This window comes from Kineococcus endophyticus, assembly GCF_040796495.1.
Classification (GTDB): Bacteria; Actinomycetota; Actinomycetes; order Actinomycetales; family Kineococcaceae; genus Kineococcus; species Kineococcus endophyticus.
Window position 1 is genome coordinate 1 of record NZ_JBFNQN010000015.1, and the last position, 56,954, is coordinate 56,954.

Annotated in this window: 57 protein-coding genes and 1 riboswitch (1 of these 58 running past the window's edge); of the genes, 21 read left to right on the forward strand and 36 right to left on the reverse strand. The window is 74.5% G+C overall.

Annotation, left to right across the window (positions count from 1 at the left end; translation table 11 throughout):
- The first annotated feature begins 74 nt into the window (after positions 1-74).
- The 3 genes from pstC to pstB are packed head-to-tail and all read left to right on the forward strand — an operon-like array spanning position 75 to position 2,753.
- Positions 75-1,061: a phosphate ABC transporter permease subunit PstC gene (pstC, locus tag AB1207_RS19645; protein WP_367640130.1), complete on the forward strand. Its 987-nt coding sequence runs from the start codon at positions 75-77 to the stop codon at positions 1,059-1,061.
- Positions 1,058-1,966 carry a phosphate ABC transporter permease PstA gene (gene pstA / locus AB1207_RS19650; protein ID WP_367640132.1) on the forward strand — a complete coding sequence of 303 codons (909 nt, stop codon included), beginning with the start codon at positions 1,058-1,060 and terminating at the stop codon, positions 1,964-1,966. Before pstC ends, pstA begins: the two co-directional genes overlap by 4 nt.
- A gap of 10 nt (positions 1,967-1,976) precedes the next feature.
- Positions 1,977-2,753 carry a phosphate ABC transporter ATP-binding protein PstB gene (pstB, locus tag AB1207_RS19655; RefSeq protein WP_367640134.1) on the forward strand — a complete coding sequence of 259 codons (777 nt, stop codon included), beginning with the start codon at positions 1,977-1,979 and terminating at the stop codon, positions 2,751-2,753.
- A 106-nt stretch (positions 2,754-2,859) separates the two neighbouring features.
- On the opposite strand, the gene AB1207_RS19660 is transcribed toward pstB, so the two are convergent.
- The 4 genes from AB1207_RS19660 to AB1207_RS19675 all read right to left on the reverse strand — a co-directional run bounded on the left by AB1207_RS19660 (position 2,860) and on the right by AB1207_RS19675 (position 6,541).
- A complete protein-coding gene (locus AB1207_RS19660; protein ID WP_367640136.1) occupies positions 2,860-3,852 on the reverse strand; it encodes an inorganic phosphate transporter in 993 nt (330 codons plus the stop codon).
- A 2-nt stretch (positions 3,853-3,854) separates the two neighbouring features.
- The gene (locus AB1207_RS19665; protein ID WP_367640137.1) at positions 3,855-4,475 is read right to left on the reverse strand and encodes a DUF47 domain-containing protein; all 621 of its coding nucleotides are present in this window, start codon (positions 4,473-4,475) and stop codon (positions 3,855-3,857) included.
- A gap of 96 nt (positions 4,476-4,571) precedes the next feature.
- Positions 4,572-4,841, reverse strand: a complete 270-nt coding sequence (locus AB1207_RS19670; protein WP_367640139.1) for a hypothetical protein — start codon at positions 4,839-4,841, stop codon at positions 4,572-4,574.
- The gene (locus AB1207_RS19675; protein ID WP_367640140.1) at positions 4,838-6,541 is read right to left on the reverse strand and encodes a metallophosphoesterase; all 1,704 of its coding nucleotides are present in this window, start codon (positions 6,539-6,541) and stop codon (positions 4,838-4,840) included. The genes AB1207_RS19670 and AB1207_RS19675 overlap by 4 nt, the downstream gene beginning before the upstream one ends.
- Before the next feature lie 86 nt (positions 6,542-6,627).
- On the opposite strand from AB1207_RS19675, the gene AB1207_RS19680 reads away from it, so the two are divergent.
- Positions 6,628-7,473, forward strand: coding sequence for an SDR family oxidoreductase (locus tag AB1207_RS19680; protein WP_367640142.1), 846 nt, complete (start codon positions 6,628-6,630; stop codon positions 7,471-7,473).
- 115 nt (positions 7,474-7,588) lie between these two features.
- Here AB1207_RS19680 and AB1207_RS19685 read toward each other — a convergent pair whose 3' ends face one another.
- The gene (locus AB1207_RS19685) at positions 7,589-8,050 is read right to left on the reverse strand and encodes a hypothetical protein (RefSeq protein ID WP_367640144.1); all 462 of its coding nucleotides are present in this window, start codon (positions 8,048-8,050) and stop codon (positions 7,589-7,591) included.
- Positions 8,051-8,097: 47 nt separating this feature from the next.
- On the reverse strand, positions 8,098-8,484 hold the full coding sequence (locus AB1207_RS19690; RefSeq protein WP_367640146.1) for a winged helix-turn-helix transcriptional regulator: 387 nt from the start codon (positions 8,482-8,484) through the stop codon (positions 8,098-8,100).
- An 84-nt stretch (positions 8,485-8,568) separates the two neighbouring features.
- Here AB1207_RS19690 and AB1207_RS19695 point away from each other — a divergent pair, with 84 nt between their 5' ends.
- The 6 genes from AB1207_RS19695 to AB1207_RS19720 all read left to right on the forward strand — a co-directional run bounded on the left by AB1207_RS19695 (position 8,569) and on the right by AB1207_RS19720 (position 13,924).
- A complete protein-coding gene (locus tag AB1207_RS19695; protein ID WP_367640147.1) occupies positions 8,569-9,432 on the forward strand; it encodes an NAD(P)H-binding protein in 864 nt (287 codons plus the stop codon).
- Between the two features lie 101 nt (positions 9,433-9,533).
- Entirely contained in the window at positions 9,534-10,430 is an 897-nt protein-coding gene (locus AB1207_RS19700) for an oxygenase MpaB family protein (RefSeq protein WP_367640149.1), read from the forward strand.
- 53 nt (positions 10,431-10,483) lie between these two features.
- A complete protein-coding gene (locus AB1207_RS19705; RefSeq protein WP_367640151.1) occupies positions 10,484-10,948 on the forward strand; it encodes an anthrone oxygenase family protein in 465 nt (154 codons plus the stop codon).
- A complete protein-coding gene (locus AB1207_RS19710) occupies positions 10,945-11,649 on the forward strand; it encodes a lysophospholipid acyltransferase family protein (RefSeq protein ID WP_367640152.1) in 705 nt (234 codons plus the stop codon). The genes AB1207_RS19705 and AB1207_RS19710 overlap by 4 nt, the downstream gene beginning before the upstream one ends.
- The gene (locus tag AB1207_RS19715) at positions 11,646-12,545 is read left to right on the forward strand and encodes a S66 peptidase family protein (protein ID WP_367640154.1); all 900 of its coding nucleotides are present in this window, start codon (positions 11,646-11,648) and stop codon (positions 12,543-12,545) included. The genes AB1207_RS19710 and AB1207_RS19715 overlap by 4 nt, the downstream gene beginning before the upstream one ends.
- A 20-nt stretch (positions 12,546-12,565) precedes the next feature.
- The gene (locus AB1207_RS19720; protein ID WP_367640156.1) at positions 12,566-13,924 is read left to right on the forward strand and encodes a serine hydrolase domain-containing protein; all 1,359 of its coding nucleotides are present in this window, start codon (positions 12,566-12,568) and stop codon (positions 13,922-13,924) included.
- 3 nt (positions 13,925-13,927) lie between these two features.
- On the opposite strand, the gene AB1207_RS19725 is transcribed toward AB1207_RS19720, so the two are convergent.
- The 9 genes from AB1207_RS19725 to thiM form a co-directional block, all read right to left on the reverse strand.
- Positions 13,928-14,368: an OsmC family peroxiredoxin gene (locus AB1207_RS19725; RefSeq protein ID WP_367640158.1), complete on the reverse strand. Its 441-nt coding sequence runs from the start codon at positions 14,366-14,368 to the stop codon at positions 13,928-13,930.
- Between the two features lie 126 nt (positions 14,369-14,494).
- A complete protein-coding gene (locus AB1207_RS19730; protein ID WP_367640160.1) occupies positions 14,495-16,207 on the reverse strand; it encodes a DEAD/DEAH box helicase in 1,713 nt (570 codons plus the stop codon).
- A 188-nt stretch (positions 16,208-16,395) separates the two neighbouring features.
- On the reverse strand, positions 16,396-18,507 hold the full coding sequence (pta, locus tag AB1207_RS19735; protein WP_437178994.1) for a phosphate acetyltransferase: 2,112 nt from the start codon (positions 18,505-18,507) through the stop codon (positions 16,396-16,398).
- A gap of 42 nt (positions 18,508-18,549) precedes the next feature.
- Complete coding sequence (locus AB1207_RS19740; RefSeq protein ID WP_367640352.1) at positions 18,550-19,773, reverse strand: acetate/propionate family kinase; 1,224 nt, start codon at positions 19,771-19,773, stop codon at positions 18,550-18,552.
- A 49-nt stretch (positions 19,774-19,822) separates the two neighbouring features.
- On the reverse strand, positions 19,823-22,054 hold the full coding sequence (locus AB1207_RS19745; RefSeq protein WP_367640162.1) for a serine hydrolase: 2,232 nt from the start codon (positions 22,052-22,054) through the stop codon (positions 19,823-19,825).
- A gap of 14 nt (positions 22,055-22,068) precedes the next feature.
- Complete coding sequence (locus AB1207_RS19750; protein WP_367640164.1) at positions 22,069-22,749, reverse strand: TenA family protein; 681 nt, start codon at positions 22,747-22,749, stop codon at positions 22,069-22,071.
- A complete protein-coding gene (gene thiD / locus AB1207_RS19755) occupies positions 22,746-23,585 on the reverse strand; it encodes a bifunctional hydroxymethylpyrimidine kinase/phosphomethylpyrimidine kinase (RefSeq protein ID WP_367640166.1) in 840 nt (279 codons plus the stop codon). The genes AB1207_RS19750 and thiD overlap by 4 nt, the downstream gene beginning before the upstream one ends.
- The gene (thiE, locus tag AB1207_RS19760) at positions 23,582-24,223 is read right to left on the reverse strand and encodes a thiamine phosphate synthase (protein WP_367640167.1); all 642 of its coding nucleotides are present in this window, start codon (positions 24,221-24,223) and stop codon (positions 23,582-23,584) included. The genes thiD and thiE overlap by 4 nt, the downstream gene beginning before the upstream one ends.
- Positions 24,220-25,047, reverse strand: coding sequence for a hydroxyethylthiazole kinase (gene thiM, locus AB1207_RS19765; RefSeq protein WP_367640168.1), 828 nt, complete (start codon positions 25,045-25,047; stop codon positions 24,220-24,222). Before thiM ends, thiE begins: the two co-directional genes overlap by 4 nt.
- Positions 25,040-25,140, reverse strand: a riboswitch (TPP riboswitch). (Overlaps the previous gene by 8 nt.)
- A 58-nt stretch (positions 25,141-25,198) precedes the next feature.
- Between thiM and AB1207_RS19770 the strand changes: the two genes are divergently transcribed.
- Positions 25,199-25,654, forward strand: coding sequence for a DUF4383 domain-containing protein (locus AB1207_RS19770; protein ID WP_367640169.1), 456 nt, complete (start codon positions 25,199-25,201; stop codon positions 25,652-25,654).
- Positions 25,655-25,685: 31 nt separating this feature from the next.
- Here the strand turns inward: AB1207_RS19770 and mgrA are convergent, their stop codons facing one another.
- The 9 genes from mgrA to AB1207_RS19815 are packed head-to-tail and all read right to left on the reverse strand — an operon-like array spanning position 25,686 to position 35,674.
- The gene (gene mgrA, locus AB1207_RS19775; protein ID WP_367640170.1) at positions 25,686-26,729 is read right to left on the reverse strand and encodes an L-glyceraldehyde 3-phosphate reductase; all 1,044 of its coding nucleotides are present in this window, start codon (positions 26,727-26,729) and stop codon (positions 25,686-25,688) included.
- Positions 26,726-27,364, reverse strand: a complete 639-nt coding sequence (gene eda / locus AB1207_RS19780) for a bifunctional 4-hydroxy-2-oxoglutarate aldolase/2-dehydro-3-deoxy-phosphogluconate aldolase (protein ID WP_367640171.1) — start codon at positions 27,362-27,364, stop codon at positions 26,726-26,728. Before eda ends, mgrA begins: the two co-directional genes overlap by 4 nt.
- A 45-nt stretch (positions 27,365-27,409) precedes the next feature.
- Entirely contained in the window at positions 27,410-28,150 is a 741-nt protein-coding gene (locus tag AB1207_RS19785) for an LmeA family phospholipid-binding protein (protein WP_367640172.1), read from the reverse strand.
- Positions 28,151-28,183: 33 nt separating this feature from the next.
- A complete protein-coding gene (locus tag AB1207_RS19790; protein WP_367640173.1) occupies positions 28,184-29,179 on the reverse strand; it encodes a hypothetical protein in 996 nt (331 codons plus the stop codon).
- The gene (locus AB1207_RS19795) at positions 29,176-30,318 is read right to left on the reverse strand and encodes a hypothetical protein (protein WP_367640174.1); all 1,143 of its coding nucleotides are present in this window, start codon (positions 30,316-30,318) and stop codon (positions 29,176-29,178) included. Before AB1207_RS19795 ends, AB1207_RS19790 begins: the two co-directional genes overlap by 4 nt.
- Entirely contained in the window at positions 30,315-32,060 is a 1,746-nt protein-coding gene (locus tag AB1207_RS19800; RefSeq protein ID WP_367640175.1) for an ABC transporter ATP-binding protein, read from the reverse strand. Before AB1207_RS19800 ends, AB1207_RS19795 begins: the two co-directional genes overlap by 4 nt.
- Complete coding sequence (locus AB1207_RS19805) at positions 32,057-33,238, reverse strand: glycosyltransferase family 4 protein (protein ID WP_367640176.1); 1,182 nt, start codon at positions 33,236-33,238, stop codon at positions 32,057-32,059. The genes AB1207_RS19800 and AB1207_RS19805 overlap by 4 nt, the downstream gene beginning before the upstream one ends.
- A complete protein-coding gene (locus tag AB1207_RS19810; protein ID WP_367640177.1) occupies positions 33,238-34,482 on the reverse strand; it encodes a glycosyltransferase in 1,245 nt (414 codons plus the stop codon). Before AB1207_RS19810 ends, AB1207_RS19805 begins: the two co-directional genes overlap by 1 nt.
- The gene (locus AB1207_RS19815; protein WP_367640178.1) at positions 34,472-35,674 is read right to left on the reverse strand and encodes a glycosyltransferase family protein; all 1,203 of its coding nucleotides are present in this window, start codon (positions 35,672-35,674) and stop codon (positions 34,472-34,474) included. The genes AB1207_RS19810 and AB1207_RS19815 overlap by 11 nt, the downstream gene beginning before the upstream one ends.
- 147 nt (positions 35,675-35,821) lie before the next feature.
- On the opposite strand from AB1207_RS19815, the gene AB1207_RS19820 reads away from it, so the two are divergent.
- The 4 genes from AB1207_RS19820 to trxA are packed head-to-tail and all read left to right on the forward strand — an operon-like array spanning position 35,822 to position 38,858.
- The gene (locus AB1207_RS19820; protein ID WP_367640179.1) at positions 35,822-36,202 is read left to right on the forward strand and encodes a hypothetical protein; all 381 of its coding nucleotides are present in this window, start codon (positions 35,822-35,824) and stop codon (positions 36,200-36,202) included.
- Positions 36,199-37,701, forward strand: a complete 1,503-nt coding sequence (locus AB1207_RS19825; RefSeq protein ID WP_367640180.1) for a sensor histidine kinase — start codon at positions 36,199-36,201, stop codon at positions 37,699-37,701. The genes AB1207_RS19820 and AB1207_RS19825 overlap by 4 nt, the downstream gene beginning before the upstream one ends.
- Complete coding sequence (locus tag AB1207_RS19830) at positions 37,698-38,360, forward strand: response regulator transcription factor (RefSeq protein ID WP_367640181.1); 663 nt, start codon at positions 37,698-37,700, stop codon at positions 38,358-38,360. The genes AB1207_RS19825 and AB1207_RS19830 overlap by 4 nt, the downstream gene beginning before the upstream one ends.
- A 48-nt stretch (positions 38,361-38,408) precedes the next feature.
- The gene (gene trxA, locus AB1207_RS19835) at positions 38,409-38,858 is read left to right on the forward strand and encodes a thioredoxin (protein WP_367640182.1); all 450 of its coding nucleotides are present in this window, start codon (positions 38,409-38,411) and stop codon (positions 38,856-38,858) included.
- A gap of 269 nt (positions 38,859-39,127) precedes the next feature.
- Here the strand turns inward: trxA and AB1207_RS19840 are convergent, their stop codons facing one another.
- The gene (locus tag AB1207_RS19840) at positions 39,128-39,742 is read right to left on the reverse strand and encodes a dihydrofolate reductase family protein (protein WP_367640183.1); all 615 of its coding nucleotides are present in this window, start codon (positions 39,740-39,742) and stop codon (positions 39,128-39,130) included.
- Between AB1207_RS19840 and AB1207_RS19845 the strand changes: the two genes are divergently transcribed.
- Positions 39,722-40,174 (forward strand): glyoxalase superfamily protein, encoded by a 453-nt coding sequence (locus tag AB1207_RS19845; protein WP_367640184.1) that lies wholly within the window; start codon positions 39,722-39,724, stop codon positions 40,172-40,174. The two genes, AB1207_RS19840 and AB1207_RS19845, sit on opposite strands and share 21 nt — an antisense overlap.
- Before the next feature lie 5 nt (positions 40,175-40,179).
- Here AB1207_RS19845 and AB1207_RS19850 read toward each other — a convergent pair whose 3' ends face one another.
- The 3 genes from AB1207_RS19850 to AB1207_RS19860 are packed head-to-tail and all read right to left on the reverse strand — an operon-like array spanning position 40,180 to position 43,936.
- On the reverse strand, positions 40,180-41,694 hold the full coding sequence (locus tag AB1207_RS19850) for an APC family permease (RefSeq protein ID WP_367640185.1): 1,515 nt from the start codon (positions 41,692-41,694) through the stop codon (positions 40,180-40,182).
- Complete coding sequence (locus AB1207_RS19855) at positions 41,691-42,578, reverse strand: universal stress protein (protein ID WP_367640186.1); 888 nt, start codon at positions 42,576-42,578, stop codon at positions 41,691-41,693. The genes AB1207_RS19850 and AB1207_RS19855 overlap by 4 nt, the downstream gene beginning before the upstream one ends.
- Complete coding sequence (locus AB1207_RS19860; RefSeq protein ID WP_367640187.1) at positions 42,575-43,936, reverse strand: flavin monoamine oxidase family protein; 1,362 nt, start codon at positions 43,934-43,936, stop codon at positions 42,575-42,577. The genes AB1207_RS19855 and AB1207_RS19860 overlap by 4 nt, the downstream gene beginning before the upstream one ends.
- Before the next feature lie 103 nt (positions 43,937-44,039).
- On the opposite strand from AB1207_RS19860, the gene AB1207_RS19865 reads away from it, so the two are divergent.
- The 4 genes from AB1207_RS19865 to AB1207_RS19880 all read left to right on the forward strand — a co-directional run bounded on the left by AB1207_RS19865 (position 44,040) and on the right by AB1207_RS19880 (position 48,126).
- Positions 44,040-44,705 (forward strand): TetR/AcrR family transcriptional regulator, encoded by a 666-nt coding sequence (locus AB1207_RS19865; RefSeq protein WP_367640188.1) that lies wholly within the window; start codon positions 44,040-44,042, stop codon positions 44,703-44,705.
- 234 nt (positions 44,706-44,939) lie between these two features.
- A complete protein-coding gene (locus tag AB1207_RS19870) occupies positions 44,940-45,446 on the forward strand; it encodes an RNA polymerase sigma factor (RefSeq protein WP_367640189.1) in 507 nt (168 codons plus the stop codon).
- Positions 45,439-46,320, forward strand: a complete 882-nt coding sequence (locus AB1207_RS19875; protein ID WP_367640190.1) for a hypothetical protein — start codon at positions 45,439-45,441, stop codon at positions 46,318-46,320. Before AB1207_RS19870 ends, AB1207_RS19875 begins: the two co-directional genes overlap by 8 nt.
- Positions 46,321-46,686: 366 nt before the next feature.
- Positions 46,687-48,126, forward strand: a complete 1,440-nt coding sequence (locus AB1207_RS19880) for an HNH endonuclease signature motif containing protein (protein ID WP_367640191.1) — start codon at positions 46,687-46,689, stop codon at positions 48,124-48,126.
- 33 nt (positions 48,127-48,159) lie between these two features.
- Here the strand turns inward: AB1207_RS19880 and AB1207_RS19885 are convergent, their stop codons facing one another.
- Genes AB1207_RS19885 through AB1207_RS19895 form a run of 3 tightly spaced genes read right to left on the reverse strand, consistent with a single transcriptional unit; the run spans position 48,160 to position 50,701 of the window.
- Positions 48,160-48,819, reverse strand: coding sequence for a 3-oxoacid CoA-transferase subunit B (locus AB1207_RS19885; RefSeq protein ID WP_367640192.1), 660 nt, complete (start codon positions 48,817-48,819; stop codon positions 48,160-48,162).
- The gene (locus AB1207_RS19890; protein WP_367640193.1) at positions 48,816-49,490 is read right to left on the reverse strand and encodes a 3-oxoacid CoA-transferase subunit A; all 675 of its coding nucleotides are present in this window, start codon (positions 49,488-49,490) and stop codon (positions 48,816-48,818) included. Before AB1207_RS19890 ends, AB1207_RS19885 begins: the two co-directional genes overlap by 4 nt.
- On the reverse strand, positions 49,487-50,701 hold the full coding sequence (locus AB1207_RS19895) for a thiolase family protein (RefSeq protein WP_367640194.1): 1,215 nt from the start codon (positions 50,699-50,701) through the stop codon (positions 49,487-49,489). The genes AB1207_RS19890 and AB1207_RS19895 overlap by 4 nt, the downstream gene beginning before the upstream one ends.
- 78 nt (positions 50,702-50,779) lie before the next feature.
- On the opposite strand from AB1207_RS19895, the gene AB1207_RS19900 reads away from it, so the two are divergent.
- Entirely contained in the window at positions 50,780-51,691 is a 912-nt protein-coding gene (locus tag AB1207_RS19900) for a LysR family transcriptional regulator (protein ID WP_367640195.1), read from the forward strand.
- Here the strand turns inward: AB1207_RS19900 and AB1207_RS19905 are convergent.
- The 5 genes from AB1207_RS19905 to AB1207_RS19925 all read right to left on the reverse strand — a co-directional run.
- Complete coding sequence (locus AB1207_RS19905; protein WP_367640196.1) at positions 51,669-52,724, reverse strand: ABC transporter permease subunit; 1,056 nt, start codon at positions 52,722-52,724, stop codon at positions 51,669-51,671. The genes AB1207_RS19900 and AB1207_RS19905 overlap by 23 nt on opposite strands.
- Positions 52,721-53,791: an ABC transporter permease gene (locus AB1207_RS19910; RefSeq protein WP_367640197.1), complete on the reverse strand. Its 1,071-nt coding sequence runs from the start codon at positions 53,789-53,791 to the stop codon at positions 52,721-52,723. Before AB1207_RS19910 ends, AB1207_RS19905 begins: the two co-directional genes overlap by 4 nt.
- Complete coding sequence (locus AB1207_RS19915) at positions 53,788-55,365, reverse strand: sugar ABC transporter ATP-binding protein (RefSeq protein ID WP_367640198.1); 1,578 nt, start codon at positions 55,363-55,365, stop codon at positions 53,788-53,790. The genes AB1207_RS19910 and AB1207_RS19915 overlap by 4 nt, the downstream gene beginning before the upstream one ends.
- A 38-nt stretch (positions 55,366-55,403) precedes the next feature.
- Positions 55,404-56,387, reverse strand: a complete 984-nt coding sequence (locus AB1207_RS19920; protein WP_367640199.1) for an ABC transporter substrate-binding protein — start codon at positions 56,385-56,387, stop codon at positions 55,404-55,406.
- Between the two features lie 124 nt (positions 56,388-56,511).
- Positions 56,512-56,954, reverse strand: partial view of a LacI family DNA-binding transcriptional regulator gene (locus tag AB1207_RS19925; RefSeq protein WP_367640200.1) — the 3' portion only. Its footprint extends 610 nt past the window's final position; the window shows 443 of its 1,053 coding nt (coding positions 611-1,053); its start codon lies beyond the right edge, outside the window; its stop codon occupies positions 56,512-56,514.

Here is a 56,954-nt window from a genome sequence, read left to right on the forward strand (position 1 = left end):
CCCGCGGGGGCCCCCCCCCCCTCGGTTCACCCCCTCCCCCCGCATGTCCGCCTCTCGCACAGTGCAGGAGCACGATGTCCTCGATCACCGGCCGCTCGGCCGTCGAGCAGGGGCCGGGCCCGTCGGGCGACAACGCCCGTGGCCGGCGCCGCCTCGGTGACACCCTCTTCGGTGGCGGCGCCGGTCTCGCCGGCGTCATCGTCATCGTCATCGTCGTCTTCACGGGGGTGTTCCTCGCGATCAGCGCCGTCCCCTCGGTCCTGGACGACAAGGTCAACTTCCTGACCTCGACCGAGTGGCAGACCTCCGCGGGCAACCTGCGGTTCGGGATCCTGCAGATCCTCTGGACGACGGTCTCCATCTCGGTCATCGCCATGATCATCGCGGTGCCCCTCGGCGTCGCCAACGCGCTCTTCCTCACGCAGTACGCCCCGAAGTGGCTGGCCCGGCCGGCCGCGACGGTCATCGACCTGCTCGCCGCGATCCCCTCGATCGTCTACGGCCTCTGGGGCATCCAGGTCTTCGCCCCGCACCTGACGGGGCTGCAGACGTTCCTCAACGACGTGCTCGGGTGGTTCCCGCTGTTCGCCGGCCCGGTCAGCACCGGCACGGTGTTCATCGCCGGCATCGTGCTGGCCGTCATGGTCCTGCCGATCATCACCGCCATGTCGCGCGAGGTCTTCGCGCAGACCCCGGCGGCGAACAAGGAGGGCGCCCTCGCCCTCGGCGCCACCAAGTGGGAGATGATCCGCACCGCCGTGCTGCCGTTCGGCCGCGCCGGTGTCATCTCCGCCGCCATGCTGGGCCTCGGCCGCGCGCTCGGCGAGACGATCGCCATCACGATCATCGTCTCCTCCGTCGCGCCGGGCGCCGGGTTCTTCGCCTCCTGGCTGCAGGGCGGTGAGACCTTCGCCTCGAAGATCGCCAACAACGCCGCGGAGTTCAACAACCCCGAGTCCACGGGCGCCTACATCGCCGCCGGTCTCGTGCTGTTCGTCCTGACCTTCGTGGTCAACGCCCTGGCCCGCATCGTCATCAACCGTCGGAAGGCCTTCGCATGAGCGCCGTGCAGACCCCCGAGCGCGAGCTTCCGGCGGCGCTGGCCGACTCCCGCGGGCAGGGCGGCCGCAAGGTCCGCAACTCGATCGCCACCGTCGTGGTGGTGCTGGCCTTCGTCATCGCGGTCATCCCGCTCGTCTGGATCCTGTGGACCGTCATCGAGAGGGGCGCCTCGCTCCTCGTCGACTCCACGTGGTGGCTGAACTCCCAGCGCGGCATCACCCCGCGCATCGTCGGCGGCGGCGCGTACCACGCCATCGTCGGGACGCTGCTGCAGGCGCTGGCGACGGCCGTCATCGCGGTCCCGCTCGGCATCATGAGCGCGATCCTGCTCGTCGAGTACGGCGCCAGCCGGATCGCCCGCGTCGTGAGCTTCACCGTGGACATCCTCTCGGGGCTGCCCTCGATCGTCGCCGCGCTCTTCATCTACGCGTTCTGGATCACGACGCTCGGCTTCGACCGGTCCGGCTTCGCCGTCTCGCTCGCCCTGGTGCTGCTGATGGTCCCGGTCGTCGTCCGCTCCACCGAGGAGATGCTCAAGCTCGTCCCGAACGAGCTGCGCGAGGCGTCCTACGCCCTCGGCGTCCCGAAGTGGAAGACGATCGTCCGCATCGTCCTGCCGACCGCCTTCTCGGGGATCCTCACCGGGGTGCTGCTGGGCCTGGCCCGCATCATGGGCGAGACGGCCCCCCTGCTGATCCTCGTGGGATACACCCAGTCGATCAACATGGACCTGTTCGGCGGGAACATGGCGGCGCTGCCCCTGATGATCAACAACGACCGCCAGCAGGCGCTCGAACCGGCGGTGGAACGCGTCTGGGCCGCCGCCCTCACACTGGTGCTCATCGTGCTGGTGCTCAACATCGCCGGTCGGGCCATCGCCCGCTTCAGCTCGCTCAAGAAGTAAGGGAGATCCCGTGGCCAAGCGCATCGAGGTCAAGGACCTCAACGTCTACTACGGCAGCTTCAAGGCCGTCGAGGACGTGTCCATGACCGTGGAGCCCCGCTCCGTGACGGCCTTCATCGGCCCGTCCGGCTGCGGCAAGTCGACCTTCCTGCGGACGCTGAACCGCATGCACGAGGTCATCCCCGGCGGTCGCGTCGAGGGCAGCGTCATGCTCGACGACGACGACCTCTACTCCTCCAAGATGGACCCGGTGAACGTCCGCCGGACCGTCGGCATGGTGTTCCAGCGCCCGAACCCGTTCCCGACGATGTCGATCTTCGACAACGTCGCGGCCGGCATGCGCCTCAACGGCGTGCGGAGCAAGAAGGTCCTCACCGAGGCCGTCGAGAAGTCCCTGCGCGGGGCGAACCTGTGGAACGAGGTCAAGGACCGCCTCGACAAGCCCGGCGCGGGCCTGTCCGGTGGTCAGCAGCAGCGGCTCTGCATCGCCCGCGCGATCGCGGTGCAGCCGCAGGTCCTGCTCATGGACGAGCCGTGCTCGGCCCTGGACCCGATCTCGACCCTCGCCATCGAGGACCTCATCGGTGAGCTGAAGAGCTCGTTCACGATCGTCATCGTGACCCACAACATGCAGCAGGCCGCGCGCGTCAGCGACAAGACGGCGTTCTTCAACCTCGCCGCGACGGGCAAGCCGGGTCGCCTCATCGAGATCGACGACACCGCGACGATCTTCAGCAACCCCAAGCAGAAGGCGACCGAGGACTACATCTCCGGCCGCTTCGGCTGACCGGTCCCGCTCCGCTCAGGGGGGATCGTCGACGCAACCGGCTCGACCTGCGAGCCCGGTGCGTCGACGGTCCCCCCTCGCGTCTCCCCACGGGGAGGCGCGAGGGTCAGAGGAACAGGCGGAAGACGAAGTAGAAGGCCGCGGCGACGAGGCCGGCGGCCGGCAGGGTCAGGACCCACGCCCCCACCATCGAGCGCGCCACGCCCCAACGGACGGCCGAGAGCCGCTTGGTCGCGCCGACGCCCATGATCGCCGACGAGATCGTGTGCGTCGTCGAGATCGGCGCGTGGAAGCCGAGCGCCGCGACGTACAGGACGACCGCCGAGACCGACTCGGCCGCGAAGCCGCGGGCCGGGTCGAGGTGGATGATCCGGCGGCCCAGGGTGCGCATGATGCGCCAGCCGCCGGAGTAGGTGCCGGCGCTGATGGCCAGGGCCGCGGACAGCTTCACCCACCACGGGATCGACTCCCCCGTGTGGAAGCCGCCGGCGACGAGCGCGAGGACGATGACGCCCATCGTCTTCTGCGCGTCCTGCAGGCCGTGGCCGAGGGCCATCGCCGCGGCCGAGACCGTCTGCAGCATCCGGAAGCGGCGGTGGGTCGGCGCGGGGGCCTTCTTCCGCACGCCCCAGAGGATGGCGACCATGACGAGGTAGCCGAGGACGAACCCGGTGAGCGGCGAGACGATCATCGGCACGATCACCTTGTCGAGGATGACCGCCCAGTGCACCGTCGTGCTGGAGGCGATGCCCGCGCCCGCGAGCGCCCCGATGAGGGCGTGCGAGCTGGAGGAGGGCAGCCCGAGGCGCCACGTGAGCAGGTTCCAGCCGATGGCCCCGAAGAGGGCGGCGAGGACGACGACCATCCCGTGCTGTCCGAGGCCGACGTCGACGATGCCCGAGCCGATGGTGGTCGCGACCCCGGTGCCGAGGAAGGCGCCGAGCAGGTTGAACAGCGCGGCCATGCCGAGGGCGATGCGCGGGGTGAGGGCGCGGGTGGAGACCGACGTCGCGATGGCGTTGGCGGCGTCGTGGAAGCCGTTGGTGAAGTCGAAGGTCAGGGCGACGACGATGACGACGAGGACGAGGGCGAGCTCCACGCTCAGGACTCCTTGACCGCGATCGTCTCCACCGTGTGCGCGACGTGCTCGAACGCGTCGGCGGCGTTCTCGAGCGTCTCGACGATCTCCTTGTGCTTCATGATCGCGATGGCGTCGTAGCCGCCGTCGAAGAGCTCGGCGAGCAGCCGCCGGTGGATCTGGTCGGCCTGGTTCTCCAGGCGGTTGATCTCGACCCAGTAGTCGGACAGGTCCGGCAGCGAGCGCAGCCGCGGCATGGCCTCGGCCGTCAGCTCGGCCTGGCGGGCGAGGACCTGGACGATCTCGCCGACAGCGCTGGGCAGCTCGGCGACCTTGTAGAGCACCATCAGGTCGACGGCGGCCTGCATGAGGTCGAGGCAGTCGTCGAGCCGGGAGGTCAGCTGGTAGATGTCCTCGCGGTCGAAGGGGGTGACGAAGGAGGAGTTGACCCGGCGCAGGACCGCGTGGGCGGCCTCGTCCCCGCGGTGCTCGATCTCCTCCATGACGGCGCCGAGCTCGACGCGGCGCGCGGGGTCGCTGCCGATGGCCTCGGTGAGGACGGTCGTGGCCTCGACGAGGATCCGGCCGGTTCCGGCGAACAGCTCGAAGAACGAGTTGTCCTGGGGGGTCAGTCGGAAACGCACGCCAAGCTCCACAGGTGTCGGCCTCGGGCCGAGCACACGACCCGACCGGCGACTCTAGGCGGTCGCGGGACGCAGTCCCGACACCGCCCGCGTCGCTCAGTCCGGAGCGGGGGTCCCCTCGACGCCCAGGACGCGGTCGAGCTCACCCTCCGGCAGGGGTCCGTCGCTCTCCGACGCGGCGACGACGACGTCGGTGTAGAGCTCGATCTCCTCGGCCATGACGGTGTCGGTCAGCGCCGCGGCCGACCGCGCTGCGGGCAGGACGCCGCGGCCCGCCGCGGGAGCGGGTTCCGGTTCCTGGTTCGTCATGATGAGCCCACCGTACGCCGCACCCGTGCGGGCCGGGGCGGCTTCGGGCACGCTCACCCGCCCGGAGTGCCCGTCGGCGAGAGCGTCGTGGGCGACTCGGTGGGCGTGGGCACGATCGGCCCGGTCGGCCCGGTCGTGGTCGTCGTCGTCGCGGTCCCCGACGTGGCCGAGGGGCTGGGGACGCTCAGCGGCGGCCGGTCCTCGGCGGTGAGGACGGTCCGCTGCAGGTTGACCTCGGCCAGGCCGAGCCCGCCGACGGTCACCTCGTCGTAGGCCAGCAGCTTGCCCTTCAGGTCCCCGGTGCGCCCGAAGTACAGCAGCGTCGCCGACAGGGGCAGCGGGGCGCCGTCGGCGAGGCGGTTGAGGCCGGCCGACGTGACCCCGGCCCCACCCGTCGTGCCCTCGACCATGATCCGCGTCCCGGAGCCGTCGAGGGTGACGGACCGCTTGTGCAGGTGCCCGGCCAGCACGAGCGGGACCCGGCCCAGCAGCGGCTGCAGACCACTGGGGTCGTGGACGAGGGCGGCGTCGACGGGCTTGTCGGGGTTGGCGTCCTCCCACCGCTCGATGCCGTCGGCGAGGACCTCGTTGGCCTGCTCCTGCACCTGCTCGGCGCTGCCGCTGGCGCGCTCGCCCTCTCCGTCGGGGGTGAAGACGGGGTCGCCCTGGCCCGCCAGGACGAGCCCGGCGACCTCGGCGGTGGACCCCTGGTCCAGGACGATCGCGCCCTGCCCGGCGACCTCCGCCTGGGTCTGCGTGGAGTCGTGGTTGCCCCGCACCCAGACGTACGGGACGCCGAGCCCGCGGATGCGGCCGAGGTAGCTGGACTCCGCGGCGGTACCCCACGTCGTGGTGTCGCCGGTGTCGACGACGGCCTGGACCCGGAACTGCTCGACGAGGTTGTCGGTGAGGTCGTAGCCGAGCGGGTTGAGGTGCAGGTCGGAGACGTGCAGGACGGTGGTGACGTCCGCCCCCAGCCCGCTCGTGCCCGTCTGCGTGTCCCCCAGGACGGGCAGGTTCGCCGCGGCGGCGTAGAGCGTGGAGACGCTGCGGACGATGTCGGACAGGCCGCTGCGGTAGCTCTCCAGCCGGTCGAGGGCGTTCTGCGTGCTCGACACGACGTACGGGGCGCGCGAGAGCAGGCCGGTGAACCTCGGCTGCCGCAGCGCGGACGGGTCGAACGTCGCCCACGTCCCCGTGCCGGTCGCCACGACGACGACGAGCAGCGTCGCGCCCGTCTGCAGGGTGCGACGGCGGCCGCGGAAGACGACGACGGCCGCGAGCAGCGCCCCGCCGAACCCGCACAGCAGGCTGTACGTGGCCGCCCGGACGGTGGCCGCGCGGACGGTGTCGGCCGCGGTGAGCTCGAGGGCCAGCAGCTGCTGGGGCGAGCGGACCAGGCGCGCGGCGGCGTCGACGTCGACGCTCTCGATGTTCGCCGTCACCACGATCGGCGCGCGGTGGGTGTCGAACGTGACCTTCCCGACGGGCGGGAGGTCCACCTCGACGCCGGGCGACAGGCTCGGCCGGACCCGCACCTCCGTCTGCAGCGGGCCGACGTACGTGCTGGACCCGGGGGCGAGCGCGAAGCCGACCCCCGCCCCGGCCGCGGTGACCAGCAGGACCGCGATCCAGGGCAGCAGGTGCCGGCGGGCGAAGCGCGGCACCGGACGCGCCGCGAAGCGCGCCCAGGCGGCGCGGCGGGCCGGCGAGGGGCGCGGCAGCCGCAGCGCGGGTGGGCGGATCCTGGCGGACATCACCACGATCTTCGCGCAGACCGCGCGTCCGCGCCGCCGACGGGGTTGCGGGCGTGACGGCACGGCGTTCGGGGTACGGGTGGAGCATGACCGATCCCACCACCGGCCCCTTCCGCGACCTGCGCTCACCCGCTCCGACCGGCTCCCCCGGCCCGGCCCTCGTCACGGGATCGGAGTCCGGCATCGGCCGCGCCGTGGCCGTCGAGCTCGCGCGCCGCGGCCACGACGTCGGCGTGACGTGGTTCCGCGACGAGGCGGCCGGCGAGGCGACGGCCGGGCAGGTCCGCGCCCTGGGCCGGCGGGCCGTCGTGCACCACCTCGACCTGCGCGAGCTGCCCGGCGCGGCGGACGTCGTCGACGCGGTGGCCGACGAGCTCGGCGGGCTGGAGGTCCTCGTCAACGACGCGGGCGTGGGGACGTCCTCGCTGCTGCTGGACCTGCCGTGGCAGGACTGGCGCGACGTGGTGTCCGTCGACCTCGACGGGCCCTTCCTGCTGCTGCAGCGCGCGGCGCGGCGGATGGTCGCGGCGGGCCGGGGTGGTCGCGTCGTCAACGTGACGAGCGTGCACGAGCACCAGCCACGCGTGGGATCGGGCGCCTACTGCGCCGCCAAGGGCGGCCTGGGCCTGCTGACGCGGACCGCCGCCCTGGAGCTGGCCGAGCACGGCATCACCGTCAACGCCGTCGCCCCCGGGGAGATCGCGACGCCCATGACGGGGCTGGAGGACGTCGACCCGCACACGCAGCACCGCCCGGGCGTCCCGCTGGGGCGGCCCGGCGACGCGCGCGAGGTGGCCGCCGTCGTCGCGTTCCTGTGCTCCCCCGAGGCCTCCTACGTGACGGGGTCGTCCTACGCCGTCGACGGCGGGATGCTGCAGATGGGCCCGATGGCCGGCTCGCACCTGCGCGAGGACGCCTGGCGCCGCCCCTGACCCCCCTTCGCCGGGGCCCCGGTCCCGCGTGGAAAACACTCTTTCCGCCCTCCGAGACGGCGTGTCGAGGGCGGAAAGAGTGTCTTCCACGAGGGACGGGGTCGGGCGGCGGGGGTCAGGAGGTGAGGGCGGCGGTGCGCTCGCGCGCGTAGGTCCGCTCGACGCCGGCGACGAGCGCGGCGTACCCGAGGCCGAGCGGGACGCCCAGCAGCAGGTTGGGCCGCTGCACCCCCCGGGCCCGCAGCCGCGCCGGCACCCGCCGGCCGACCAGCCACAGCGGCGTCGTGGCCGCCGCGACGCCCAGGTGCCCGAGGAGGAGCGCCGTCTCCGGCGCGGCGAGCACGACGTCGTCCGCGTGGTCGTCCTCGGGCGAGGCGGTGCGGTCCCGCGTCGCCCGGGTCCACAGCGCGTCCGAGGCGGTCAGGGCGGCGCCGAGGGCGAGGCCGAGTCCGCCCCACGTCGCGGTCCGCCGGAGGCGCCGCGGATCGTCGTAGGCGGCCTGGGCCGCCAGGACCCCCACCCCGGCGAGGGCGGTGTTGACGACGGACAGGGTGCGGGCGAGCGTCAGCGGTTCCACACCGGGCCAACGAGGCCGCAGCGCGCGCCGTTCCGGGACACGGTGCGTCAGCGGTCGGCGTGCTCGCGCCGCGCCGCCTCGACGTCGGCCGCCGACGCTTCGAGGAGGTCGGCCAGGCCGCGCAGGCGGTCGGCGATCTGCGCGCCCAGCGGGGTCAGTTCGTACTCCACGCGCGGCGGGATCGCGGTGACGACCTCGCGGGTCACCATGCCGTCGCGCTCCAGGGACTGCAGCGTCTGCGCGAGCATCTTCTCGCTGACCCCGTCCACCTTGCGCCGCAACGCGTTGAAGCGGAACGCCCCCTCCCCCAGGGCCAGCAGGACGAGGGAGGCCCACTTGGCGGTGACGGACTCGAAGGCCGCGCGGGACGTGCAGTCGCGGGCGAAGACGTCCGCGACGAGGTCCTGCGCTGGTCCGTCCGGGGCGTCGTCCACGGCACCAGGGTACCGCGGGAACAGAGAGCACTGCAGAATAGTTAGTGTCAGCGATCCGCACAGCACTCACCTCAGGAGACCGACATGACCACCTACGCCGTCACCGCCGCCACCGGCCAGCTGGGCCGCCTCGCCGTCGAGGCCCTCCTCGAGCGCGGGGTCACCCCGTCCGACGTCGTCGCCGTCGTCCGCACCCCCGCCAAGGCCGAGGACCTCGCAGCGCGCGGTGTCGTCGTCCGCGCGGGGGACTACTCCGACCGCGCCTCCCTCGACGCCGCCCTCGCCGGAGTCGACCGCCTCCTGCTCGTCTCCGGCAGCGAGGTCGGCCAGCGCGTCGCCCAGCACACCAACGTCGTCGAGGCCGCGGGGGCGGCCGGCGTCCAGCGCCTCGTCTACACCTCGCTGCTGCGCGCGGACACGTCCGCGAGCCCGCTGGCGCCCGAGCACAAGGCCACCGAGGAGGTCATCCGCGCCTCCGGTCTGCCGCACGTCCTGCTGCGCAACAGCTGGTACTACGAGAACTACACGGCCAACCTCGGCCAGTACCTCGGCACCGGTGAAGTCCTCGGAGCCACCCACGACGGTCGCATCAGCGCCGCGAGCCGCGCCGACTACGCCGCCGCCGCGGCGGTCGCACTGCTCGCCGACGACGAGGGCCGGGGCACCTACGAGCTCGCGGGCGAGACGTTCACCTTCACCGACCTCGCCGCGACCGTCACCGAGGTCACCGGCACCACCGTCGTCTCCCGCGACGTCTCCGGCGAGGAGTACCAGCGCACGCTCGAGGGCCACGGCCTGGACGCCGGCACCGCCGGGTTCGTCGCCGCGCTCGACGCCTCCATCGCGAACGGCGACCTGCACACCGACAGCACCGACCTCGCCGACCTCGTCGGGCGGCCCGCGTCCACCCTCCGCGACGCCGTCGCCGCCGCGCACACCGCGTCCTGACGCGGTCACACCTCCCGGCGGGAGGTACTCCTCCCGCCCCTCTCGGGCTCGACCAGGGGCGGAAGGAGTGTTCTCCAGGCGGGTGACGCAGGATGGGGCGGGTGCGGACGGAGAACGGGCGGCGGACACCACGGGTACCGCTGAGTGCGCTCTTCCCACCCGCCCCCGGCCCGGGCGTCCCGGGTGACCCGGGCGTCTGCCCGGGCCCGCAGTTCCGCCGGGTGACGGGCGAGCGCGTCACCGTGCTCGGCGGGCCGGCGGCGATCCTGATGCAGATCGCCCACCCGCTCGTCGGCGAGGGCGTGGCCGTCCACAGCCGGTACGCCGACGGCCCGGCCCGTCGCCTCGTCGGCACCCTGCAGGCCGCGCTGACGGTGACGTTCGGGGACACCGAGCAGGCGCACGCCTCCGCCCGGCACGTCGGCCGCGCCCACGCCCCCGTCCGCGGCACGACCCGGGCCGCCGTTCCCGGCACGCCCGCCGGCACCCCCTACCGCGCCAACGACCCCGACCTGGCGCTGTGGGTCCACGCCACGCTCGTCTGGACGGCCCGACGGGTGACCGAGCGCTACGTCGGCCTGCGCCTGACCCCCGCCGAGCGGGAACGGCACTGGCAGGAGTCCAAACCCTTCGCGCGGATGTTCGCCGTCCCCGACCGCGTCCTGCCGGACACCGTCGCGGAGTTCGACGAGTACGTGCGCGAGACCGTCCGCGGCCTGGTCGTCACCGACGACGCCCGGCGCATCGGCCACGACATCCTCACCCAGCGCACCGCCCCGCCGCTGCCGGGAGCGGCGGCCGCGGCGCGGGCGGTGACGGCCGACCTGCTGCCGCCCGACCTGGCGCTCGCCTACGGCATTCCCCGCACGCCGGCCCGCCGCGCGGCCGCCCGGGCCCTGGGCGCGACCACGACCGCCGCGAGACCGCTGCTGCCGCAACGCGTCGCGCTCTGGCCGCACGCCCGCCTGGCCGAACGCCGGACGACCGCCGCCCCCTGACGACGGCCCCGGCGGCCGTCGACACCGCGGCCGGACCGCGGGAGGGTGACCCCATGACGTCCGTCGGCAGCCTCGTCGAGCACGCGCACCTCGGCACCACGGCCGCCCTCGTGCTCCTCGTCGCGGTCGACCCGACCTCCCGCCTGCGCGACGGCGACGGGTGGGAGACCTGGCTGCGCGGCCAGCAGCGCGTCGACCGGGTCATGCGGCGGGTGGCGCCGCCCGTGTACCAGGCCGCCGGCGTCCTCGCGGTCGCGGCCACCGTGGTCGCGGCCCGCGACCACGACCGCCGCGCGGCCGTCTGCCGGTCGGCCGCGGCGCTCTGCGTCGGCGCGTCGGTCGCGGTGACCCTGCGCGTCAACGAACCCGTCAACGCCCTGGTGCGGCAGTGGCGGCCCTTCGACGACCCCGCGCCGGGCTGGGCAGCCGCGCGCGCCCGCTGGGAGCGCAGCCACCGGGTCCGCCGCGTGCTGGCCGCCGCCGCCGGCGTCGCGGCCGTGGCCGCCCGGCGCGCATGACCGCGGACGGACGGGTGGACCTCTACCGGCTCATGACGGACGTGGTCGTCGGCCCCCTGTGCCGCGCGCTGTACCGGCCCCGGGTGGTCGGTCTGGAGAACGTCCCCGCGTCGGGCCCGGCCCTCCTGGCGGCCAACCACCTGTCGATGATGGACCCGGTCCTCCTGCCGGTCGTCCTGCCCCGCCGGATCTCCTTCGTGGCCCGCGCGGACCTCTTCACGGGCCGCGGCCTGCGCGGCCGCGCCGTCAGCTGGTTCGTCCGGGGTGTGGGCATGGTCCCGGTGGACCGCGCCGGTGGCCGCGCCTCGCAGGCGGGCATCGACGCCGCGGTCGAGGCGCTCGCGCAGGGCCGCTGCTTCGGCATCTTCCCCGAGGGCACCCGCTCCCCCGACGGCCGTCTGCACCGGGGCCGCACCGGGGTGGCCCGCATCGCCCTGGCCTCCGGTCAGCCGGTCGTCCCGGTGGCTCTCGTGGGGACGGACCTGCTGTTCCGGCGCACGCGGCTGCCGCGCCTGCGCCGCGTCGGAGTCGTGTTCGGGGAGCCACTGGACTTCTCGCACCACCGCGGCCGCAGCACGGACCCGGAGGTGCTGCGGGCCATCACGGACGAGGTGCAGGCGGCCGTGGCCCGGCTCTCCGGGCAGGAGTACGTCGACGTCCACGCCGGGCAGACGACCGCACGGCCGGCGGCCCGGGGGTGACCTCCCTGCCGCCGCGCCTGGTCCCGGGCGACCGGGTCGTCGTCCTGTCCCCCAGCAGCTGGCCCGAGGAACGTCGCCACCTCGACGACCTGCTGACGGTCCTTGAGTCGTGGGGCCTGCGCCCCGAGCTGAGCGCGCACGCGGAGGACCGTCGCGGGTACATGGCGGGCACCGTCGCCGACCGCCTGGCGGACCTCCACGACGCGCTGCGGGACCCCGGGGTCCGTGCGCTCGTCGCCTCGCGCGGTGGCTGCGGAGCACTCCGCCTCGTGAACGGGGTCGACCGGGAGCTCCTGGCGGGGGACCCGAAACCGCTCGTCGGGTACAGCGACATCACTGCGCTGCACCAGGTCTGGCGCCGTGCCGGTGTCCCGGTCGTCCACGGCGCCGCGCACGGCGAGCACGCGGACCTCGTGCGCGACCAGCTCCTGGGGGCGGCGACCACGACGGTGCACTCCGACCCCACCGCCCTCTCCGCCGACCTCACGACGACGGGCACCGCGAGCGGCGACCTGGTCGGCGGCAACCTCGAACTGCTCGCCCGCACGGTGGGCGTCACGGACGTCTCCTGGGACGGCTGCCTCCTGCTGGTGGAGGCGAACCGCGCCGCCGGGCTGGGCATGGTCGACCGGGCCCTCACCCAGCTGCGCCTGTCCGGAGCCCTCGACGGGGTCGCCGGCGTCGTCCTCGGCAGCTTCGAGGAGTTCACCGGGTTCACCGACCGCGGGTGGACGGTGCTGGACACCCTGCACGACCTGCTCGACGACCTGGGCGTCCCCCTCCTCGGCGGGATCCCGACCGGGCACCTCGACGACCCCGTGCCGGTGCCCCTGGGGGTGCCGGCCGTCCTGGACGCCGACGCGGGCCGGCTCGTGGTGCAGCCCCTCGTCCGGTGACCGGCGTCTACGGTGGAGCGGTGCCGACCCCTCCCCCGACCAGCCGCGCGACGGTCGCGGCCGCCGCCGACGTCGCCGCGCGCTGGATGGCGTTCCGCCGCGAACGGTTGCAGGTCCCCGGAGTCCAGTTCGCCGTGCGGTTCGACGGGGACCTCGTGCACTCCAGCGCCCACGGCTGGGCCGACGTCGAGCACGGGGTGCCCCTGCGGACCGAGCACGTCTTCCGCGTCGCGTCCCACTCCAAGACGTTCACCGCCGTGGCGGTGCTGGCGCTCGCCGACGAGGAGCGCCTGCGGCTGGACGACACCCTGGCCCAGCACCTCCCGTGGGTGGCGGCAGCCGACGCCGAACTGGGCCGGGCGACGCTGCGGGAACTGCTCGGCCACGCCGCGGGCGTCACGCGCGACGGGGTGGACGGCGACTTCTGGCAGCTGGAGGGTGAGTTCCTCGACGCCGACGGGTTGCGGGGTGCGGTCGAGCGCGGCGGTTCCCTGATCCCCCGGTCCTCGCGGTTCAAGTACTCCAACATCGGGTACTCGCTGCTCGGCCTCGTCGTCGAGGCCGTCACCGGGACGTCCTACCGGGACCACCTGGCGACGCTGACGTCCCCACTCGCCCTGTCCCGCACCACGTCCGACCTGCCCGCCGCCGGTGAGCTCGCGACGGGGTACTCGGCCGCGGCGACCGGACCGCGCCGACGGTTGCGCCAGCCGTCGACCGCGGACATGGCGGCCGCGACGGGCTTCTGCTCCACCGCCGAGGACCTCACCGCCTGGTTCACCAGCCACGTCCCCGGCCGGCCCGGTCCCTTGTCGGAACACTCCCGGCGACTGGCGCTGCGCGCGGAGTGGACGGCCGACGAGGACGTGACCTACGGGCTGGGGTTCATCGGTCAGCCCTGCGGGGAGCGGCGGCTCGTCGGTCACTCCGGGGGTTTCCCGGGCCACATCACCAAGAGCGTCGTCGACCCCGCCGACGGCCTCGCCGTCACCGTCCTGACGAACTGCATCGACGGCCCGGCGACCGAGTTCGCCCTCGGGGCCGTCAAGCTCGTCGACCTGCTGCGCAAGCACTGGTCGCAGGAGGAACCGGCCGCTGACCCCGCACCGTTCTGCGGTCGGTGGGCGAACCTGTGGGGAGTCGTCGACGTCGTCCGGGCGGGGAACCGCCTGCTGGCGCTGAGCACCGACGCGACCGATCCGACGTCCTCCGCCACGGCCCTCGAAGTCGTCGACGCCGACTCCCTGCGCGTGAGCCACGACGGCGGGTTCGGCTGCTACGCCGAGACGTGGACCCGCGGGCGGCACGCGGACGGGACCCCGACGCTGCGAGGGTCCAGCGGCGTGACGATGGTGCCGCTGGACCGCTTCGCGCCGTGAGCCTCAGGAGTCCAGCGACGCCTCGAGCGTGATCTCCACCCCCGTCAGCGCCTTGGAGACGGGGCACGTCTCCTTGGCGGCCTGGGCGGTCTTGGCGAAGGTGTCGGCGTCGATCCCGCTGACCTCACCGGTCACCTTCAGGGCGATGCCCGTGAGCTTGAACCCGCCCGCGGAGTCCGGCCCGAGGGAGACGTCGGCGACGACCTCGAGGTTCTCCGGCGTCCCGCCGGCCTCGGCCAGCAGCGCCGAGAACTGCATCGCGTAGCAGGAGGAGTGCGCGGCCGCGATGAGCTCCTCGGGGCTCGTCGTGCCGCCGGCGTCGTCCGCGGCCCGCTTGGGGAACGAGACGTCGTAGGTGCCGACCTTGGAGCTGGACAGCTCGACCTGGCCCGAGCCCTGCTCCAGGGTGCCGGTCCAAGCGGTGCGTGCGGTGCGGGTGGGCATGCGTCCTCCACGGTCTGGATGGTTGTTGCGGACTCATCCTCGCCACCCCCGGCCCCCGCCGCCACCGGACGGGAACGCCGGAGGGGGCGGTGAGCCGAAGCTCACCGCCCCCTCCGGGTCAGTCGGTCAGTCGCGCGGGGCGCTCTCGCGGCGCGGGCCGCGGGAGCCCTCACCGCCGTCGCGGCGCGGGCCGCGGAAGCCCCCGTCACGACGGGGACCACCGCGGAAGCCGTCACGACGCGGGCCACCGCGACGCGGGCCACGGCCCTCGCGGTTCTCGGTCGTGCGACGCGGCTTGATCACGACGGGCTCACCGGACTCGGCGACCTCGCGGACCGTGTCGTCACCGGCCAGGACGTTCTCCACGGCGTTGGCGCTGACACCGGCGTCGCGGTGCAGCCAGCCGTAGCGGCGGACCTGGTCGGGCAGAGCGATCGCGAGGACCGTGCCCTTGGCGCCGGCGCGGGCCGTGCGGCCCGAGCGGTGCAGGTAGTCCTTGTGGTCGTTCGGCGGGTCGACGTGCACGACCAGGTCGACGTCGTCGACGTGGATGCCGCGCGCCGCGACGTCGGTGGCCACCAGGACGCGGGTCTCCCCGGCCGAGAAGGCGTCGATCGCCTTGGAACGCTGCGACTGGCGCAGGTCACCGTGGATCGCCTCGGCGGGGGCGCCCGCCTCGCGCAGCTGGTCGGCCAGGCGCTGGGCGCCGAGCTTGGTGCGCACGAAGAAGATCGAGCGCGCCGGACGCTGGCTGATCTCGGTGAGGATCGAGAGCTTGTCGTGCGGGCGCACGGCGAACACGCGGTGCTCCATGTGCCCGACGTCCTCGGGGTCGGCCGGGACGGCGTGGAAGGCCGGGTCCGTGAGGAAGTCCGTCACGAGGGCCTCGACACCGCGGTCCAGCGTGGCCGAGAAGAACATCCGCTGACCGCCCTGCTTGGTGCCCTCGATGATCGAGCGCACGTTGGGCAGGAAGCCCAGGTCGGCCATGTGGTCGGCCTCGTCGAGGACGGCCACGTCGACCTCGGCCAGCGAGACGGCGTCGCGCTCGATGAGGTCCACGAGGCGACCGGGGGTCGCGATGAGGACGTCGATCCCGCGCTGGAGCGCCGCGATCTGGCGGCCGTACGGGACACCGCCGACGACCACGGACAGCCGCAGGTCGAGGGAGTCACCGAGGGGGCGCAGCGCGTCGGCCACCTGCATGGCGAGCTCGCGGGTCGGCACGAGGACCAGACCGCGGGGGGCGCCGGTGATGCGGGCGCGCTTCTGCTGGGCCAGGCGGGCCAGCATCGGCAGGCCGAAGCCCAGCGTCTTGCCGGACCCGGTGCGGGCGCGGCCGAGGATGTCGCGGCCGGCGATGCCGTCGGGCAGCACGCGCTGCTGGATGGCGAACGGCGCGGTCATCCCGCGACGCTCGAGGGCCGCGACGAGCTCGTCGGGCAGGCCGAGCTCGGAGAAGGTCGCGTCGACGACCTCGATGCCCTCGGCCGCGGTGAGCGCCTGCTCGGTCGCGGACGGGGCGAAGGAGCGGGGGCTGCGCGGCGGGCCGTTGCGACGGGCACCACCGAAGCGGCCGCCGCCGGAACCGCCGCTGCGGCCCTGGTAGCCGCCCCCGTTGCCGCCGCTGCGGCCCTGGTAGCCACCGGAGGACCGGGGACGCTCGTCGCGGGAGTAGCCGCCACCGCCGCGGGGGCGGTCGTCACGGTCGAAGGAGCGCTCACCGCGGTCGGACCGCTCGTAGCGGTCGGTGTAGGCGCGGGAATCGCGGCGCTGGTAACCACCCTCGTCGTTGCGGGGGCGGGAGGAACGGTACGAACGGTCGTCGTACTGGGGCATGGGGTACTGAACTCCACGTGGGGCTCGTCGGCCGCACGGCGGTCCGCCCCCAGGACACGCGAAAGCGCACTGATGCTGAGGGATGAGACTCAAGCGACCTCGCGGGCGGCTCGCCCGCTGAGTGGACGGCATCGACACCGTCGCCTCAAGGGTAACAGGCCTCGGCCCCGCCTTCTTCCCGCGCGCGCTCAGCCCCGGGACGCCTGGATCGCCGTGAGGGCGATCGTGTAGACGATGTCGTCCACGAGCGCACCGCGCGACAGGTCGTTGACGGGCTTCGCGAGCCCCTGCAGCATCGGGCCCACCGAGATGACGCCTGCGTTGCGCTGCACCGCCTTGTAGGTCGTGTTGCCCGTGTTGAGGTCCGGGAAGACGAACACCGTGGCGCGGCCGGCGACGGGCGAGTCCGGCGCCTTCGACGCGGCCACCGACGCCACCGCGGCGGCGTCGTACTGCAGCGGACCGTCGATGACGAGGTCCGGGTCGCGCTCGCGGGCGATGCGGGTCGCCTCGGCCACCTTGTCCACGCTCGACCCCGACCCCGAGGACCCGGTGGAGAAGCTGATCATCGCCACCCTCGGCTCGATCCCGAACGCGCGGGCCGAGGACGCCGACTGCAGGGCGATGTCGGCGAGGTCCTCCGGACCGGGGTCGGGGTTCACGGCGCAGTCGCCGTAGATCACGACGTCGTCGGGCAGGCACATGAAGAACACGCTGGACACCAGCCGGGCACCGGGCTTGGTCCGGATCACCTGCAGCGCAGGGCGGACGGTGGCGGCGGTCGTGTGGACGGCCCCGGCGACGAGGCCGTCGACGTCCCCGGCCTGCAGCATCGTGGTGCCCAGCCAGATCGGGTCGGCGAGGGAGTCGCGGGCCACGTCCGGCTGCAGGCCCTTGTGCTTGCGGGCCTCCACGAGCACGTCGACGTACTGCTCGACGAGGTCGGCCGGGTCGAGCACCTCGACGCCGTCGGGCAGGGTCAGCCCGAGGCCCGCGGCGACGGCGGCGACCTCGTCGGGCGCGCCGAGCAGCACGGGCCGGGCGATGCCGCGCTGGGCGCAGATCGCGGCCGCCTGGACGGTGCGGGGTTCGGTGCCCTCGGGCAGGACGATGCGCTGCACCCGTTCGGCCGCCAGCGTCGTCAGACGCCGACGGAAGGCGGCGGGCGAGAGCCGCGGGCGGTGCGCCGCCGTCGGCAGCTGCGCCAGCCAGCCCGGGTCCAGGGCGTCCGCGACGGTCGCGGCGAGCGCGAGCGCCCGCTCGGCGTCGTCCGCGGGGACCTCGGGGTCGAGGCGGTTCACGGCCGTCGCGGTGGCGTACGTGCTGCGGGCCGAGCGCAGGATCGGCAGCCCGGTCGCGGCGGCCGCGGCGGTCAGCTCCCCCACCCGCGGGTCCATGCCGACCCCGGCCGTCAGCAGCAGCCCGGCGAGCCGGGTGCCGTTGAGCGCGGCCAGGCAGGTGGCCATGACGACGTCGTGCCGGTCGCCGGGGACGAGGATGAGCCGGCCCTCGCGCAGGAGCGGCAGCATCCCGGGCACGGCCTGCGCCGCGACGACGACCTCCTTGATGCGCCGGCCCTGGTCGCCGTGGGTCAGGACCTCCATGTCGAGCTCGTGGTCGAGGTCGTGGACGAGGTCGCGCACCCGCAGCCACGTGAGGTCCCCGCGGAACGGCACGACGCCGACGAGCGGGATCTCGTGGTGCCCCAGCGCGCCCCGCAGCGCCGCGACCCGCGCGACGGCGGTCTCGGGGTCCCCGGCGACGGGCCAGCGGGACACCACCCCGCCCACGACGCGCAGGGCCTCCCCGGCGCGGTAAGTCCCCGCCGTGACGGCCATGTCCTCCGCGATGCGTTCGGGCGCACCGGGTTCGGCGCCGAGCAGACCCGCGGACCCGACGAGCAGCACGTCGGCGTCCAGGGCCGTCGCGAGCGCCTGGTTGACCCGGCCGGAGAACACCTGGTCGGCCGAGGGCGCCAGCCCCTCGACGACGACGACGTCGTGCGCGGCCAGGACCGTCTCGGCGTCCGCCACGACCTCCTCCATGAGGTCGTCGACCTCACCGCGGGAGAGCCGTTCCACGACGTGGCCCGAGGCGATCGGCTCGCTCGGGTCGAGCGTCGTGGTCAACCGGACGAGGGCGACCGAGCGGTCCGGTTCCCCCGACCGCGTCGACTGCGCGAGCGGTTTGTGGAACCCGACGTCCACGCCCCGTGCGTCGAGCGCGCGCACCAGCCCGAGGCAGGTCGAGGTGAGACCGGCGCCGTGACCGGTGGGGACGACGAGCAGCACGCGGGCCATGCGCCCACCCTCCCGCACGAGGGTCCGACCGGCCCGCGGGGGTCAGTGCTGGTTCACGAGCGCGACGGTGTCCCGGGCGATGAGCAGTTCCTCGTCGGTCGGGACGACCATCGCCAGCGGACCGGACCCGGGCACGGTGATGCGCCCGACCGGCGTCGACCCGCGGCCGTGGTCGGCGTTGGCGGCGGGGTCCTCGACGAGGCCGAGGTGGGCGAGGCGGGCCAGCAGCATCGAGCGCACGTTGACCGCGTTCTCCCCGATCCCACCGGTCAGGACGAGGGCGTCGAGCCCGCCGAGCGAGACCGTCAGGGCGGCGACGTGCTTGGCCGCGCGGTGGACGAAGACGTCGAGCGCGAGCCGCGCGCCGGCGTGGCCCTCGGCGGCCTTGCCCGACAGCGTCCGGACGTCGTTCGACAGGCCCGACAGCGCGAGCAGCCCGGAGGCGGAGTTCAGCTGCCGGACGATCTCGGTGACGCTCTCCCCCGTGCGGTCGGCGACGAGCTCGACGACGGCCGGGTCGAGGTCGCCCGAGCGCGTCCCCATGACCAGGCCCTCCAGCGGCGTCAGGCCCATGGTCGTGTCGACCGACCGACCGCCCAGGACAGCCGTTGCGCTGCACCCGTTCCCGAGGTGCGCGACGACCGTCTTGAGGGTCGCCGGGTCCCGGCCGTCGGCCTCGGTGAGGATCTGGGCGGCGCGCTGGCTGACGAACCGGTGGCTCGTGCCGTGCATCCCGTAGCGGCGGACGCCGAACTCCTCGTACCAGCGCGCGGGCACCGCGTACCGGTAGTTCACCTCGGGCATCGTCTGGTGGAACGCGGTGTCGAAGACGGCCACGTGCTCGAGGTCGGGCAGGACCGCGCGCGCGGCCTCGATGCCGGAGGCGTTGGCCGGGTTGTGCAGGGGCGCCAGCGCCGACAGCTCGTGGATCTGCCCCAGGACGCGGTCGTCGATGCGGACGGAGCCGCGGAAGACCGACCCGCCCTGCACGACGCGGTGCCCGACGCCGAGCAGCGGCGGCAGGTCGAGGTCGAGCAGGCGCTGCAGGACGTGGGCCAGGGCGCCGCGGTGCGTCGTCGCGGCGGGCGTGATGGTGCGCGTCGTGGACTCCCCGCCCGACGTCGTCGTCATGTGCACGACGGCGTCGGGGCTGCCGATGCGCTCGCCCAGGCAGCTGAGGGCGCGCTCGCCCGTCTCCGGGTCCACGAGCGCGAGCTTGACCGACGAGCTCCCGCAGTTGACCACCACGACCGACCCGTTGCCCACCACGAGACCCCCTTCGAACGACCTGTCCCACCCCGCCACGGGAAGGCTCTCACGCACCCCCGACACGGCCCGGCAGCACTCCCGCCAGGGTGGTGGCGAGGTCGGGGGCGACCTCCAGCGCCCGGTCCCCCTCCGGTTGCAGGTACCCCATGACGGCCACGTGCTCGGCGGGCAGGGCGAAGGCCCCGCCCGCGTTGACGGACTGCCCCCAGCCCATGGCCCAGCGCGTGCCGTCCGGGTCCGTGCCGCACGGGCAGGACGGCCAGACGCCCAGGCCGTTGCCCAGCGGCTGCAGGTCGACGAGCTCGGCGCGGGCCTGCGGGGTCAGGACGAGGTCGGAGGAGAACAGCGCGCCCTGCCAGCGGGCCAGGTCGCCCGGGGAGGCGACGACGCCACCGGAGGAGAACCCCACCCAGCCGGGGACCTCGCGCTGCTCGACGGTCATCGTCGTGAGGCCCAGCGGTCCCGCCACGCGGTCGGCGACGAGGTCGGCGTACGGCTGTCCCGTCACCTGCTCCAGGAGCAGGCCGAGCCAGAGGAACCCGCTGTTGGAGTAGCTGACCTGCTCCCCCGGCGCGAAGAGCGGGGGTGCCTGCACGGCGAGCGCCACCAGGTCGACCGGGCTCCACACCCGGTCGGGGTCGAAGCCCGGCGTCTGCGTGTACTGCGGCAGCCCGCCGGCGTGGTGCAGCAACTGGCGGGGCGTGACCTGCACCCCGGGCGGGACGCCGTCGAGGTCGGGAACGGGCGCGTCGAGGTCGATCGTCCCGCGGGTCGCCTCCTGCAGGACGAGGGCGGCCGTCACGCCCTTGGTCAGCGACGCAGCGAGGACCGGTTCGCCGGCCGGCAGTCCCGTGCCGAGGGCGACCGAGCTCGTCCCCTCCCACACCGCGTCCCAGCGCTCCGCCCCGGAGGCGACGCCCACGCTGGCGGCGTCGATGCCGTCGGTGCGGGCCACCCAGTCGTCCAGCGCCTGTTGCAGGACGTCGGCGGGCAGCTCCGCCAGGGGTGCCTCGCGGGTGGGGAGCACGACGTCCGGGTCGGCGACGGCGTCGAAGGCGGACTGCTCCAGGGCGCTGCGGTCCGAGGGGCCGGGGATGGCCAGCAGTGACGGGCTGGGCCCGCCCGCGAAGGCGACGGACAGGGCGAGGCAGCCGGCGGTGACGGGCCCCAGCGCCGCGGGCAGCAGCAGCGCCGGCCGGGCGGGCCGGGCCCCTCGGACGGGCCACCACCGGGGCGGGCGGCCGCCGGCGACGTCCTCGACCCAGCCGACGGCGAGGACCGCGACGGCGGTCAGGACCACCGAGCCGGTCACGACCAGCGGGACCGCCGTCCACGCCCCGCCGGGCGGCCGGACCTCGTCGACGGCGGTGCGCGTCAGCACGATCGCGGCCGGGTGCCACAGGTAGATCGTCACCGCACGGGCCGTCACGCCCCGCAGGACCGCTCCCCCGCGGGCCGACCAGCGGCGCAGGGGTCCCTCGACGAGCCCGAGGGCCGCCAGCCAGCCGAGGGCGGCCAGCGCCAGCAGGAGCCACGAGGAGTTGAGCGACCCCCGGTCCAGCGGGACCACCGTCGTCAGGGCCAGCGCGCCGCCCACCCCGGTGACGGCGACGGCGGCGAGGACGGCGCGTCCCGGCAGCGCCCGGGCACCGGCCCAGGCGGCCCCGAGCACGGCGAAGAGGCCGTAGCAGAGGGCGTCCCCGACGCCGGTGCGCAGCGCCCCCACCGGCGTGGGCAGGCCCGCGCGCGGCCCGAGCTCCAGCAGGGCCAGCCCTGCGCAGGCGACGACGGACGCGAGCACGGGACGGCGGGCGCAGCGGACGACGACGGGCGCGAGGGCCACGAGCCACAGGTAGTCGCTGACGTACCAGAGGTGAGAGGTCAGCCAGCCCTGCTGCCCTTCCGCCCCGACCGGTGGCAGCAGGGGCAGCGCCCAGCGCCACGCGTCGCCGAGGGCGAGCTCCTCGCCGCTGCGTCGCGCGGTGAGGGCCGTCGTGACGAGGACGGCCGCCCCGAAGACCCAGAACGGCACGAGCAGCCGCCGCGCCCGCCGCAGGGCCGTGCGCGCCCAGCCGCCGCGGTCCAGGCTCGTCGCGAGCAGCGACCCCGCGAGGAAGAACATCACCGGCATGGCCGGGAACACCCAGGACAGCCAGGCCCACGCCAGCGCGTGCCACAGCAGCACCCGGACCAGCGCGACGGTCCGCAGACCGTCGACCAGCGGGTCGCGGGTGCGGGCGGGCGCGGGCGGCGTCAGGACCGAGCTGGGAGAGGTCATCGGTACCGAGCCTCTCATTGCACGGGGTCGGGCCAGCCCTCCCTGCGGTGGGCGCTCTCCCAGAACAGCCACTCGTAGCGCGTCGCGACGGCGAAGGCCTCGTGCATGGCCTCCTCGAGGTCGGGCCGGGCGGCGGCGTCGACCAGGTCCCGCGCCGTGGCCGTCGCGGCGTGGAAGGCGGGGTCGTCGTACGTCGCGACCCACCGGGCGAACGGGTGGCCCTCGACGAGCCCGGCACGGGCGGCCAGCCGGCGCCCGGCGTCGGCGTAGACCCAGAAGCAGGGCAGCACCGCGGCCGCGCCCACCGCGTACGGCGCGGTGGCGGCCGTGGCGACGAGGTGCGAGACGTACCCGAGCGTCGTCGGGGAGGCGACCGGCGCCGCCCCGTCCCCGGGCGGCAGCACCCCCGCCTCGAGCAGGTCGCCGTGCAGCGAGGACTCCACGACGGCCGCACCGTGCGCCGAGGACGCCCAGAACCCGGCCGCCGCGGCGTCGGGTGCGCGGGCGGCCAGCAGGGACAGCGCCCTGGCGTACCCCTGCAGGTAGAGCGCGTCTTGTTCGAGGTAGTGCCGGAACACGCCCGGGTCGAGCGTGCCATCGGCGAGCTCGGCGAGGAACGCGCACCGTTCGACGGCGGCGCGCACCGCGGCGGTCCGCTCCCACGCGGTCGCGGTGAAGCTCACGACGGCGCTCACCTGGCCTCCCGCAGCGCGAAGGCGTGGTCGAGGGGGCCGTGCGCACCCGGCTGTCCCGACCCGACGGCGAGGGCCCGTCCGGCGAGCAGGGCCGACTGCAGGTAGTCCCGCGCCGGCCCGGCCAGGGCGTCCCAGTCGGCCCCGGGGTGCAGCGCGGCCTGCGCGGCGAGGGCGGCGGACAGCGTGCAGCCCGTCCCGTGCGTCCCCGTGGTGTCCACGCGGGGGCGCCGCAGCACCGTCTCCCCCGCCGGCCCGACGAGGACGTCGACGCTCTCGGGGCCCCGGAGGTGGCCGCCCTTGAGCAGCACCGCGGTCCCCGTGCGGAAGAACAGCTCCCGCGCCTGGGCCCGGGCGCCGTCGAGGTCCGTGGCCGGGGCGGCGTCGAGCAGGACGGCCGCCTCCGGGACGTTCGGGGTGACGAGGTCGGCGACGGGCAGCAGGTCCTCGCGGACGGCGGCGACGGCGGCCGGGTCCAGCAGCCGGTCCCCGCTCGTGGCGACCATCACCGGGTCCAGCACGACGGGCCCCAGGCCCCCGCGGCGCACGGCGGCGGCGACGGCGGCCACGACCTGCGCGTCGGCCAGCATCCCGATCTTCGTCGCGTGCACGGTGATGTCCTCGAGCACGGCGTCGAGCTGGTCGGTGACGAACGCCGCGGGCACGACGTGCACCCCGCGGACCCCGCGGGTGTTCTGCGCCGTGAGCGCCGTCAGCACGCTGGTCCCGAAGACGCCGTGCGCCGCGAACGTCTTGAGGTCGGCCTGGATCCCCGCCCCGCCGCCGGAGTCGCTGCCCGCGATCGTCAGGGCCACGGGGACGGCGACCCGCGCGCTCACCGGCGCTCCCCCGCCCGGTCCCACTGCGCCCGCAGGTCCCGCGCCGCCCGTTCCGGGTCCGCCGCGCCGCAGATCTCCGAGACCACGCAGAACCCGGTGATCCCCGTGCCGCACAACCCGTCGAGGTTGTCCTGGTGGATCCCGCCGATCGCCACGCACGGCACCGGCGACGCCGCGACGACGGCCGCGACGCCGTCGGCGCCGAGTGCCGCGGCCGCGTCCGGTTTCGTCGCGGTCTCCCGCACGGGCCCGACGCCGAGGTGGTCGACGACCGCCGGGTCCACCGCCGCGGCCTGCTCCGGCGTCGAGACGGACAAGCCCAGCAGCAGGTCCGGCGCGATCCGCCGCACCTCGTGCGCCGGCAGGTCGCTCTGCCCCAGGTGCACGCCGTCGACGCCGGCGATCAGCGCGACGTCCACGGCGTCGTTCACCAGCAAGGGAACTCCCGTGCCCCGCAGCACGTCCCGGACAGCCAGGACGAGCGCGAGGCGCTCGCGGTCGGAGCCCTCCTTGGCGCGCACCTGGACGGCGTCGACGCCACCCGCGACGGCGGCGCGGACGACGGCCGGGACGCCGCGGTCACCGCACTGGGCGGTGTCGGTGACGAGGTAGAGCGTGGGCCGGAACGGCGCTCTCACGCGAGGCGTCCGGCGCCGTCGAGGACGTCCTGCGGACCGACGGCGTCGAGTTCGTCGAGCCACGCGATCGCGAAGGACCCGGGCCGGTCGGCCCGCGCCGCAGCGCGTTCCGCGGCGATGGCGACGTGCAGGTGCGCGGCGGCGGTCGCCACGAGCGGGTCGGGTTCGGCCGACGCGTAGGCGGCGACGAGCGCCCCGAGCGAGCACCCCGCCCCCGTCGTGCGGGTGAGCAGCACGTGCCCGCCGGCGACGCGGACGGTCCGGTCGCCGTGGACGAGGACGTCGACGGGACCCGACACGGCCACCACCCCGCCGGTGCGGGCGCTGAGCCCCCGCGCCGCCTCCAGGGCGTCCTCGGCCCCGTCGGTCGCGTCGACCCCACGGCCGCCGGCACCCGCCCCGGCGAGGCCGAGCACCTCGGAGGCGTTGCCGCGCACCACGGTCGGTGCGTGGTCGAGCAGCTCGCGGGCGATCCGCGTGCGGAACTCCAGCCCGCCGACGGCGACGGGGTCCAGCACCCAGGGCCGTCCGTGCTCGCGCGCCGACCCCGCGGCCAGGGACATGGCCTGCGCCTTCGTCTCGTCCAGGGTCCCGACGTTGACGAGGACGGCGGAGGCGAGCGCCGCGAACGCGGCGGCCTCGTGCACGTTGTCCACCATCGCGGGGGCCGCCCCCACGGCGAGCAGGGCGTTGGCGGTGATCGTCTGCACCACCGAGTTGGTGAGGCACTGGACCAGGGGCGCCCCCTGGGCCACGGCCTCGCGGGCGCGGGCGACGTCCTGGGCGGACACCAGCGTGGAACCGGTCGTGGAGGGTGCAGCCATGCCGCGACATCCCTTCGTCAGCATTACCTGAATCAGGTGCGACGGGTGTGATCTCAGCTGCGCGATCCGCGCGCAGCACCCCGTGTCGCGGCGAACGCTACACCGCCGTCCGCCCCCGTTTGCCGGGGGTTCGCCGGGGTAGCCCCACGGCATGAGCCTGAACCTGTCGGGATCGGACCTGTCGGTGCACCCGCGGACGACCGCCGGTCAGCACCTGTCGCTCGTCGTCGGGGGGCTGCTGGTGCTGTTCGGGATCGCCGGGTTCGTCGTCTCCGGTTTCTCCGACTGGACGGGCGGCACGCAGGAGCAGCAGGTGGTCGGGTTCTCGGTGAACCCGCTCTCCAGCGCCGTGCACCTCGTCCTGGGACTGCTGGGGCTGCTCGCCCGCACGGGGCGCCGCCGCGCCCGCTGGTACGGGGTCGTCGTGTTCCTGGCGTTCGCCGGGCTCTTCGCGTGGGGGGCGTCCAGCGACGGGTCCGGGGACACCGTGCTGAACCTGGCCTGGCCGATCACCACCGCGCACGGCGTCCTCGCCGCGGCCGGCATCGTCATCGCCCTCGTGCCGGTGACGGCCGGGCGGCGGCAGTCCACCGCCGAACTGCGCTGACCCCGACGGGGTCAGCGCAGCCCAGGGGCCCTCAGGCCTCGCCGCCCTCGCGGACGCCGGCCCACAGGTCGACGCCGGAGTCGACGGCGAACTCCTCGATCGCGCTCAGTTCGGAGTCGGTGAACTCCAGGTTCTGCACCGCGGCCACGTTGTCCTCGACCTGCTGCACCGAACTGGCGCCGATGAGAGTCGTGGTCACGCGCCGGTCGCGCAGGGTCCAGGCCAGGGCGAGCTGCGCGAGCGTCTGGCCGCGGCCCTCGGCGATCTCCTGCAGGCCGCGGATGCGGCGCAGCGTCTCGTCGTTCAAGATCGACGGGTCGAGGGACTTGCCCTGCGCCGCACGGGAGTCCTCCGGGATCCCGTTGAGGTAGCGGTTCGTCAGCAGCCCCTGCGCGAGCGCGGTGAAGGGGATGCACCCGACGCCCTCGGCCTCCAGGACGTCCAGCAGCCCGGACTCGATCCAGCGGTTGAACATCGAGTACGACGGCTGGTGGATCAGCAGCGGGGTGCCGAGGTCGCGCAGGATCCGCGAGGCCTGCAGCGTGCGTTCCGGGCCGTAGGAGGAGATCCCGACGTACAGCGCCTTGCCCGAGCGGACGATGGCGTCGAGCGCCCCCATCGTCTCCTCGAGCGGGGTGTCCGGGTCCGGACGGTGGTGGTAGAAGATGTCGACGTGGTCCAGGCCCATGCGCTGGAGCGACTGGTCCAGGGAGGCCGTCAGGTACTTGCGCGACCCGCGGTCCCCGTACGGCCCGGGCCACATGTCCCAGCCGGCCTTGGAGGAGATGACGAGTTCGTCGCGGTAGGGCTTGAAGTCCTCGCGGAACAACCGCCCGAAGTTCGTCTCGGCGGTGCCGTAGGGCGGGCCGTAGTTGTTCGCGAGGTCGAAGTGGGTGATGCCCAGGTCGAACGCGCGGCGGGTGATGTCGCGCTGGGTCTGGAACGGCTTGTCGTCGCCGAAGTTGTGCCAGAACCCGAGCGAGAGCGCCGGGAGTTCCAGGCCGCTGCGTCCGCAGCGGCGGTAGGGCATGGACTCGTACCGTCCAGCGTCTGCGGTGTACGTGGTGGGGCTCACGTCGGCGATCCTGCCACGCGCAGCGCCGCGGCGGCACGGGCCAGTTCCTCGACGCGGGCGAAGTCCCCCGCGGCGAGGGCGTCCGCCGGGGTGAGCCAACTGCCGCCCACGCACCCCACGTTCGAGAGGGCGAGGTACTCCGCCGCGTTCGCCGGGGAGATCCCCCCGGTCGGGCAGAACCGCACCTGCGGCAGGACCGTGCGCAGCGCTGCGAGGAACGGGGCACCGCCGGACTGCTGGGCGGGGAAGAACTTCAGCTCGTGGACCCCGAGTTCCAGCGCCACCAGGGCTTCGGAGACCGTCGCGACCCCCGGCAGCAGCGGGACGCCGCGGTCGCGGGCGGCCCCGACGATCGAGGGTGTCGTGCCCGGGCTGACGAGGAACTGCGCGCCCGCGTCGACGGCGCGGGCGACGTCGTCGGCCGACGTGCAGGTGCCGACGCCGAGCAGGATGTCGGGGACCTCCGCGGCGACGGCCCGCACGGCGTCGAGCGCGACGGGCGTCCGCAGGGTCAGCTCGACCACCCCGACGCCGCCCGCGAGCAGCGCGCGGGCCAGCGGGACGGCCGTGGCGACGTCCTCGACGACGACGACGGGCACGACCGGGGAGACGTCGAGAACACTGGCTGGCGACACGGGGGGCTCCTCCTCGAGGTCCGGGTGGGCCCCACTGTCCCAGCCTCAGCCGACGCGGACCGCGCTGGGGGTGACCGTCCCGGTGACGACGAGACCGTCGTCGGCGACCTGCAGGCCCTCCAGCCGCACCTGCGGCGGGACCCCCTCGAGGGGGAAGGTGAAGCCGCCGAACCCCGCGGCCTCGAGCAGCTGCTCGGCGCGGCCGAGCGGCACCGAGGCCCCCGCCAGCTGAGCGCTCACCGGTTCCAGCCGGACGTCCGAGCCCTCCAGGACGGGCTTGCCCGTGACGGCGAGGTCGACGCCGAGCCCGAAGACGCGGACGGTCGCCCCCGCGCGGACGGCGTCCCCGTCGCGGGTGAGCGTCACGTCGAGGGCGCCGACGGAGGCCTTCTGCGCGAGGTCGGCGTAGGCCACCTCCGCCCGGACGGTGCCACCGGCGACGTCGACCGTCCCGGCACCACCGGTGAGCACGCTCGAGGGGACGTCCACCTCGGGCAGCCGCACGCGCACGTCCCGGACGACGAGGTCGTCCTCGGTCGTCATGCGGGGCACCGTCACGGTCACGTCCTCGAAGCGTCCCCGCACGGCCTGCCAGAGGAACGAGCCGCCCGCGAGGGTGACCTCGGGGTCCTGCGGGAGCCGGTACTCGCTGCGCAGCTGGGAGGCGACGCGGTCGGTCGCGTAGGTGCGGGCGGCCAGGTCGGCCGCCACGGCGATGACCGCGAGCGCCACGAGCGTGACGAGCACGCGGACGAGGGGACGGCCGGAGCGGCGGGCGGACGACACCCCACCACTGTCCCAGGACGGGTCCGCCGGGGATCACCCCGACCCGAGCAGTGCGGCGGCCACGTCGTCGGGCATCCCCCGGAACGCGTGCACCGCCGCGATCCGGCACCGCGCGACGCGCCGCAGCACGGCGACGCGGTCGGCGCGGGCCCCGTCCCAGGCGGCCAGCACACCGCGCTCGACGGCCGCGGCCGCGGCGCGGTGACCGCGCGCCGCGGCGAGGTCGAGGTGCGCGAGCAGGTTCGCGACGTCGAGCGCCGGGTCGGCGAGCGCCGCGGTGTCGACGTCCAGGAGCGTCACCCGCCGCCCCAGCAGCACCTGCCCGTCGTGCAGGTCACGGTGCGCGGGGACGGGCGCGGCCGGAGGCAACCGGCGCAGGGCCGCGGTCGCCGCGTCCGCCGCCGCACGGAGCCCGGGCGCGGCGACGCCGAAGGCGAGGGCGTCGGCGACCCACCGGTCCAGGACGGCGGCCTCGGCGGCGGTGTCGTGCACCGGCAGGTCGTCCGCCCCGGACGCGGCGAGCGCGGTGACGGCGGCGCCCGTGCGCCGGCCCGCCTCCTGGCAGGCGCCCACCTCCCCCGTGCGCAGGACGTCGGTCATCTCGACGCCGTCCGCGGCCCGCAGCTCCAGCCGTCCCGGGGCGCTCGCCGCGACGTCGACGAGGTCGGGGGCGTCCGACGTCCGCCCGCGGACCGGCACCAGGGCCGCGTCCAGCACGGCGTGCCGGTGCAGCGCGGTGCGCGTCGCGGCCGGGGAGGCGAGCTTGACGAAGGTGTCGCCGCGACGCAGGACGGCCCGCTTGCCGAAGCGGTGCGCGAGGAGCCGCCCGGGCAGGGCGTGCACGTCCCCGAGCCGCGGGTCCTGCGCGCGGAGGCGGACGGGGCCGCCGACCGAGGCCGCGGTCCCGGCGACGACCCGGCCCGCCGCGTCCCGGCCCTCGAGCGCGAGGCCGGCCTCCGGTCGTCCGCCCCGCCGCGGCCACACCCGCGTCCAGACGGGGGGCGTGCCCGGGGTCGGCTCCGCGGTCACGCGCTCACCGCCCGCGCGGCGACGTCGAGGAGACGGCGCGTGGCGCCGGCCCAGCCCGGCCGACGGCGCCGGAACGGTTCCGGGGCGCGCAGCAGGGCCGCGGCCGCCCGCAGGACGCCCGGCACCTCCTCGCCCGGTTCCCCGGGGTCCGCGTCCTGGGCGACGACGGCGGCGTCCCAGGACGCGAGGTCCCACCCGGCGGGGGCGCGGCAGGCGCGGTCGACGTCGAGCACGACCCAGCCGTGCGCGGTGTGCAGCAGCTGGTCCGGGGAGAGGTCACCGTGCGCGAACACCACCGGGTCCAGGTCCGCCGCGTCGGCCTCGGCGGCCGCGGCCCAGCGGTGGGCCGTGCGCCGCAGCCGGTCCGCGAAGCCGGTGTCGAGGACGACGGTCCCCCGGACGGCCTGGTCCACGGCCCGCTGCAGTCCCGCGCGGTCGAGCACGGGCAGGCGGCCGGCGTCGGTGCGCGCCCAGCCCCGCACGAGGGCGGACACGGCGGCGCGGTCGGCGGCCGTGGCGGCCCGCCCCGGCAGCCACGGCGTCCGCACGCCGTGCCGGCCGAGCGGTCCGGCGGACGGGGTCGCGATCCCCGCCGCGCTCAGGGCGCGGGCGGCGTGGACGCTGCGCACCGCGGTGCCGGCGTCGGCGTGGACCTTGCGGCACTCCCCCGACGCCCCGTGGCGCAGGACGGCCCGCCGGGCCGGGTTGTGCGCCACCGTCCGGGCACCGCGGGCGGCCTCGGCCAGGTCCGGCAGGGCCCGGTCGGTGAGGGCGGGGACCCGCACGAGCCGCAGCCCCTCGTCGAGGACGGCTGCCCCACCGGCGGCGCGGACGTCCTTGCCGACCTTGCGCCACGACGCCGCCGAGTGGGCCGTCACCAGCCACCACGGACCGCCGTCGCCGGGGTCGACGGCGGCGCGCAGCGAGGTGGACGGCTTGTAGCGCAACCGGTCGACCCGCGCGGCCGGCATCCCCGTCCACCGGCGCAGGAGCACCTCGTCCAGGACGGTCAGCACCCCCGGGACGCCGGGGTCGGCGTGCGCGAGCCGGGCGTCGACCCGCAGCTCCTCGGTGGGCGGGAATCCGGTCACGGGGTCGGTCACGGGGTCGGTCACGGGGTCGGTCACGGGGTCGGTCACGGGGTCACTGCCAGAGCGCGTCGAGTGGTGGGCACGGGGTGGAACCGGCCCTCGCGCACCTCGACCACCCGGTCGCACCGTGCGAGCAGCGTGGGGTCGTGCGTCACCAGGAGCGTCGTCCGCCCGTCGGCGAGCCGGTCGAGGGCTTCGAGCACGGTGTCCGCGGACGCGGCGTCGAGCCCGGTCGTGGGTTCGTCCAGCAGCAGCAGCCCGGGGTCGCGCAGCAGGGCCCGGGCGATGGCCAGCCGCTGCCGCTGCCCGCCGGAGAGCGAACTGCCCCGCTCGGCGACGACCGTGTCGTAGCCCTGGGGCAGCGCGGCGACGAAGTCGTGCGCGCCGACGTCCCGGACGGCACGTTCCACGGCCTCGTCGTCGGCGTCCGGACGGCCGAGCCGGACGTTGTCCCGCACGGTGCCGGCGAAGAGGAACGGTTCCTGCAGGACGACCGCGACGTGGTCGCGCACGTCCTTGCGGCGCAACGTCGTCAGGTCGTGACCGTCGAGCAGGACGCGGCCCGCGCTCGGGTCGAGCAGGCGCAGGAGCAGGTGCAGGGCGGTCGACTTGCCCGACCCGCTGGGGCCGACGACGGCGATCCGCTCGCCGGGGTGCACGACGAGGTCGGCCCCGTCGAGGACCCGTCGCCCGGGGCCGCGCTCGACGACGACGCCCTCGAAGCGGACCGAGCCCCGCAGCCGCCGCAGCGACGTGGCGTCCGGGGCCTCCGGCAGGGGTTCGGCGCGGCGCAGGCAGTCCAGGACGCGTTCGCCCGAGGCCGCCGCCCGCGCGATGCGCCCGGTGTGCTTGGCCAGGTCGCGCACCGGCTTGAACGCGGCCTTGAGGTAGGTGAGGAAGACGACGAGCTCCCCGACGCTCAGGGCGCCCCCGCTGACGCGCAGCGCCCCGACGACGAGGACGACGGCCGTCGCCAGGCCGACGAGGACGTCGACGCGCCGTTCGAGGCCGGCGGCGAGCCGGCGCGCGCGGACCCCGTCGCGCAGGCTGCCGTCGTTGGCGGTGCGGAACGCCTGCGACCGGTGCTCCTGCAGGTCGTAGGCCTGGACGAGCCCGATCCCGGAGAACGCCTCGGAGGTGTCGGCGGCCAGGACGCCCTCGCGGCGGCGCTGGTCGCGGCTGGCGTCGGTGATGCGCCGCCCGCTGCGCCGGCCCGAGAGCAGCATCAGCGGGGCGACGGCGACCACGGCGAGCGCCAGGAGCGGGTCGAGCACGACCATGACGACGGCCATCGCGAGGAACGTCACGACGCTGCCGACGAGCGGCAGCCCGGCCGTGATCGCGGCCTCCTGGACCCGGCCGACGTCGGAGACGACGCGCGTGACCAGGTCGCCGGCCCGGGAGCCGGCGTGGAAGGACGGCGCGGCGTGCAGCAGCCGGGAGTGGACCTCGGCCCGCAGCCTGGTCGTGGTGCGAGAGCCCACGACGGCGAACGCCGTGGCCGTCAGGTACGCGCACAGCGCCCGGCCCGCGGCGAGCAGCACCACGGCCAGCCCGGCGAGGACGACGACCCGCAGCGTGCTCGGGGCAGCCCCCGCCGCGGGGTCGGCGGCCAGGGGCACGACGTGGTCGACGACGACCTTCAGGGGCCAGGGTTCGGCGAGCCGGAACGCGACCTCACCGAAGAGGGCCAGCAGGCCCCCGGCGGCGATGCGCCGCGAGCCGCGGGTGTGCGGGGCGACGAGGGCGACGGTGTGCCGCAGGGCCTGCTGGTCGACCGGCGTGCTCACGCGGGGACCTCCTGCCGGGTGGTGACCGGGGACAGGCCGGCGAGGGAGCGGTCGACGACGCGGGTCCACGTGCCGCGCTCGACGACGGCCCGGCGGCCGGCGGCCCCCAGGGCGGCGCGCAGCGACGGGGTCGTCCGGAGCCGTTGCAGCGCAACGGCCAGGGCGTCGACGTCGCCCGCGGGGACGAGGAGCAGCTCGGTCCCATCGCGGTAGGTGGTCGCCAGGTCCCCGACGGTGGCGGCGACGGTCGCGGTCCCGCACGCGAGGTACTCGGCCACCTTCAGCGGGGAGAAGTACCGTGCCCCCGCGGGGTACGGCGCCACCGCGACGTCGGCGCGGGCCAGCAGGGCCGGGACCTGCGCGGGGTCGACGGCGCCGGGAGCCTGGACCGCCAGGCCCAGCTCGGCGGCACGGGCCAGGGCGGCGGCGCGTTCGGGCCCGTCGCCGACGAGCAGCAGCTCGAGGGCCGGCCCGGGCTGCGCGCGCAGCCGCCCGACCGCCTCGACGAGCAGGTGGACGCCGTGCCAGGGGCGGAAGGCGCCGACGAAGGCGATCCGCAACGGCGCCGCGGCGCCGGTCCGGCCGGGGTCCCCGGCGGGCCGGAACCGGTCGACGTCGACCCCGTTGGCCACCACCCTCACGTCCGCCCCGGGCGCGAGGTCGCGGATCCAGTCGGCCACGGCCGAGCTCACCGCGACGACCCGGCGCGCCGCGACGAGGGCCCGCCGGGTGCGGTCCCAGGCCGTCGCGACGTCGTGCAGGCTGCGGTGGCGGGCCTGCTCGACGGGCAGCGGGGCGTTGACCTCCAGGACGGCGGGCACGCCGAGCTCGGCGGCGACCTCCTGTGCGGCGCAACCGAACAGCGCGTACCGCTCGTAGACGAGGGCGCCTGCGTCGGCGCCGGCGACGAGCTCCCGGACCAGAGCGGCGACCTGCCCGTCGGCGGCCACGAGGTCCTGCTCGCGCTCGGCCCGCGAGCGCCCGCCGGGCAGGTGGACCGGGTGCGTGCGCACGCCCGCCAGGCCCGCGCCGGGCTCCCCGCCGGGCCGGGTCGTCACCACGTGCACGTCGTGGCCGGCGGCGAGCAGGACGCGCAGGACCTCCTGGACGTGCACGGAGCAGCCCTTGCCGCCGAAGACGGGCACCCCGGGGTCGAGGCTGACGACGACGACGCGCATCAGCGCACCCCCGCCGGCTGCAGCGCCGGAGCCTGCGGCGACGCGACGGCGGTGGAGACGGCGGTGGAGAGGTCCCGCAGCCGGGCCGCCTGGGTGCGTACGTCGAAGAACTGCTCGACGCGGGTGCGGGCGGCCCGCGCGTACCGCCGGCCGAGCTCGGGGTCGTCGAGGAGCCGGCGCAGCGCCGCCGCCAGCGCGACCGGGTCCGCCTCGGGGACGAGGGTGCCGGTGATGCCGTCCAGCACGGCCTCGGGGATGCCCGTCACCGGGGTGGACACGACGGGGGTGCCGAGGGCCATCGCCTCCAGCAGCACCGTCGGCAGGCCGTCGCGGTCCCCGTCGGGGGCGACGACGCACGGGGCCGCGAACACCGCGGCCCGGCGCAGCAGGGCGGCGACCTCGTGCTGGGGCAGCGCCCCGGCGAACTCGACGGCGTCGCCGAGGTCCCGGGCCCGCTCCCGCAGGGACGTCTCCAGCCGTCCGCTGCCGGCGAGGACGAGGCGGACGGGATCGCCTGCGGCGCGCAGGATCCGGACCGCGTCGAGCAGGTCCTCGAAACCCTTCTTCTCCACGAGGCGGCCCACGGCCGCGACCACGCGGTCCCGCCGGAGGGGGGCGTGGTGCTCGAGGGCGTCGAGGTCCAGGCCGTTGTGGACGCGGACGACGTTCGCCGCGGGGTGGTGACGCTGCAGGTGCCGCAGGTTGTAGTCGCTGACGGTGACCACGGCGGCGGCGTCGGTCAGCACACGGTCCAGCAGGGCCGGGTCGGCCGGTGGCACGTAGATGTCCTTGGCGTGCGCGGTGAGGGTGTAGCCGGTGCCGAGCAGCGCCGCGGCCAGCCGCGTGGTCCGTCCCGGCAGCGTGGCGAAGTGGGCGTGCAGGTGGGTGACCGCGTTCTCGCGGGCCCACAGCGCGACCCCGACGGCCTGGGCCGCGACGGCGACCTCCTCGGCCAGCAGCTCGGGCAGCGTCGCGGCGAAGCCCGGGAGGTGCTCCGCCCGGCGCAGGGCCGCCCACAGCGCGCCGCTGGACCGGCCGGCGGTCTCCTCGATCCAGGTGACGGGGGCGTCGACGCCCGCCAGCAGCGCGTGGAACCGCGGGTCGGTGGGGGCCCGCAGGCTCGCGACGGCGATCCGCTCGCCCTGCGCTTCCCGGGCGGCGATCTCCCGGACGACGAACGTCTCGGAGAACCGCGGGTACATCTTCACGACGTAGCCCGTGGTGGGGGTGGTGTCAGCTCGCACGGCGGGACTCCGTTCGGGGGGAGGTGGGGGTGCGGAAGAGGTGGCCGGCCCGGTGCTGGACGGCCCGCAGGCCGTCGAGGGGGCTGCGGCGGCGCGCGGCCGCGTGGTGCACGTCGCCCCGCACGGCGCGGGCGATCCAGTCGGCCAGCGCGGCCGGATCGGGGTCGGTGAGGTGGTCGAGCATCCCGCGCCGGGACATGGCCCGGGCCCGGACGAGCTGTTCGCGGCGCGGACGCGTGCGCGGCACGACGAGGGCCGGGGTGGAGGTGGCCAGCACCTCGGCGACGGTGTTGTAACCGCCCATGCAGACCACGGCGTCGGCGTCCGCCGCCCAGTCGGGGAAGGCGTCGGTGAAGGCGACGACGTCGAGGTCGGTGCGGGCGCGCTCGGCCCGGTCGAGGTCGGCGAGCAGGTCGGCCGCCGCGAACGGCCCGGGCAGCAGGACGAGCCGCGTCCGCGGCGGCAGCGGGGTGGCGAGCAGCGCCCGGGTCAGGTCGGCCCCGTCGACACCCCCACCCACCGCGGCCAGGACGGTGCGCTCCCCCGCCCGGCCCACCGGCTCGACGCCGTGGCGGCGACCGTCGGCGAGGTAGCCGAGGAAGCGGGTGGAGCGGGCCAGGTGCGGGGGCAGCCCGAGGTCGGCCCGCACGTCGTGGACCGCGGGGTCCCCGTAGACCCACACCTCGTCGTACCAGCGGTCCAGGGCGGCCTCCCCGCCGTCGCGCTGCCACTCGCGCCGCGCGGTCGCCGGCCCGTCCAGGACGTCCCGCAACCCCAGCACGACGCGGGTGCCGCCCCGCGTCCGCAGGTCCTCCAGCGCCGGCTCGAGCTCGCCGTGGAAACCCCGCGGGACCTTGTCGACGACGAGCAGGTCCGGCTGCCACGCGGCCAGGGCCCCGGTGAGGACGGCCGAGCGCAGGCCGACGACGACCTCGAGGGGGACGTCGAGCGCCCCCGCCTCGTACCGACCGGAACCGTCCTTGGTGATGGTGGGCAGCACGAGCAGTTCCACCCCCTCGGGGCGCTCGAACCGTTGCGCGGCAGGAGAACCGGTGACGACGAGGACGTCGGGCCGCTCGTCGCCGGCCCGCAGGGCGGCCGCCAGCGCCAGGTTGCGCCGCAGGTGGCCCAGTCCGCACGTGTCGTGCCCGTAGAGGGCGACCCGCGGACGCGGTGGGGAGGACTTCGTCACGGCAGGCTCCTCGGGGGTGGGCTGACCGGCTGGTTGCCGACGGGTGACGACGCTAGGGACGGAGCGTGAGGGGGACGTGAGCCGACGATGAGGGGGTTCTCATCCACGCCTCATGACCGGGGCCGCCCCGGCGGCGACACTGGAGCGGTGCGAACTCCTGCGGTCGTGGGTCTCCTGGGGGCGGGTGCCGTCGGCGTCCTGGCCGTCGGCTTGTCGATGGCGTGGGCCGACGAACCGGCCGAGGACTACGGCGGTCCCGTCCTCGCCTCACCCGGCGCCCCCGCGCCCACCCCGTCCGGGCAGGTCTCCCCGACCGGAGCCGTCCCGGCCCCGACCTCCCCCGCCCTCACGCTCGCCCCGGTCTCCCCCGCGGCCCCCTCGAGCCCCACGCGGGTCGGCGGCGGCCTGGTGACCGTGCCCCCGCCCGGCGCCGTCCAGCTCGACGACGACGACGCCCCTGACGACGGGGACGACGACAGCGACGACGACGAGGCGGACGAGGCGGACGAGGCGGACGACGACGAGTGAGGCCCCGTCCACCCCGCCGCCCGCTCCTGCGCACCGTCCGCGCCAAGGTCCTGGCCGCCGTGCTGGCGGCCGCCGGGTTCGGCCTCGTGCTCACCGGCGCCGTGTCCGTCCTGGTCCAGCGCGGCACCACCGACCAGCGCGTCGACGCCTCGATCGGCCAGGAGGTCCAGGAGCTGCGCGTGTTCGCCGCCACCGGCGTCGACCCGCGCACGGGCCGGCCCTTCGCCTCCGTCGTCGACCTGCTGCGGGCGAAGATCGAGAGCGACGTCTCGGACGAGTACGAGACGGCGCTCGGCATCGTGCGCGGGGGACCCACCTACGCCTCCGCGGTGCGCCCCTTCGACCTCAACACCCCTGCGGTGCGGGCGTTCGCGCTGGGGCTGACGCCCGACGCCCCAGCCACCACGACGTTCGTGACGACCGCCGAGGGACGCATGCAGGTGACGGCGGTGCCGGTGGCCCTGACGCCGGCCGACCCGGCCCAGCCGTCGGAGGGCGTCTACGTCGTCGGCCACGACCTGTCGCCGGAGTACCGGCTCGTCGACGAGAACACCCGCAACTTCGCGGTCACGGCCGTCGGCGCGCTGCTGCTCGTCGCGGCCGTCGGGTACCTCGTGATCGTGCGCCTGCTGCGCCCGCTGGACCACCTGCACGCGGCCGCCGTCGGGGTGGGCGCCGACGACCTCTCCCACCGCGTGCCCGTGCACGGTGACGACGACGTGGCCGACCTGGCCCGCGGCTTCAACGGGATGCTGGAGCGGCTGGAGTCCTCCTTCGAGAGCCAGCGGCAGTTCCTGGACGACGCCGGGCACGAGCTGCGGACGCCGCTGACGATCGTGCAGGGGCACCTGGAGCTGCTGGACGTCGCCGACGAGCGGGACGTCGCCGAGACGCGCGCGCTGGTGCTCGACGAGCTGGCCCGCATGACGCGCCTGGTCGACGACCTGACGCTGCTGGCCAAGGCCCGCCAGCCCGACTTCGTGCGGCTGGCGCCCGTGGAGGTCGGTCAGCTCGTCGACGAGGTGTTCGACAAGGTCGTGCCGCTCGGCGAGCGGGACTGGCGCGTCGACGAACGCACCGAGGTGACCGTGGCGGCCGACGCCCAGCGGCTCACGCAGGCCGTCGTCCAGCTCGTGTCCAACGCCGTGAAGTTCACCCGGCCCGGCGACCTCGTCGCCCTGGGCAGCGCCGTGCACGACGGGGAGCTGCGCCTGTGGGTGCGCGACGACGGCCCCGGCGTCCACCCCGACGACCTCGAACGGATCTTCGAGCGCTTCGGCCGCGCCGCGACGGGACGGGGTGTCGAGGGGTCCGGCCTGGGCCTGTCGATCGTCACCGCCATCGCGGAGGCGCACGCAGGTCGCGTGGACGTGCGCAGCGCCCCCGGCCAGGGCGCCGTCTTCACCCTCGTCCTGCCGCTGGCCGCCCCGGCGGAGACCGCCGCCACGGGCGCGACCCCCGCCGGGCTCCGTCCACCCGCCCCCCAGGAGGTCCCGTGACGAGCATCCTCATCGCCGAGGACGAGACCCGCATCGCGGCCTTCGTCGAGAAGGGACTGCGCGCCGGCGGCTACGCGACGACCATCGCGACGGACGGGCGCACCGCCCTGGACCTGGCGAGCACGGGCCTGTTCGACCTGCTCGTGCTCGACATCGGCCTGCCCGGGATGGACGGCTTCGAGGTGCTGCGGCGGCTGCGGGCCGACAAGCACGGCCTGCCGGTCGTCATCCTCACCGCACGCGACGCCGTCGACGACACCGTCGCGGGCCTGGACGGAGGCGCCGACGACTACGTCACCAAGCCGTTCCGCTTCGAGGAGCTGCTGGCCCGCATCCGGCTGCGGCTGCGCGACGACCGGTCGGCGGAGGTGACCGTCCTGAGCGCCGGGGAGCTGCAGCTGGACCTGCTGACGCGCACGGCCGCCGTCGGGGGGCGGTCGGTGGCGCTGTCGAGCCGGGAGTTCTCCCTCGCCGAGGCCTTCCTGCGCCACCCCGGCCAGGTCCTGTCCCGCGAGCAGCTCCTCAGCTCCGTCTGGGGCTACGACTTCGACCCCGGGTCCAACGTGGTCGACGTCTACGTGCGCTACCTGCGCAAGAAGCTGGGCGCCGACCGCTTCGAGACGGTGCGCGGCATGGGGTACCGGCTCCTGGAGCGGTGAGCGGGCGCCGACGGGAAGCTTCGGGCGCCGGGTCTGGTTGTGCTGTCCATGAGCACTCAGGCACTGACCCTGGAGACGCACGACGAGACCGTGAAGGACGGGATCGTCCTCATCGACTTCTGGGCCGACTGGTGCGGGCCGTGCAAGCAGTTCGCTCCCGTCTTCGAGCAGGCCTCCGAGCAGCACGACGACATCACCTTCACCAAGGTGGACACCGAGGAGCAGCAGCAGCTCGCCGCCCGCTACGGCATCACCTCGATCCCGACGCTGGTCGCCTACCGCGACGGCATCCCGGTCTTCGGCCAGCCGGGCGCCCTGCCCGGGCCCGCCCTGGAGGACCTCATCCAGCAGGTGAAGTCGCTGGACATGGACCAGGTGAAGCAGCAGTACGCCCAGGCCCTCGAGGCCCAGCAGCAGCAGGCCCAGGAGCAGGCGCAGCAGCAGGCCGCGCCGCAGCGCCAGGGTGTGCGCGCCGGGACGGACCCCGCCGCCTTCTGACGATCCACCGCGATCCACCGTGAGAGCCCCCGTCCGCACCGGACGGGGGCTCTCGCGCGTTCGGGCAGGATCGCGCCGTGGACCGAGGACACCTGCACCACCTCGAGCTGTGGCGCGACGACGCCACGGCGCCCGACGGCCCGTGACCCTGGCTGCTCACCCGCCTCGCCTGGGCCCGCCCCGACGACTGGCACGTTCGGGCACGAGGTCACCCCGCGCCCGGTCATCGAGCACGAGGTCACCCCGTGCCCAGCACCACACCGCACGCCTCAGGACGCGCGGCGGTAGCGCACGTGCGTCGACCGCGGCGACGTCACGACCTCCACGGGCGTGAAACCGAACGTCTCCACCCCGTCGAACAACCGCTCGCCCCCGCCCAGCAGCACCGGTGCGACGTCGAGCGTCAGCTCGTCGACGACCCCGGCCCGCAGCGCCTGCCGCGCCGTGGACGCACCACCGGCGATGTCCACCCCGCGCCCGTCCGCCGCCTCCACGGCCGCGGCGTACGCGGCGTCGAACCCGTCGGTGACGAAGTGGAACGTCGTCCCGCCCGCCTTCTCGACCGGGTCGCGCGGGTGGTGCGTCAGCACGAACACCGGCGCGTGGTACGGCGGTTCCTCACCCCACCAGCCGGTCCAGTCCACCCCGTCGACGGGTGCCCACTCCCCGCGCACCGGCCCGAACATGTTGCGGCCCATGACGTACGCACCGCGGGGTCGCATGAGCCAGCCGACGGCCGTGCGGTCGGCGTCGTGGTCGGGTTCGCCGAGGTGCCAGCGGTGCAGCTCCACACCGCCGCGGCCCAGCGGGTCCGCCAGGCTCTGGTCCGGACCGGCGACGTAGCCGTCGAGGGAGAGGGACAGGTGGCAGGTGGTGTCCGTCATCGCGCCAGCCTCGACCCCGCCCGGGCCCGGTGCCAACCTGTCGACGGCCCGACGTGGCCTGCCGCCCGTGCCCTGCGCCGCGACCTCGCCGCGCTCGGGCTGGACGTGAGCCACTCGGCGGCGCTGGAGTTCCACACCGCCGTGCTGGGGTTCAAGTGCTCGTGGGAGCACCGCCCCCGACCCGACCTGCCGCTGCACGCCCGGGTCCGCCGCGACGACGCGGAGCTCGACCTGTCCGAGCACCACGGCGACGGCACCCCGGGGACGGTCGTGCGGGTGCCCGTCCGGGACGTCCGCGCCCTGCGTCGCGAACTCTCACCGCGGTTGGCCCCCCGGCAGTTCCCGGGGGTCGAGGACGACGCGCCGGGTGGCCCGACGATGACCGTCCTCGACCCCTCCGGGAACTCCCTGCGGTTCTGCCGGCAGGGCTGAACCCCTCAGGCGTCGGTGGTGCTGCGCCCCACCACGAGCGACTCCCCGCGGAAGAACCCGGGACGTCGCGCGTACTGCACGGCCATGACGAGGAGGCCCAGGCCCAGCACCCCGATGCCGAGGATGAACACGAGCCCGACGCCGCCGATCTCCGAACCCGACCCGTAGGAGGGGTCCATCGAGTCGACCGCGGTCTGCACGAAGAACACCAGCAGCAGCAGGCCGCCGACGAGGGGGGCCAGGCAGGTGGTGAGGAACGCCTTGGCGTTCCCGCCCCAGCTGCCGCGGAAGTACCAGACGCAGGCGAGGGCCGTGACGCCGTAGTAGAAGCAGACCATCATGCCGAGGGCGGTGATGGTGTCCGACAGGACGTTCACCGAGACCACGCGCATGACCGCGTAGAACACCGACGCCACGACGGCGGCGACGACGGTGGCGTACCCGGGCGACTGGAACCGCCGGCTCACCTGCGCGTACCGCGGCGGCAGGGCGCCGTAGTGCCCCATGGCCAGCATCGTGCGCGCCGGGCCGATGAACGTCGACTGCAGCGAGGCCGCCGAGGAGGCGAGGACGCACAGGGACATGAGGATCGCGAAGGGCCCCATGACCGGGCCGGCGAGCGCGGCGAAGATGTTCTCCTGGATGTCGGCGTTGCCCATCCCGAACTCGTCCGCACCGGTGCCGGAGAACGACAGGACCGCGAGGGCGATGGTCAGGTAGAGGACGACGATGACGGCGATCGTGGACAGCGCGGCGCGGCCGGGCGTGGTGCGCGACCCCTGCGTCTCCTCGTTCATCGTCAGGACGACGTCCCAGCCCCAGTAGATGAACACCGAGAGCGAGATGCCGGCGGCGAAGGCGGAGAACGACTCCACGCCGAGCGGGTTGAACCAGCCGGGGTCGATGCTCAGGCCCGCCGGGGCGCTGCCGTCGGCGACCTTGCTGAACGCCGCGACCGCGAACCAGCCGAGGACCAGGAGCTGGAACCCGACGAGCACGTACTGCACCGTCTTGGTCGCCTCCAGGCCCCGGTAGGACACCCAGCAGGCCAGCGCCATGAACACCAGGCAGGTCACGACGTTGACGGGAACGTTCGCGGCGAGGTCGGCGATGCCCTCGTTCCCGGTGAGCTGGGCGAGCATGAGGTAGAAGAAGTCGACGGCGATGCCCGCGAGGTTCGACAGGACGAGGATCGTGGCGGCGAGCAGCCCCCACCCGCCCATCCACCCGATCCAGGGGCCGAACGCGCGGGAGCTCCAGGTGAACGTCGTCCCCGCGTCGGGCATGGCGTTGTTCAGGGCCCGGTACCCGAGGGCGACGAGCAGCATGGGGACGAAACCCACGATGAAGATCGCGGGCAGGTGGTCGCCGACGGCCGAGGCCGTCGGGCCGAGGGCCCCGGTCAGGGTGTACGCCGGGGCGATCGTCGAGACGCCGATGACGACGGCGCCGAGCAGGCCGACCTGCCCGCCGCTGAGGCCCTTGGCCTCCTGGGTGGAGCCCTCGGGCGTCGCGCTCACGCCGCACCTCCGGACGTGCTCACCGAGGTGGAGCGCGGCACGACGACGACGGGGACGGGCACGTGGCGCAGGATGCGCGCGGCCGTCGGCCCGAGGAAAGTCTGCCGCCCCTGCGCCAGCCGGGAGGACCCGACGATCAGCAGACCGCCTGCCGCCCAGTCGATCGAACCCACTGCCTCCGCCATGGTGCGTCCTCGCCCCATCTCCACGCTCACCGGCACGGCCGCCGAGCGCGACCGCACGTCCTCGACCAGGGCCTGCACCCGGGTCACCGCGTCCGGGTCCGCCCCGGCCGCGGTGTCGGACGCGGCGCGGTCGACCTCGACGAGGTTCACCACGTGCAGGGGCAGCCCGTTGCGGGCAGCAGCCTGCCACGCCTCGGCCAGGACCGCGGCGGCTCCGGGCCGGGTGCCCACCGCGACGTACAGGTGGTCCACCCGTTCGGGCGTCTCACGTCGCGGAACGAGCAGCACCGGCACGGGCGAGGCGTGCAGCAGCGCCCGGGCGACCGACCCCACGCCGAGGGGGTTCACTCCCCCGTCGGCGCCGACGACGACGGCGGCCGCGCCGGTCTCCGTCGCCGCGTCGAGCAGGCCCTCGGCGACGGACCCGGCGGTCCGGACGTCGGCCCGCGCGTCCACGCCGGGGCCGATGGCCGCGAGCGCCTCGTCGGCCCAGCCGCGGGCCTGTTCGGTGATGACGCCCGTGACGTCCCCGACGGGCGGGTAGACGCCGCTGAAGGGGTCGTCGCTGCGGACGACCACGACGACGTCGAGCCCGACGCCGAGCGAGCGGGCCAGCACGGCCGACCAGCGCAGCGCGTCGCGGCCGCGGTCGCCCCCGTCGTAGGCGACGACGTAGCGCGGCCCCTCCGTGGTCGTCACGCCAGGGCCGCGGTGACGTCGGCGGCCGCGGCGCGGCCGGAGCGCAGGGCGCCGTCGACGTGCTGGTAGCCCTCGGCCGCCAGGTCCGAGCACGCCCAGTGGATGCGGCCGACGGGGGTGCGCTGGTCGGCGCCGTACCGGGCGAGGCCGCCGAGGTCGAAGCTCGCGGCGTACGCCCCGCGCGTCCACTCCTCGCTGCCCCAGTCCGACTCGTAGTAGGCGATCGGCGCGAGGGCCTGCTCGCCGAGGAACTGCGCGATGGACTCCAGGATCCGCGCCCGGCGCTCCTCCTCGGGCAGGGCGAACACCGCGTCCGCCTTCTCGTCGGCGACGAAGGCGACGAGGGTCCCGCGGTCGTCGCCGTGGATGGTGTTGTCGTACACCTCCTGCACGAGCGTGCTCGTGCCGAACCCCGTGCCGGACAGGCCGTCGTGCCGCCAGAACGGCGTCGCGTACGTGGCGTGCACCTTGATGACGAGGCCCATCGACAGGTGCTGGTGCATCTGGTGCTGGCGGCGCGGCAGCGGCGGGTCGTAGCTGATGCGGGAGAACAGCGGCGGCGGCACGGCCACGACGACGCGCTGGGCGCGGACGGTGACGCGGTCGGACTCGACGACGACACCGTCCTCCCCGTGCCGGATCGTGCGGACGGGCGTGTCCAGGTGCACGCGGTCACCGAGGTCGGCGGCCAGCCGCTCGGAGACCGACTGCATCCCGCCGATGACGCGGCGGTCGAGGATGAAGCACTCGTCCGTGAGGTGCGTGAAGGACCCGGCGGAGGCGGCCATGAGGACGGCTTGCAGCGTCGAGAACGCGTGGGCGGGCTTGGTGAGCATGGCCCCGGCGATGAAGAGGGCGATGGTCGTGCACGCCTCCTCGTCGTCGGACTGCCGGCGCAGCCAGTCCCCGAAGGAGATGGTGTCGAGCTCGCGGGCCCGCGGGTGCGCCCAGGGTTCGGTGGCCCCGACGGCGGCGACGAGGTCGTCCATGAGCTCGGTGAGCCGGGCGATCTCCTTGGCGGTGGAGTCCGAGACGGGGAAGACGTCCCCGCGGTAGGTGCGACGGACCCCGTCGGCGCCGATGTGGACGTTCTCGCCCTCGCGGTAGCGGGGGTAGGTCTCCATGCCGAGCTCGTCGAGCAGGCCGAGCAGCTCGGTCTGGTCCGGGGAGACCCACTGGCCGCCGATCTCCAGGGTCACGCCGTCGCGCTCGTCGGTCCAGGTGCGGCCACCGACGCGGTCGCGCGCCTCCAGGACGACGACGTCGTGACCGGCGGCGACGAGGTGGCGGGCGGTGTTCAGCCCGGCCGGTCCGGCACCGACGACGACCACGTCGGCGCTGAGTTCAACGGGGTTCACGGGGACCTCCGGGTCCGGATCGACGGTGACTGCCTGGAAGTGAACAGGCTTCATTAATGGCCCTGACCGAGCCCCTGTCAAGGGTGTGGGCCACGATGACCGCGTGCCCACCGCCGCCTCCTCCCCCGCCCCGCGCCGGGGGCGCGGGCGTCCCAGCCGCCCGGTGCTGACGGCGGACGGCATCACCACCGAGGCCGTCGCGCTCCTGGAGGAGCGGGGTCAGGACGGGCTGACGATGGCGGCCCTGGCCCGTCGCCTCGGGGTCGCTCCCAGCGCGCTCTACAACCACGTCGCGACGAAGCAGGACGTGCTGCGCGCGGTGCAGGACGACGTCAACCGCGGGATCGACTGCTCGGGGTTCGGCCGGCTGCCGTGGGACGCGGCCCTCGCCGACTGGGCCCGCTCCTACCGCGACGCCTACGAACGCCACCCCGCGCTCGTCCCGGTGATGGCGGTGACGCCGGTGCGCAGCGCGCCGCACACCGTCGAGATGTACGAACGGGTCAGTTCCGGGCTGCTGGCGGCGGGCTGGCCCGCGCACCTCGTGACGAACGTCGTCGTGGCCGTGGAGTCGTTCGTGCTCGGGTCCGCCCTCGACACCGAGGCCCCCGCGGACATCTTCGACCCCGGCGACCTCGCCGCCAGCGCACCGGGGGTCACGACGGCGAACGCCGCCCGGCCGGAGGGTGACACGGCACGCGCAGCGTTCGAGCTGGGGCTGAGCGCCCTGTTGACGGGGTTGCGGGGCCTGCTCGCCGCACCGGGGTGAGAGGTGCGCTCAGGTCCCCGGCCGGGAAGTCGTGCAACAACCGGGGGTGCTGATCGCGTCGTTCCTGCTGTGACCCCTCCAGCCGGCGGTGCCGAGCACCCCAGCGCCACCCCGCCGAGGAGCCCGCACGACCCGACGACAGGAGCGACCCTGAGCGACCACGGGGCCTGCCCCGTCCACGTCGAGGAGCGACCCGCCGCATCACCCCGCAGTGACGGGGACCTGGAGTCCCTGGTGGCGTGGAAGGGCCCGCAACTGGTCCGGCTGGCCCGGACGCTGCTGCGCGACGAGCACCAGGCCGAGGACGTCGTCCAGGACGTCCTCGCCACCTGCGTGCTCAAGTGGAGCCGCATCCAGGCCGTCGAGAACCCCTCGGCCTACCTCAACCGCATGCTCGTGAACGCGGTCACCACGTCCCGACGACGCCCCTGGCGACGGGAGCACGCCGCCGACCCCGTGGACCTGCCCCAGCTCACCGAGCAGGCCCAGCACCGCCTCGCCACAGCTGGTGGGAGTGACGTCGCCGGCTCGCACGCCGAGCGTCAACGATGCCTGGAACTGCTGCGCCGACTGCCGGACAAGCAACGCGTCGCCGTCGTCCTGCGCCTGTACGAAGGACTGCCCGACAACGAGATCGCCGACCTCATGGACTGCTCGACCGCCACCGTGCGCAGCAACGCCCACCGCGGGCTGGCCACGCTGCGCCGACTGCTCACCGAGGAGGGCATCACCCGTGCCTGACCGCCCCGACCACCTCCGCGGCCCCGGAGCCGACGGGTCCCAGGACCCGGCGATCGAGCTGCTGCTGGCCGCTTTCGACCGGGACGTCCGCACCCGGCCCGTGAACGAACCACGCCTCGCCGCCGGGACCCGTGCTCGACTGCGCCACCGCCGCCGGGTGCGGCGGGTGCAGATCGCTGCCACGGCCCTCGCCGTCGCCGCGTCCGTGGGGGTTGCCGTGAGCCTGTGGCCCGGGTCGACACCGACGGTCTCGACCACTCCGATCGCGCAGTCCCCCAGCGAGAGCCCGGCCGGGGAAGCACGCATGGACGTGGTGGCCTACGACCTCCCGGACATGTCCAGGGCCCGTGCGGTCCTGCCCAGTGGTGGAACACTGACGAACCTCGGAGGCGTGGCGGACCAGTCGCGCGCGGAGACGCCGCTGGCGGGTCCGGTGATGTGCTCCGGGGACTCCGGCGAAAGTTTCGCCGTGCAGGACTGGGGCATCGCCGGACGGCAGTTCCAGTGGCACGACGACACCGTGGCGCAACGCGAGGACACCCTCGTGGTCAGCGGGTGGCCGACCGGCACCGGCGCTGACGTGTTCCGGGCCGCCACCGCCGGCTCGCTGCCGTGCGAGATGTCCGGGCAGCTCACACCGGTGGACCTGGCGGTCCCCGGCGCGGAGCAGACCTGGGCAGCGGTCGCCGACCTGGGGGGCCCAGCCGCCTACCTGACCGGGTCGGTCCAGGTGGGCGACCTGATCGTCAGCGCCTCCCTGCCCGCGGCCACGCCCCTCGCGGCGACCGCGCGTTCCGGGGAACTCTCGGCGGTGCTCCGCGCTGCGGTGGACGACCTGCGGGCGAGCGACCTGCCCGCCGTCGACGGCCGGTGAGCCGGGTGCTCCACGCTTCCCGGGGAACGGCATGACGTCGCGGGAGTTTCGTCGGGCCTCGTGGGCCTCGTGGGCCCGCGTGGGCCGGCGTTCCGGTGGCCGTGGTGTCGCTCGTGCGCGGTCGCGCCTCAGGGAGCGAGGCACCTGCCGACGTCTTCGATCAGGGCGACCTCCCGGCAATGGACAGTTCCGGGTAGGCCCGAAGCCGTTCCCGGAGACCGGACACGCTCCCGCCACGGAAGCCGCACGCGGCGATGCCGACTGGCACCACGCATCACAGTCCACAGTTCGCAACACGTTGCGTCGCATAAAGTTACGGTGGTCCTACCCTTTCGACACAGGGGTTGTTCGACTAGTATGGAACACGTGAAAACCGGCGCCCAGTCCGCAGCCCAGGACGCTCTCACGCGCCTGAGTTCCGTCCTGGACGACCTCAACGCTCTGCCGTTGGGAACCCTCGACCGCGACGACGTCGACCACCTCACCCGCTCGCTCTACGCCCTCGGCAACCGCCTCGACGCCGCCAAACTCCACGCGGTGCGCCGCGCCCTCGAGCACGCCCCCGAGAGCGCCGTCGTCGACCTGCTCGCCACCAACCCCGTCAACCTCTCCCGCACCCTGGCCCGCAAGGACGTCGCCGCCGCCCGGCACACCGACCCGACGGTTCACTGGGACGGGAGGATCGGTGGACTCGACGGCGACCGCGGCTCCCTCGCCCGCACCGGTGAGCAACTGGCGGCCGGGAACACCACCCTGCACCACGTCCACGGCGCCGTCACCGCACTGCAGTCCATCCCCACCCCCCTGCGCCGCGGCACCGTCGACATCGACGTGCAGATGGACACCGGCGAGCGGGTCTGGACCACCCAACGCCGCGCCGACCTCATCGACGGGCACTTCGCCACCGTCAGCGGCACCCAACCGCTGGGCACCGCGACCCACCTGAGCGAAGAACTCCTCACCCGCCTGGACCCCGAACGCGTGGACCGGCACGTCCGCGACCTCGAACCGGACTCCGCCAGCCGCCGCACCCTCACCTTCACCCGCCGCCACGGCATGCTGCGCATGACCGTCGACCTCGACGAGGCCGCCGCCGTCGTCGTCCGCTCCGCCCTCGAAGCCGCCGCCAAACCCCTGCCCACGGCATCAGGTGACGACACCCGCTCGCTCGGGCAACGCCGCCACGACGGCCTCGTCGACCTCGTCACCACCGGCGCCCACCACCCCGCCAGCAGCACCGACCCGGTCGTCGCGCACAAGGCCACCGTCGTCCTGCGCGCCACCCTCGACGACACCGGCGCCCTGCAGTCCGGCACCGCCACCGCCGACACCCACGGCCCCGTCACCGACGCCACCCTGCGCGCCGCCTCCTGCGACGGCGACGTCACCGTCGCCGTCATGGACCGCCTCGGCCGACCCCGCTCCCTGCACACCCTGGACCGGCACGCCAGCGACAACCAACGCCTCATCGTCGCCGAACGCGACCGCGGCTGCATCGCCCCCGGCTGCGGAGCCCCGGCCTGGGCCTGCCACCTGCACCACGTCGTCCACTGGGCCGACGGAGGACCCACCAGCGTCGACAACCTCGTCCTCCTCTGCGGCAGGGACCACCGAGCCCTCCACGCCGGCCGCCTCGAAGCCCGGTTCGGCGAGGACGGGTTACCGGAAACCAGACGCCTCCAACGCGACCTGGGCCAGCTCATGACCCCCGGACCCTGGACGCGCAACGACCACCCCACCCTGCTGCAGAGGACGCGGAAACTCGCCCGCGCCCTCGAACAGGACGACCTCACCCTCAGGAAGTGAGCGGTTGCTGACGCGCGCAGAGCGTCAGCCGGGTCAGCGCCCCCGCAGCACCAGGTCGGGCAGCTTCGCCTGGAGTTCGGCGACCGTCGTCCCCCACGTCTCCTCGACGACGACCTCGCCGCCCCCCAGGGACAGCACGGCCTCCTCGCTGTAGACGCGCGAGACGCAGCCGACCCCGGTGAGGGGGTACGTGCACTCCCGCACCAGCTTCGGGGACCCGTCGCGCCCGAACAGCGGCATGACGACGAACACGGCCTTCGCCCCCGTCGCGAGGTCCATCGCCCCGCCGACGGCCGGGATCGCGTCGGGCGCACCCGTGTGCCAGTTGGCGAGGTCCCCGTTCGCGGCGACCTGGTAGGCGCCGAGGACGCAGACGTCGAGGTGGCCGCCCCGCATCATGGCGAAGCTGTCGGCGTGGTGGAAGTACGACGCCCCCGGGGTCTCGACCACCGGGATCTTGCCGGCGTTCACGAGGTCGGGGTCGATCTCGTCCCCCACGGCCGCCCGGCCCATCCCGAGCATCCCGTTCTCGGTGTGCAGAACGACCCCGGACTCCGGGGTCAGGTGGTCGGCGACCAGCGTCGGCCGGCCGATGCCGAGGTTCACGTAAGCGCCCTCGGGGATGTCGCGGGCGACCCGCGCGGCCAGCTCGTCCTTCGACAGGGGACCCCGGTCGGTGTTCTGGACCGTCACGCCGCCACCCCCACGCGCACGACGCGGTCGACGTAGATCGCCGGCGTCACGACGTCCTCGGGGTCCAGCGAGCCCGTCGGCACGACGTCGGAGACCTGCACGACGCTCGTCCTCGCGGCCGCCGCCATGACGGGTCCGAAGTTCCGGGCCGTCTTGCGGTACACCAGGTTCCCGAACTCGTCGGCGAGGTGCGCCTTGACGAGGGCCACGTCGCCGTGGATCGGGAACTCCAGCAGGTGCTCTCGCCCGTCGATCACGCGGGTCTCCTTCCCCTCGGCCAACGGGGTGCCGGCACCCGTCGGGCAGTAGAACGCGCCGATGCCGGCCCCGGCGGCCCGCAGCCGCTCGGCCAACGTGCCCTGCGGCACGAGTTCGAGCTCGATCCGTCCGGCCCGGTACAGCTCGTCGAACACCCAGGAGTCGCTCTGCCGTGGGAACGAGCAGACGATCTTGCGGACGCGGTCCGCGGCCAGCAGGGCCGCGAGCCCGACGTCGCCGTTCCCGGCGTTGTTGTTGACGACGGTGAGGTCCTTCGCACCCTGCCGCAGCAGGGCGTCGATGAGTTCCACGGGCTGGCCGGCCGCGCCGAAACCCCCGATGAGGACGGTCGCCCCGTCGGCGACGTCCGCGACGGCCGCGTCGGCGTCGGCGGCGAACTGCGTGCGACTCAACGGACTCCTGCCTCCTGCGCGTCGGTGTTCTCCAGGACGACGGCGAGCCCCTGCCCGACGCCGATGCAGATCGCCGCCACGCCCCAGCGGACGCGCTCGGCGCTCATCCGGGCCACCAGGGTTCCCACGATCCGGCCCCCGGACGCCCCGAGCGGGTGCCCCAGCGCGATGGCCCCGCCCCGGGTGTTCACCAGGCCCGGGTCGACGCCCCAGGCGTCGACGCAGGCGAGCGACTGGACGGCGAACGCCTCGTTCAGCTCGACCGCGCCCACGGCGTCCCAGCCGATCCCGGCACGGGCCAGCGCCCGGTTCGCGGCCTCGACGGGGGCGAACCCGAAGTCCTGCGGGTCGAGCGCGAACGTGCCGCGGCCGGCGACGCGGGCGAGCGGGTCGTGCCCGACGGCGGCGGAGGCCCCGGCCGTCCCGAGCAGCACCGCGGAGGCGCCGTCGGACAGCGGCGAGGCGTTCCCGGCCGTGATGGTGCCGGCCGGGTCGAACGCGGGCTGCAGCCCGGCGAGCCGTTCGACGGTCGTGCCGGGCCGGATCCCCTCGTCCTTCGTCACCTCACCCACCGGCACGACGAGGTCGTCGTAGAAACCCTCGGCCCACGCCGCGGCGGCGCGCTCGTGCGAGCGGACGGCGAACTCGTCCTGGCGCGTGCGGGAGATGCCGAACCGCTGCTGCAGCAGCTCGTTCGCGCCGCCGAGGCTGACGGTCCACTCCTTCGGCATCCGCGGGTTCACCAGCCGCCAGCCCAGCGTCGTCGAGACCGCCGTGACGTCCCCCGCCGGGAACGCGCGGGAGGGCTTGGGCAGCACCCACGGTGCCCGCGACATCGACTCCACGCCGCCCGTGAGGACGACCTGCGCGTCGCCGGTCTCCAGGGCGCGCGACCCGGCGAACAGCGCGTCGAGCCCGGAACCGCAGAGCCGGTTGACCGTGCTGCCGGGCACGGACGTCGGCATCCCGGCGAGCAGCACGGCCATCCGGGCGACGTTGCGGTTGTCCTCGCCGGCACCGTTGGCCAGGCCCAGGTGCACCTCGTCGACGGCCTCGGCGGGCAGCTGCGGAGAGCGGTCGAGGGTCGCGCGCACGACGGCGGCGGCCAGGTCGTCCGGGCGGGCCTCGGCGAGCGCGCCGCCGAACTTGCCGAAGGGAGTGCGGACGGCGTCGTAGACGTACGCCTCGGGTCGAGCCTCGGATCCAGCCATGACCCCAGCCTGGCCCCGCCACGCCCATACGTCCAACATCCGTTGCGGACCGGCGCGGTACTCAGGGAGTATGGGCGGGTGACGTTGCGCCGCCTGGAGTACTTCGTCGCCGTGGCCGAGGAGCAGTCGTTCACGGGGGCCGCCCGCGCGCTGCACATGGCCCAGCCACCGCTGTCCAGCCAGGTGCGTGCCCTCGAGCGCGAGCTCGGGGCGGAACTGTTCGACCGCAGCGGTCGCACTCCCGTCCTCACCCCCGCCGGCCGGGCCCTCCTGCCGGAGGTCCGTCGTCTGCTCGCCGCCTACGCCCGGTTCCCCGCCACCGCGCAGCAGGCCCGCGACGGCAGCGTCGGACGGTTGCGGGTGGGCCTGGTCCCCTCGGCCGTGGCGGGCGGGCTCCCGGAGGTGCTGCGCCGCGTCCGCACCGAGCTGACCGGGCTGGAGGTGGCCCTGGTCGAAGGACGGCCCGCCGACCTGCTGCGCCGCCTCGACCTCGACGACCTCGACGTCGTCCTGCTCTACGCCGCCCCGGACGGTCCCGCGCTGGCCTCGCAGGTCCTCGCGGACGAACCCCTGGTGCTTGCCCTGCCCCGCGGCCACCGGCTGACGGCGCGCCCCGCGGTCGCCGTGGCCGACCTCGAGCACGAACCGCTCCTGATGCCCGCCCGGCACGGCGACGACGGCCTGCGGGAGCGGACGTCGGCGCTGCTCGCCGGCGTCCACGTCCGGGTCGCACAGGACGACCTGTGGATGGTGCAGACGATGGTCGCCCTCGTCGCCGCCGGTCTCGGCTGTGCGGTCGTGCCGGCCTCGACGACGGGGCTGCGGCCGGACGCCGTCGAGTACCGCCCGTTCACCGGCGCCGTCCCGGGCCTGGAACTGGTCGCGACGTGGCGCGAGGACCGGGACCACCCGCCGGTGGCCCGGTTCCTCGCGCTCTGGCCGACGGTCCGACCGACGGGGGGTCGGACTAGCGTCGGCGACCGGCGATGACCTTCTGCAGGACGACGAACGCGAGCAGCACGGCCCCGATGAACACCCGCGTCCACCAGGAGTCGAGGTCCTCGCGGGCGATGAGCACCTGGATGAGGCCGTACACGAGCACCCCGGCCCCGGTGCCCAGGACGAACCCGACGCCACCGGACAGCAACGTCCCGCCGATGACGACGGCCGCGATGGCGTCCAGCTCCATCCCGATGCCCGTGAGGTTGAACCCCGACTTCGTGTAGAGCGCGAACAGGATGCCCGCGAGGCCCGCGCAGGTGCCGGAGATGACGTACACCCCGATGCGGGTGCGGGCCGGACGCAGCCCCATGAGTTCCACGGCCGCGCCGCGGTCCCCCGCACCCAACCCGTAGACCGTCCGGCCGAAGCGCGTGTAGTGCAGGACGTACACGGCCAGGAGCAGGACGCCGACCGCGATGAGCATGCTGGCGTTGATGCGCCAGGTCTCGCGGCCCTCCCCGAACTTCAGGCTCCACGAGGCCAGCGCCGAGAACCCGTCGTCGTCGATCTTCAGGGAGTTCGTGCTGACGACGTTCGCCAGCCCGCGGGCCAGGAACATCACGGCGAGGGAGGCGATGAACGGCTGGATGTCGAACACCTGCACCATGACGCCGATGAGCAGCCCGCAGCACGTCCCGATGAGGACGCCGAGGACGAGCACCACGGGCAGCGGAGCGCCGGCCGTGAACAGCTTCGCCGTCACCAGCCCGACGAGGGCCACCACGGCCCCGACCGAGAGGTCGATGCCCCCGGCGAGGACGACGAACGTCATGCCCACGGCGAGGACGAGCAGGTAGGAGTTGTCCAGCAGCAGGTTCGACAGCAGCCGCATGCTGAGGAAGTCGCTGCGGGCGGTGCTGTACCGCTGCTGGCCCACGCCCAGCATCACGACGAGGGTGACGAGGGTGCCGACGACCGGCAGGAAGCGGCGGTCGACGCGGTCCACGAGGGCGCGGACCCGCCGGGTGCTCGGCCGCGGCGGCGCGCCCGAGGGCGCCTGGGGTGACAGTCCCGTGCTCATGCGGCCACCTCCGTCGCCACGGGCCGGCGCGTGCGCGGCGGCCGGCTCCTCCACCGGGAACGCAGCGCCGGGGACGCGGCGACGCAGACCGCGATGAGGACCAGCGCCTTGAACAGCGGCGTGGTCTGGCTCGGCAACTCAAAGACGATGACCGCCCGTTCCAGGGTCGACAGCAGCAGCGCCCCCACGACGAGCCCGCCGAGGTGGAAGCGCCCGCCGTCCAGCCGGGTGCCACCGAGGACGACGACCATGATGGCGTCGAGTTCCTTGAGCAGGCCGATGTTGTTCGCGTCGGCGGCCATCGTGGGTGCGCCGTAGACGATGCCGGCCAGGGCTGCGAGGAGGCCCGCGAGGACGTAGACGACCCACGTCGTGGAGCGGGCACCGACGCCCGCCAGGCGACTGGCCTCGCGGTTGGTGCCGACGGCCTCGAGGAACATCCCCAGAGCGGTCCGGCGCACGGCCAGCGCCACGAGCACGAACACCGCCCCGGCGATGACGACGGGAACGGGGACGCCGAGGACGAAACCCGATCCGATGGACTTGAACGGCGGGCTGGTCACCGTGGTGATCTGCCCCTTGGTGATGAGCATGGCGATCCCGCGCCCGGCCACCATGAGGATCATCGTGGCGATGAACGGCTGGATCCCCAGCGCGGTCACCATGAACCCGTTGAAGGCCCCGATCACCACCCCGAGGACGAGTCCCAGCACGACGGCCGTCGCGACGGCGCCGGGCGCCGACGGGTCCGGCACGCTCGCGAGGTGGGTCAGCGACACCGCCAGGGAGATGGCCATGACGGCGCCCACGGACAGGTCGATGCCGCCCGTGGCGATGACCAGGCACATGCCCAGGGCCAGCAGCAACGGAGTCGCGCTGTTGCGCAGCAGGTCGATCAGCTGGCCGTAGAGGTTGCCGTCGCGGGTGGCGACGTCCAGGAACCCCGGGCTCTTCAGCCCGCAGGCCAGCAGCAGGACGACGAGCGCGAGCACGGGCCACAGCAGGCCGTGCTGGGAGACGCGCTGGAACAGCGTCGCCGGGTTCGTGCCGCGGGCGGACGCGTTCACGACGCCCTCACCTCCGAGTTCGCGATGGCTTCGAGGACGGTGTCGGTGGTGACCGACGCGTCGTTGGTGATCTCGGCGACCTTGCGACGGTCGCGCATGACGACGACGCGCTGGCTGAGCCGCAGCACCTCCTCCAGCTCGGAGGAGATGAAGACGATGGACATGCCGTCGGCGGCGAGGTCGGCGACGAGGCGCTGGATCTCGGTCTTGGCGCCGATGTCGATGCCACGGGTGGGTTCGTCCAGCACGAGCAGGCGCGGGGCCGTGGCCAGCCACCGCGCCAGCAGCACCTTCTGCTGGTTGCCCCCGGACAGGTTGCGGATGAGCGCGTTCGGGTTCGGCGGGTTGATGTTCAGCACGACGACGTACTTCTGCACGATCTCGTCGAGCTCGCGGCGAGGGATGCGCCGCCACGGACCGCGCCCGGCCTGAAGGGCCAGGGCGATGTTCTCGCGGACCGTGAGGTCGCCGATGATGCCCTCCTTCTTGCGGTCCTCGCTCGACATCGCCAGGTGCCGGCGGAGCGCGGCCAGCGGCGTGGGCAGCCTGACCGGCCGCTCGTCGAGGGAGAGCTCCCCCCGGTCGGGGCGGTCCGCCCCCACCAGCAGCCGCGCCAGTTCGGAGCGTCCCGACCCCAGCAACCCGGCGAGCCCGACGATCTCGCCCGGGTACAGCGAGAGGTCGAAGGGTTCCACGGCACCGTCGCGGCCGACCCCGAGGGCCGTCATGAGCGGGGTCTCGCGCGGGGAGTGCGGGGTGATGGACCGCTTCGCCTGTTCCTCGATCCCGGCCAGCGCGGCCCCGGAGCGGCCGATCATGTGCCCGACCAGTTCGCGGCGCGGGAGGTCGGTCGTGACGAACTCGCCGACGAAGCGGCCGTTGCGCAGCACGGTCATCCGGTCCGACAGGTCGTAGACCTGCTCGAGGAAGTGCGAGACGAAGAGGATCGCCACCCCCTCGTCGCGCAACCGGCGCACGACGCGGAACAGTTCGGCCACCTCGGCCCGGTCCAGGCTCGACGTGGGTTCGTCGAGCACGAGGACCTTGGCGTCCACGACCAGCGCTCGGGCGATGGCGCACAACTGCTGCACGGCGATGCTGTGGGACGACAGCTGCGAGCGGACGTCGACGTCGAGGTTCAGGCGCTGCAGGAAACCCCGGGCCGCGCGGCGCGTCGCGGGCCAGTCGATGAAGGGCCCGCGGCGTACCTCGTGGCCCAGCATGACGTTCTCCGCGACCGTGAGGTTCGCGCAGAGGTTGACCTCCTGGTAGACGGTGCTGATCCCGGCCGCCTGGGCCTGGCTGGGTCCGCTGAACCGCACCTCCCGGCCCTCGACGGCGATCCCGCCGTGGTCGATCCGGTGGACCCCGGTGAGGGCCTTGATGAGGGTCGACTTGCCGGCCCCGTTCTCGCCCATGAGCGCGTGGACCTCACCGCGGCGCAGGACGAGGTCCACGCCGTCGAGGGCCTTGACGCCCGGGAACGTGATGGTGATGCCCGTCATGCGGACGACCGCGTCCGGCGGGGGTGCGGCCGGGTCCCCGGGCGCTCGGGTGTTCGTCGTGTCGGACATCGTGCGGCACAGCCCTTCCGGAGACGTCGGGTCGGTGGTCAGTACTTCCGGGCGTCCACGTCGGCCTGGGTCGTCGTCTGGTCGAAGGCCTGGTCCTGGACGATCGTCTCCTTCGGCACCTCCTTGCCCGCCGCGACGTCCTTGACGAGCGTCGCGAGCTGGTCGCCGAAGACGGGGTTGCACTCCACGACGTAGTTGAACTTGCCGTCGACGAGAGCCTGCAGCCCGTCGCGCACCCCGTCGACCGAGACGATCTGGACGTCCTTGCCCGGCACCTTGCCGGCGGCCTCGATGGCCTCGACGGCCCCGAGCCCCATGTCGTCGTTGTGGGTGAAGATGAGGTTCGTCTCGGGGTAGGTCTGCAGGGCGGCCTCGACCGCCGTCTTGCCCTCGGCGCGCGTGAAGTTCCCGCTGGCCTTCCCGACGACCTGCTGGCCGACGACGCCGTCGAAACCCTTCTCGCGGTCGACCTGCGCGCCCGAGCCGAGCGTTCCCTGGAGCTCGAAGACCTTGGCGTCGGGCGCGTTCTTCGCGACCCACTCCCCGGCGGTCTTGCCCTCCTGCTCGAAGTCGGCGCCGATCCACGTCGCGTACGGGTCCTGGACCGAGGTGTCCACCGTGCGGTCCACCAGGACGACGGGGATCCCGGAGTCCTTGATCTCCTGCAGGACCTCGTCCCAGCCCGTCTCGATGACCGGGGAGAACGCGATGACGTCGACGTCCTGGGTGATGAAGTCGCGCAGCGCCTTGATCTGGTTCTCCTGCTTCTGCTGGGCGTCGACGAACTTCAGGTCGATGCCGTTGGCGGCGGTGAGCGCGGACTTCACCGACTCGGTGTTCGCGGTGCGCCACCCGGACTCGGCCCCCAGCTGGGAGAAGCCGACGGTGATGGTGTCCCCGCCACCGCCGGCGGCGGTCTCGCTGCCCGCGGCGTCGCCGCCGCCGCAGGCGGTCAGGCCCCAGAGGGCGGCGACGCCGAACGCGGCGACGATGGAACGGCGGGTGGTCCTGGGAGACGACATGGGCTCCTCCTCGAGCGTGGGTGCCGACTGCGGTGTCGGGCTGTCCAGATTGTGAGCGCTCACAACATCGGGGGTCAAGAGGGTGTTCGGCAACGAGCGGGTCACGGTCGCCCGCAGGGGTGGTTCAGGCCCGCGGAGCGGCACTGCTCGAGCGGACGACGAGCCGGGCCCCCACGAGGACGCCCTCGGCCGGTTGCCGTTCGATGGCGGCCGCCATGCGCTCCAGGCACCGTCGGCCCAGGGCCGCCCAGTCCGGCCGCACCGTCGTGAGCGGCGGGAAGAAGTGCTCGGAGCCCTCGACGTCGTCGAAACCCACCACCGACACCTCGCGCGGGACGTTCACCCCGGCGTCCGCGAACGCGTGCAGGAGACCGAGAGCGAGTTGGTCGTTCGCGGTGAACACGGCTGTGGGCAGCGGGGTTTCGTCGCGTCGACCGAGCAGCGAACGCCCGATCGCGAAACCCGCCGACGCCGTCCAGTCCCCCTGGACCGGCTCCGCCGGCCGGATGCCCGCCTGCAGCACCGCGTCCTGCCACCCCCGTTCCCGCGCACGGGCGTCCAGCCACA

Bases quoted from the DNA above. Each gene is read 5' to 3' on its own strand.
- AB1207_RS19920 (WP_367640199.1), bottom strand. From the start codon at position 56,387: ATGTCGTCTCCCAGGACCACCCGCCGTTCCATCGTCGCCGCGTTCGGC.
- pstA (WP_367640132.1), top strand. From the start codon at position 1,058: ATGAGCGCCGTGCAGACCCCCGAGCGCGAGCTTCCGGCGGCGCTGGCC.
- AB1207_RS19710 (WP_367640152.1), top strand. From the start codon at position 10,945: ATGACCGCGGACGGACGGGTGGACCTCTACCGGCTCATGACGGACGTG.
- thiM (WP_367640168.1), bottom strand. From the start codon at position 25,047: ATGGCTGCACCCTCCACGACCGGTTCCACGCTGGTGTCCGCCCAGGAC.
- pstC (WP_367640130.1), top strand. From the start codon at position 75: ATGTCCTCGATCACCGGCCGCTCGGCCGTCGAGCAGGGGCCGGGCCCG.
- AB1207_RS19895 (WP_367640194.1), bottom strand. From the start codon at position 50,701: ATGGCTGGATCCGAGGCTCGACCCGAGGCGTACGTCTACGACGCCGTC.
- AB1207_RS19725 (WP_367640158.1), bottom strand. From the start codon at position 14,368: ATGCCCACCCGCACCGCACGCACCGCTTGGACCGGCACCCTGGAGCAG.
- AB1207_RS19915 (WP_367640198.1), bottom strand. From the start codon at position 55,365: ATGTCCGACACGACGAACACCCGAGCGCCCGGGGACCCGGCCGCACCC.
- AB1207_RS19840 (WP_367640183.1), bottom strand. From the start codon at position 39,742: ATGACGGACACCACCTGCCACCTGTCCCTCTCCCTCGACGGCTACGTC.
- AB1207_RS19805 (WP_367640176.1), bottom strand. From the start codon at position 33,238: ATGCGCGTCGTCGTCGTCAGCCTCGACCCCGGGGTGCCCGTCTTCGGC.
- AB1207_RS19745 (WP_367640162.1), bottom strand. From the start codon at position 22,054: ATGACCTCTCCCAGCTCGGTCCTGACGCCGCCCGCGCCCGCCCGCACC.
- AB1207_RS19770 (WP_367640169.1), top strand. From the start codon at position 25,199: ATGAGCCTGAACCTGTCGGGATCGGACCTGTCGGTGCACCCGCGGACG.
- AB1207_RS19905 (WP_367640196.1), bottom strand. From the start codon at position 52,724: ATGAGCACGGGACTGTCACCCCAGGCGCCCTCGGGCGCGCCGCCGCGG.
- trxA (WP_367640182.1), top strand. From the start codon at position 38,409: ATGAGCACTCAGGCACTGACCCTGGAGACGCACGACGAGACCGTGAAG.
- AB1207_RS19695 (WP_367640147.1), top strand. From the start codon at position 8,569: ATGACCACCTACGCCGTCACCGCCGCCACCGGCCAGCTGGGCCGCCTC.
- AB1207_RS19730 (WP_367640160.1), bottom strand. From the start codon at position 16,207: ATGCCCCAGTACGACGACCGTTCGTACCGTTCCTCCCGCCCCCGCAAC.
- AB1207_RS19680 (WP_367640142.1), top strand. From the start codon at position 6,628: ATGACCGATCCCACCACCGGCCCCTTCCGCGACCTGCGCTCACCCGCT.
- AB1207_RS19705 (WP_367640151.1), top strand. From the start codon at position 10,484: ATGACGTCCGTCGGCAGCCTCGTCGAGCACGCGCACCTCGGCACCACG.
- AB1207_RS19675 (WP_367640140.1), bottom strand. From the start codon at position 6,541: ATGTCCGCCAGGATCCGCCCACCCGCGCTGCGGCTGCCGCGCCCCTCG.
- pta (WP_437178994.1), bottom strand. From the start codon at position 18,507: ATGGCCCGCGTGCTGCTCGTCGTCCCCACCGGTCACGGCGCCGGTCTC.